This is a genomic window from Bacillota bacterium, assembly GCA_013178305.1.
In the GTDB taxonomy this organism is placed as follows: Bacteria; Bacillota; Sulfobacillia; order JABLXB01; family JABLXB01; genus JABLXB01.
Window position 1 is genome coordinate 112,685 of record JABLXB010000008.1, and the last position, 57,671, is coordinate 170,355.

Sequence of the window (57,671 nt, forward strand, 5' to 3'; positions counted from 1 at the left end):
AGATTTTTCCACCGGCGGAAGGAAAATTGACACGGTCGTCGTAGTCGTATAAGAGAATATAGCGACAACCGTATAACTAGGGACGGAGAGCAATCGGAGAGTCCCATTCATCCTGCGATAAGCGGGATGGATGGGACATTTTATTTTCCCCGGAGGGGGTGGTGAGCCGACACCGAGTCAGTTCCGCGCACTGTGTCCCCGTTCAAGAACAGCGAGGGTGGTGATTTGAGTGAATCTTGATCCCAGAGTCCTGATGGCAGTATTCGGAGGCGGCGTTTTTGGAGCTACAATCGGAGCTCTACCGGCGTTCATATTCACAGGATTCCTGGTGTTAATCGGCGTGGCGACGACGATTGCCGGAGGGAAGCCCGTAATCCTCGACACCATTGCCTTCGGTCAATACTTCGGACCCAACGTGTCGTTTGGTGCTGGCGTTGCCGCGGCAGCTTACGCCGCTAAGGTCGGCCTCGTCCCGTCGGGCTGCGACCTCAGGGTGGCCCTGATCAAGACGAAGTCGTTCTCCGTTCTTCTTGTCGGCGGGGTATTCGGCGTCATAGGCCACCTCATAACCACGGCGTTGAATACCATCAAGTGCCCCAGCGATAACATCGCTATCGGTGTAGTGCTCTCAGGCTGCATCGCGCGGCTGGTATTCGGCAAGACCGGCCTGTTCGGCAAGAGCGACCAGCCCAAGAGCCTCTTCCCGGCCGGCAATAGCCTGGCCGCTAACCTGCTGATGTCGGCCTCGCTCGGGTTCCTGTCGGCGTATGCTTCGGCCGCGACCGGCAGCGCGGTGATTGGCTTCGGAATAAGCGCAGCTACGCTCATTTTCGCGCAGACCGGGTTTGATGTGCCGGCAACCCACCACATTGCCCTGCCGGCGGCAGTTGCAGCGGCGGGGTTCGGTAACCTCTGGATGGGATTGCTCTTCGGCGCTTTGGGATTCCTCCTGGGGGATTTCGGAGGAAACCTGCTGAACAAGAACGTTGACAGCCACATCGACCCGCCGGCGTTCGCGATCGCAATCCTGACGACGGTGGTCGTACTGTTGGCTTGAGCGCTGTGGCGGGCCGCGTACGCAAGACCGCGGCCCCGGCCCGTTCCAGGCGAATTGTCCCCGCAATCTACTGATGCTGAGGAGGTGCGTTATGGCTGGCAGGTACGTAATGGCGCTTGACCAGGGCACGACGAGTTCGAGGGCGATCATCTTCGACCGTGACGGCGCCGCCGTCGGGTTCGCCAACAAGGAGTTCGAACAGATATACCCAAAGCCGGGCTGGGTGGAACACAGGCCGGGCGACATCTGGGGAACGCAGCTCGAGGTCGCCAGGAAGGCGCTCGCGGACAACGGGATCACGCCCGGCGAGATCGCGGCGATAGGCATCACGAACCAGCGCGAAACCACCGTCGTCTGGGAGAAGGCCACCGGAAAGCCGGTGTACAATGCGATCGTGTGGCAGTGCCGCCGGACCGCCCCAATCTGCGACGACCTCAAGGCGAAGGGATGGGCCGATAAGATACGTGCCAAGACGGGGCTCGTCGTGGACGCGTACTTCTCCGGCACCAAGGTTAAGTGGATTCTCGACAACGTCCCCGGCGTCCGCGAGAAGGCCGAAAAGGGCGAGGTCCTGTTCGGCAACGTCGACACCTGGCTCATCTGGAACCTGACGGGCGGGAAGGTCCACGTCACCGACTATTCGAACGCCTCCAGGACCATGCTGTTCAACATCCACGAGCTCAAGTGGGATAAGGAAATCCTGGACGAGATGGGTATTCCGGCGGCGATGCTGCCCGCGGCACTGCCTTCGAGCAAGGTCTACGGGCATACGGTGGCGGACGTATTCGGAGCGGTGGTACCGATCTCCGGCGACGCGGGTGACCAGCAGGCGGCCCTGTTCGGACAGACGTGCTTCAAGCCGGGCACGGCGAAGAACACGTATGGCACCGGCTGCTTCATGCTCATGAACACCGGAGAGAAGGCCGTCCCGTCAAAGCACGGCCTCCTGACCACTATCGCCTGGGGCATCAACGGTAAGGTCGAATACGCGCTGGAAGGCAGCATATTCATTACCGGCGCGGCAGTGCAGTGGTTGCGCGACGGGCTGCGCGTCATTTCCAGCGCCGCCGAGTCGGAGGATCTCGCCGCCAAAGTCCCGGATTCAGGCGGCGTATACGTGGTCCCCGCGTTCGTCGGGCTTGGCGCGCCTTACTGGGATATGTACGCGCGAGGCACCGTCGTCGGCATTACGCGTGGCACCACGAGAGAGCACCTTGTGAGGGCGACGCTTGAGTCGATCGCCTACCAGACGCGGGATGTGCTCGAATCCATGACCGCCGACTCGGGCATCGAGCTGAAGGCGCTGCGGGTCGACGGCGGTGCCGTGAAGAACGGCCTCCTCATGCAGTTCCAGTCCGACATCCTTGGGGTGCCGGTGGAGCGTCCGGTCATAACGGAGACCACCGCTCTTGGCGCCGCCTACCTCGCCGGCCTGGCCGTGGGGTTCTGGAGCGGTCTGGATGAGGTGGCGAAGAAGTGGAAGGTGGACGCGGGGTTCGACCCGGCCATGGAGGCAGGCACCCGCGACAAGATGTACGCGGGTTGGAAGCGCGCGGTCCAGAGAGCCGCGGGATGGGAGCAGGCGGGTTCCTAGTAGCAGCAACTGGCTGCCGTAGCCAAAAAGCATAGGAACGTGGCCAGGAGACTCGGAGAGGCCGCTTACCGGGCTAACACTCGGGAGTGGCCTCTTTCTCTCTTGTCCCAGCGTTGACGGGGGTTGACTCATGCGACAGGGCAATGCCGGTAACAAGTATGACGTGGTGGTTGTCGGGGGCGGCATCGTTGGAACGATGATCGCCAGGGAGATGTCGAGGTACCGCCTCAAAGTCGCACTACTCGAGAAGGAGCTCGACGTCGGTGTTGGGAGCACCAAGGCCAACAGCGCGATAGTACACGCGGGGTTTGACGCCGAGCCGGGCACGCTCAAGGCGTCTCTCAATGTCAAGGGCACTGCCCTGTTTCCATCTGTGGCTGAAGAGCTGGGGGTGGAGTTTGCCCAAACCGGTTCCCTCGTAGTCGCCGTGGAGCGGGAGGAAATCCCGGCGTTGGAGGAACTGGTGGAGCGCGGACGGCTCAACGGGGTGAGGGGCCTTGAGGTAATCAATGGGGATAGGCTATTCCTGCTTGAACCCAACCTTAACAGGGCGGCGGTGGCGGCGCTCCATGCGACGACGGCGGGGATCACCTGCCCGTTCCGGCTTGCCATCGCGGCGGCCGAGAACGCAGTGACCAACGGCGTGGCGCTCTACAGGGGTTGCCCGGTCACCGGTGTGCTGGTAGACCGGGGAGCGGTTCGCGCGGTAGCAACGCCGTTGGGAGAGTTCGGGTGCGACTACCTCGTGAACGCAGCCGGCCTTCACGCCGACGAGGTTGCGAGGCTGGCAGGTGACGATTCTCTCGGCATAAGGCCAAGGCGAGGCGAGTACCACGTGCTGGACAAGTCCGCCCGGGCACTCGTACGCACCGTCGTGTTTCCGGTGCCGAGCAAGGTGAGCAAAGGCATAATCGTGGCCCCGACCATCGACGGTAACATCATCGTTGGGCCGAACGCCGAGGATATCCGGGACAAGGAGGACACGGCCACCACCGCCGCCGGACTCAGGGAGGTCCTGGCGGGGGCCGCGCGACTCGTACCCGCGGTGGACGGCGCTTTGCCCCCAATTACCCAGTATAGTGGTCTCCGCGCCGTGGAAAAGGGAGGCGACTTCGTGGTTACCCCCAGCACTACGGTGCGGGGTCTCGTAAACGTGGCCGGGATTCAGTCGCCCGGGTTGTCGGCCGCACCGGCGATAGCGCCTCTCGTTGTGGAAATCCTCCGCGAAATGGGGTTACGAACGGTCCCTAACCCGGCGTTCAACCCCGAGAGAAAACCCCCGTGGCGATTCGCCGGGCTTTGCGACGCTGAAAGAAGCGCCGCCGTCGAGCGAGACCGGGACTGCGGACACATAGTCTGCAGGTGTGAGTCCGTGACTAGGGCCGAAGTCCTGGCGGCGATCAGGGGCCCCGTGGGCGCCCTGACCCTGGACGGTATCAAGAGACGGACTCGTGCCGGCATGGGGCGTTGCCAGGGCGGTTTCTGCACCCCCAGGATCCTGTCCATCACGGCACAGGAGATGGGCCAGGCCGCCGAAAGCCTTCTCAAGAGCGAACCGGGGTCCCCGCTCGTTGCCGGTCTCACCAGGCCTGAAGCAGTCGCAGATTGGGGGGACTGACAGGCATGCCGTCTGTCTGTTACGACGTCGTCGTGGTGGGTGGCGGCCCGGCGGGCCTTGCGGCGGCGTGTTCCGCGATGGAAGCGGGAGCCTCGTCGGTGGTCATCGTGGAGCGGGACGCCGAACTTGGGGGGATTCTTCGGCAGTGCGTACATACCGGCTTCGGCCTGCGGATCTTCAGAGAGGACCTCACCGGACCGGAGTACGCGGAGCGCTGGATAGAGCGGGTACGTGAGCTTGGCGTGGAGCAGCGTACCGGCGCGTTTGCCCTGTCTCTCAACGCGGACGGGCGGGTCAAGGTGGTGAGCGCCACGCGCGGGGTCGAGGAAATCCGGGGCAAGGCGATCGTTCTTGCCATGGGGTGCAGGGAGAAGACTCGTGGCGCCCTGGCGATCCCGGGCACAAGGCCGTCGGGCGTGTGGACTGCCGGAACCGCCCAGCGACTCATCAACGTAGAGGGCTATCTCCCCGGGAGGCGGATCGTGATAGCCGGCTCCGGCGACGTCGGGCTGATCATGGCGAGGCGCCTGCACCTTGAGGGTGCGGAAGTGCAAGGGGTTATAGAAATCGCTCCGTTCCCCGGTGGACTCATGCGTAACGTCGTCCAGTGCCTCGAGGACTACCGGATCCCTCTTCTCCTCTCGCACGCCATAACCGAGATCGGGGGCCGCAGGCGAGTTGAATGGGTGAAAGTGGCCGGGGTAGGGCCGGACCTGAGACCAGCTCGTCAACTTGAGCGAGTGATCGAGTGCGACACCGTGCTCCTTTCAGTTGGGTTGATCCCCGAGAACGAGCTCAGCCGCGAGGCGGGCATAGCGATTGACCCGAAGACGGGGGGGGCCGTTGTCACACAATACATGGAGACGTCTTTGCCGGGCGTGTTCGCCTGCGGCAACGTCGTCCACGTCAACGACCTGGTGGATAACGTCAGCGACGAGGCGATCGTGGCCGGGCGCGAGGCCGCCGCGTTTGCGTGCCGGCGCAGCGCGAGAGTTGGCCGCTGGATCGACGTGAAAGGCGGCGACCGCGTCAGGAGTGTCGTCCCCCAGCGGGTGTCGAGCGCCGGAGTGAACACCGTCACCCTGGACCTGAGGGTCACAGAGGTGATCGACCACGCCGTCGTCGAGGTCGCTACTAATGACAGGGTACTGGCCACGCACAAACGCAGGAGGGTTCGCCCCGGCGAGATGGTCAGGATCCCGCTCGCGGCCTCGCACATTGACAGCGTGCCGTTTGAGTGCGGCTCGATCAGGGTTTCAGTCGCGCACAGTCGCGCACAGGGAGGGCCTGTAGGCAGTGGAAACTAGGGAGTTCAGCTGCATTGTATGCCCGAACGGTTGCCGCATAACGGTGCAGTCCATGCCCGAAAGCGCACCGCTTGTAAGTGGAGCCGAGTGTCCCAAAGGGATCACCTATGTCCTTGAAGAATTGGCAAATCCGTTAAGGGTTCTAACGTCGACTGTGAGAGTGACGAGGGGCCCGGTTAAGGTGCTACCGGTACGCACGGCTTCAGCTATTCCAAAACGCAGTATCGGCGAGTGTATGCGAGTCATCAGGACGGTTGTGGTGTCGCCCCCAGTGAAGTGCGGGGATGTCCTGGTCGAGGGCCTCGCTTCCACGGGCGTCCCCCTTGTTGCCACGTGGAGTGTTCCGGAATCTTAACGGAGAGCGCGGGATGGAATTCGCTCGGCACGCCGGGGAGGAGACTGGAATGGGCCTCATACAGATGCTGAAGGGCAACCCGGTTATAGCCGCAGTTCGAGAGCCGGAATCGATCGACTACGCCGTTTCGCGGAACATCGGAGCCATTTTCCTGCTGTGCGGGGAGATCTGCGATCTGAAGAAGGTTGTGGGGAAGTGCAAGGCCGCGGGCAAACCTGTCTTCATCCACCTTGAACTCGTCTCCGGACTGTCGGGCGACCACGCCGGCATGCGGTACCTCACTCGCGAAGTGGGCCCCGACGGCGTGATCACGACAAAGACACAACAGATCGCACTGGCGGCGAAGGAGGGCCTGGTAACAATACAGCGCCTGTTCATGCTCGATTCGTTGGCGGTCAAGACCGGTATAGCCTCGGCCAGGTCCGCGCGGCCGGGTGCGGTAGAGGTCCTGCCCGCGGTCGTTCCGAGAGCTATCTCCACGGTTGTGTCCAAGGTGGATTGCCCGGTGATTGCGGGCGGCCTCATCGAGTCGCTCGCGGATATCAAGTCGGCTCTGGCTGCCGGGGCTGTGGCTGTTTCGCTAAGTAAACACGAATTGTGGGACGCATCGATACTTCAATACCGCAGGCGCTGCAACCAACTGTGAGCAGGGAGCGATCCCTGCTTGCGGTGTCTCCCGGCGACCCTGTTCCTCACGCATGCCGCCGTTCGCACGCCGCCGCGGGCTCAACAAATCCTTTACAATTCCCGCAGTTGCGGGTTGCCCCGGTGCGGGGCATAATAGAGCAGAGATGGATTTCCAGCGGGGAGGAATTCCGGATGGCAGTAAGGATTGGAATCAACGGATTCGGCAGCATTGGCAAGCGCTTCTACAGGATCGCGAAGAGCCGGCCCGGGCTCGACGTCGTGGCCGTCAACGACATCACGGATGCGAAGACCCTGGCCCACCTCCTGAAATACGACTCAAACTATGGGACCCTTCCGGCGAAGGTGACCGCTTCCGAGAGCTCGATCTTCGTCGACGGCAAAGAGGTCAAGGTTTTCGCCCAGAAAGATCCGGCGACCATTCCGTGGAAGGACATGGGCGTGGACGTCGTTATCGAGTCCACCGGCAGGTTTGTTGACAAGGACAAAGCCCAGGCGCACATCACACCCGCTGGGACGAAGAAGGTCATAATCTCCGCGCCGGCCAAGAACGAGGACATAACCATCGTCATGGGCGTCAACGAGGGCAAATACGACCCGAAGTCCCACCACGTAATCTCCAATGCCTCTTGCACCACGAACTGCCTCGCGCCCGTTGCAAAGGTGGTCCACGACAACTTCGGCATCAAGAAGGGACTCATGACCACGGTTCACGCTTACACCAACGACCAGCAGGTACTCGATCTGCCGCACAAGGACCTCCGGCGCGCGAGGGCGGCCGCACTGTCGGTCATACCCACCACGACCGGGGCCGCGAAGGCGGTCGCGCTGGTGTTGCCGGAATTGAAGGGCAAGCTCAACGGGTTCGCGCTCAGGGTGCCGGTGCCCGTGGTGTCGATCGTCGACCTTGTCGCTCAGGTCTCGCGCGAGGTCACGGTCGAAGAGGTCAACGAGGCGATGAAGGCCGCCGCGGCAGGGCCGATGAAGGGGATCCTCGACGTGTCGTACGAGGAGCTCGTGTCCAGCGACTACAAGGGCACGACGTTCTCGTCGATTGTGGACGCCCCCTCCACTATGGTGATCGGTGGGGACATGGTCAAGGTCGTGGCCTGGTACGACAACGAGTGGGGCTACTGCCAGAGGCTCGTCGACCTCGTCGAGTACGTCGCCTCCAAGGGGCTGTAAACCTGGGCGCGCCGGGACGACGGCAAGGAGGGACCCCCGTGAAGAAGAAGACGATAAGGGACATTGAAGTCGGCGGCAGGCGAGTATTCGTCAGGGTCGACTTCAACGTGCCCGTTGACTCGCAGGGCAACATAACCGACGATACGAGGATCCGCGCGGCGATACCGACCATCGAGTACCTGGCGGACCGGCGCGCGCGGGTCATACTGGCTTCCCACTTCGGCAGGCCTAAGGGCAAGCCCGAGGATGCTTACAGGCTCAACAGGATCGCGGAGAGGCTGTCGGCGTTGCTGGGCAGGCCCGTACGGAAGATGGACGACTGCGTCGGGGACGAGGTGCGGCTGGCCGTCACCTCGATGAACGACGGAGACGTGGTGCTACTGGAGAACGTCAGGTTCCACCCCGGCGAGGAGAAGAATGACGAGTCGTTTGCGAAGGCACTGGCCTCGCTCGCCGAGGTGTACGTGAACGACGCGTTCGGAGCGGCGCACAGGGCGCACGCTTCAACGGCGGGCGTGGCGAAGTTCCTGCCGGCGGTGGCCGGTTTCCTGATGGAGAAGGAAGTCGAGGCGCTTTCCAGGGTGCTTGAGTCGCCCGCGCGGCCGTTCGTGGCCGTGCTCGGCGGCGCCAAGGTATCCGACAAGATCGGTGTGCTCGAGAACCTCACCGGCAAGGCTGACGCGCTCATCCTGGGCGGCGGCATGGCCAACACCTTCCTCCGGTCCAGGGGCTACTCCATGGGCAAGTCGCTGGTGGAGGAGGACAAGCTCGGCGTGGCCGCGTCGGTGATCGAGAAGGCGTCGCGAAGCGGCACAGAGGTGATGTTGCCCACCGACTTCATTGTGGCCGAAAAGATGGAGGCTGGCGCCGCCACCAGGACGGTTGTGGCGGACGCAGTGCCCGATGGCTGGATGGCGCTCGACATAGGACCCAAATCGGCCGCGGCCTTCGCGGAGGCCATCAAGGGCGCGCGCACCGTGTTCTGGAACGGTCCGATGGGTGTGTTCGAGATAGAGCAATTCTCCAAGGGCACGGTCGCGGTGGCGAATGCGATAGCCGGGTCCGGCGCGATGAGCGTCGTCGGCGGCGGCGATTCGGTCGCGGCCGTTGAAAAAGCGGGCGTGGCTGAGAAGATGGGACACATCTCCACGGGCGGCGGGGCTTCGCTCGAGTTCGTCGAGGGACGGGAGCTACCCGGGGTGGCGTCCTTGATGGATGCGTGAGGTGTTGCCGGGACGGGGCGACCCGGCCCGTTGTTGAGTTGACTGGCCGAGTTCCTATTGGCTGAGTTCTTGGATGGGGGCCTGCGCATGAGGACGCCCATAATGGCTGCAAACTGGAAGATGAACAAGACCGCGGGCGAGGCCGCCGCGTTTGTACGCGAGTTCCTCGCGAGGGAGGCGGCGCGTCGCGGTATCGAGAGCGGGGTTGAGGTCGTGATTTGCCCGCCGTTCACGGCGATCCAAGCGGTGCTGCAGGCTGTAGCCGAGGTCACGGGTGGTGCGGCCAGGCCCCGCGTGGCCCTGGGGGCGCAGGACCTTTACTGGGAGAAGAGCGGTGCCTTCACCGGCGAGGTCTCGGCGGCCATGCTGCTTGACGCCGGATGCTCCCACGTCATCGCAGGTCACTCCGAACGGCGGCGGCTCTTTGGCGAGACGGACGATCATGCCGGACGAAAGGTGGTGGCTGCGGCCGCAGCGGGCCTCATCCCCATCCTGTGCGTCGGGGAGACCGGGGACGAGCGCGACAGCGGGCTGACCTCCGAAGTCGTCGTGCGGCAGGTACGGTCGGTCCTGGAAGGCCTCGCGCCCATTCACGCATCACGCCTGGTGATCGCGTACGAGCCGGTGTGGGCGATCGGTACCGGGCGCCCCGCCACTCCGGCCGACGCCCGCGAGGCTGCAGCCCTGATCCGTTCCGTCGTTGCCGGCATTCACGGCGCCTCGGTGGCCGATCAGGTCCGCGTGCAGTACGGCGGGTCCGTTTCACCCGACAACATATCCGGATTCATGGCGGAGGACGGCGTGGATGGTGCCCTGGTAGGCGGGGCGAGCCTCGACCCCGCGTCGTTCGCCGGCATCGTGGACTACAAGTCGCGCTACTAAGCGAGAGGAAGGTTTGTACCCGATGGATCACGGCACAAAGCGGCCTCGCCCGCTTTGCCTCACGATAGTCGACGGCTGGGGTCTCTGCGAGGCGGGCCCCGGGAACGCATGCTCCGTGGCACTAACCCCCGTTCTCTCGGGCCTCCTCCGGGATTACCCGAGCTGCAGGCTGAGGGCTGACGGCGAGGCCGTGGGCCTTGAGTCCGGGCAGATGGGCGATTCCAACGTGGGCCACCTCAACATCGGGGCCGGCAGGATTGTGTACCAGGACCTGGCGCGGATCAACCGCTCGGTCGCCACGGGGGACATATACCGCAATGAGGCCTTGCTGAAAGCGGTATCCCACGTCAAGCGGACGGGCGGCCGGCTCCACTTGATGGGGCTTCTTTCCGACGGGGGCGTGCACAGCCACATCAACCACCTGATTGCCGTGCTGAAACTCTCGAAGAGCGAGGGTGTCGCGGACGTCGCTGTCCACTGCTTCATGGACGGGCGCGACACGTCGCCCACGTCCGGCAAGGGCTTCATCGAACACATCGAGTCCAGCATCCGCGAGAGCGGTGTGGGTTCCATCGCGACGGTCATGGGCAGGTACTACGCGATGGACCGCGACAAGAGGTGGGACCGCACGAAACAGGCGTTTGACGCCATCGTTTCCGGTGAAGGTCACGAAGTCGACTCAGCCTTGAATTGGATTGAGGAATCGTATGCCGGCGGCCAAACCGACGAGTTCATACTTCCGGGGGTGATCCGGGGCTACCAGGGCATCCTGCCCGGCGATGCGGTGATATTCTTCAATTTCCGCGCGGACCGCGCGAGGCAGATCTCGCACGCCCTCCTCGACGAGGCGTTCGAGCCGTTCGACCGCGGGGGCTACATGCCGGTGCCGGTCGTGGGAATGGCCCAGTACGAGGAAGGCCTGGACATGCCCGTGGCATTCCCGCCGCAATACCTCAAGAACACGCTGGGTGAGGTGTTGAGCCGCAAGGGCCTGCGCCAGCTGCGGATAGCCGAGACCGAGAAATACGCTCACGTCACGTTCTTCTTTAACGGAATGGAGGAGAAACCGTTCGAGGGCGAGGACAGGATCCTCATCCCGTCGCCCAGGGTCGCCACCTACGACCTGAAGCCCGAGATGAGCGCGCCGGAGGTCACCGGCACGGTGATCGGAGAGGTGCGGTCCGGCAAGTACGACGTGATAATCCTCAATTTTGCCAATCTCGACATGGTCGGCCACACGGGGATCATGGAGGCGGCCGTAAAGGCGGTGGAAACCGTCGATCGCTGCGCGGGTATGGTTGTAGACGAAGTGCTGAAGGCCGGCGGGGCCACCTTGATCTGCGCCGACCACGGCAACGCCGAAAAGATGCTGGAGTGCGGCGGCGGACCGTGTACCGCGCATACCTCGAACCCCGTGCCGTTCATACTGGTCGACCCGTCGAGGCGGGGCGCCCGGCTAAGGGATGGCATACTCGCGGACATCGCGCCCACGATGCTGAACATGCTCGGTATCGAGCAACCGGTCGAGATGGACGGGAAATCCCTGATCGTGAGATGACGCGCCGGGGCGTCGCAGCCCGTACACATTCCTTGTCACACTTTCCTTGTGAGGAGGTTCCACATGAGCTCGATAATCGACATCCTGGCCCGCGAGGTGCTCGACTCTCGCGGCAATCCCACCGTGGAGGTGGAGGTAATCCTTGAAGACGGCGCGACGGGAGTCGCCATAGTCCCGTCCGGGGCGTCAACCGGGACATACGAGGCCGTCGAACTCAGGGACGGCGACAGGGGCAGGTATCTTGGCAAGGGCGTTCTCAAAGCGGTCAGAAACGTGGAGGATGTCATAGCTCCGGCGATCCTCGGATGGGACGCTCTGGACCAGGTCGGGATCGATGCGAAGATGCTCGAGCTCGACGGCACCCCGAACAAGGGGAACCTGGGCGCGAACGCCATACTGGGGGTGTCCCTCGCGTGCGCGAAGGCCGCCGCCGAGTACCTGGGCCTCCCCCTGTACAGGTACATAGGTGGACCCAACGCCCGCACGCTGCCCGTGCCCATGATGAACGTACTCAACGGCGGAAAGCACGCCGACAATAACCTGGACCTCCAGGAGTTCATGGTAGCGCCGGCGGGAGCCCCGTCGTTCGCCGAGGGCCTGAGGATGGGCGCCGAGGTGTTCCACAATCTCAAGTCGGTGCTGAAGTCGAAGGGCCTCAACACCGCTGTCGGTGACGAGGGAGGGTTCGCGCCGTTACTGAAATCTAACGAGGAGCCACTCGAACTCCTGGTGCAGGCCATTGAGAAAGCCGGATACAAGCCTGGCAAGGACGCGTTCGTGGCCATGGACCCTGCGGCGTCCGAATTCTACCGGGACGGGAAATACGTACTCAAAGCGGACGGATTGGCGCTCGATGCCCAGGGCATGATCGACCTCTACCGCAAGTGGCTTGATGCATACCCGATCGTCTTGCTGGAGGACGGACTCGCCGAAGACGACTGGGAAGGGTGGACGGCCATGACCGCCCAGCTGGGTGATAGGGTTGAACTCGTGGGGGACGATCTCTACGTGACCTCGAAGGAGCGGCTGGCCGAGGGCATAAGGCGAAAGGCAACCAACGCCATACTCATCAAGGTGAATCAGGTGGGAAGTCTCACTGAAACACTCGAGACGGTCGAGACCGCCAAGAAAGCCGGCTACCGGTTCATGGTCTCGCACCGGTCCGGGGAGACAGAGGACACGACCATATCTGACCTGGCTGTGGCTTTGGGTGGAGGCCAGCTGAAGACAGGCGCCCCATCCAGGACCGAAAGGGTGGCCAAGTACAACAGGCTGCTCAGGATCGAAGAAGACCTTGGAAAGTCGGCCAGGTATGCAGGGCTCGACGCCTTCAAGGGGTGAAGTTGGGAGCCGCCGGGGCCTCTGTGCAGTGCCCTGTTCGGCCTCGTAGCGTTGAGTTTGGCCACCTACTGTGCTAGAATTAGTGGCGTTGGACAAAGGGGGTGGTATAGTGCTGCGAAGCGCCCTTCTAGTTGTGCACGTGATCATTTCCCTCGGACTTATAGCGGCTGTGCTGCTCCAGCAGGGCAAGTCGGCGGGCCTTGGCGTGATTGGCGGAGGGGCGGAGGCCTTGTTCGGCAAGAAGAAGGGCCTCGACGAACTCCTTGGGAAGGTGGCCACGGCGCTTGCCGCACTGTTCATAGTGTCGTCGATCTTGCTCAGCATGGTTCACGCGTAACAAATGCGTCTCGTTGAGGCCCCGGCCCCAGCCATCCGGCTTAGGGCCGAGCGGCCTTTTGGCGCAAGGGAGGGTGTTGGATGGGTGACAATCTCACGATTTTCGCCCCTGTAGGCTCGGTGGTGGCGCTCCTTTTCGCGGGCTACCTGGCGTACTCAGTCCTGCAGTTCAGCGAGGGGACCGACGAAATGAAGAGTATCGCCGCCGCTGTGCGCGAGGGAGCGGGGGCGTACCTGCGCAGGCAGTACAAGGGCGTCGGCGTTTTCTTTGCCGTCATGTTCTTAATTCTTCTCGGGCTTTCCCTGGCGGGGTACCTCGTCATTTTCGTCCCGTTCGCGTTCCTTACAGGGGGTTTTTTCTCGGGTCTTGCGGGATTCATCGGGATGAGCATCGCCACCAGGTCGAGCGCGAGGACCGCGAACGCCGCCATGGAGGGGCTGAACAGGGGCCTCCGGGTGGCTTTCTCCGCGGGCGCGGTCATGGGCCTCACCGTCGTGGGCCTCGGGCTGCTCGACCTCAGCTTCTGGTTCTACTTCCTCAACTGGTACTACCGGAATCTTGACGCTGCTGCGAGGATCCAGAACGTTACGAGCGCGATGCTGACGTTCGGCATGGGCGCGAGTTCGTACGCGCTATTTGCCAGGGTGGGCGGCGGTATATTCACAAAAGCTGCGGACGTAGGAGCCGACCTCGTTGGCAAGGTCGAAGCCGGCATCCCCGAGGATGACCCCCGCAACGCGGCCGTCATAGCGGACAACGTCGGCGACAACGTCGGCGATGTCGCGGGCATGGGCGCCGACCTGTACGAGTCGTACGTGGGGTCGGTTGTCGCAACCGCGGCGCTGGCCGTGGCGGCGGGGTTTGGTGTACGCGGCGTGACCGTGCCGCTCATAATGGCGGCCGTTGGCGTACTCGCCTCGATCATCGGCACGTTTTTCGTGAGGTCCGGCGAGGAAGCCGAGCAGACGGTTCTGCTCGCTGCCTTGCGGCGCGGCGTCTACACTTCGAGCGTCATCATCGCGGTTGTCTCGTTCTTCCTGGTCAGGGGCTTGCTCGGCATCGAAAACACCGGCGTGTACTGGGCGGTTCTCGCCGGTCTCGTGGCGGGAAACCTGATCGGCGTATCGACGGAGGTATTCACTTCGGCCGGGTACGGCCCGACGCGAGGTGTCGCAAACACGGCCGTGACCGGTCCCGCGACAGTCATAATCGGCGGGCTTTCTGTCGGCATGATGTCGACCGTGGCGCCGGTAGTCGTCGTCAGCATCGCGGTGCTGGCGAGCTTCTACCTCGCCGGCGGACTCGGCAACTTCAACCAGGGGCTGTACGGGGTCGGGATCTCGGCTGTCGGCATGTTGTCCACGCTGGGCATTACCCTGGCCACCGATGCCTATGGCCCCGTCGCCGACAACGCCGGGGGCATCGCGGAGATGGCTCACCTGCCTCCCCACGTGAGGGAGCGCACGGACGCGCTCGATTCCCTCGGCAATACGACCGCCGCGACCGGCAAGGGCTTCGCGATCGGTTCTGCGGCGCTCACCGCGCTGGCGCTGATTGCAGCGTACAGGGATCAGATAGAGATAATCGTCAGGAACCGGGGTTTGAAGTTCGCTATGGACCTGTCGGTCTTGAACCCCAGGCTCCTTGTGGGGTTGTTCATCGGCGGCGTGCTGCCGTTCGTGTTCAGCGCGTTCGCCATGAACGCCGTCGGCCGCGCGGCGCAGCAGATAGTCGTCGAGGTGCGGCGCCAGTTCAAGGAGATCCCGGGCCTCATGGAAGGCAAAGCCAAGGCGGACTACGCGCGGTGCGTCGACATTTGCACGAGGGCCGCGCAGAAAGAGATGGTGGCGCCGGCGCTCATCGCCATCATCGTTCCCGTGTTGATCGGCCTTCTGTTCAATGTTGAGGCGGTAGCCGGGCTCCTAGCGGGCGCCACGGTGTCCGGTTTCGTGCTCGCCATCATGATGGCCAACGCCGGTGGGGCATGGGATAACGCCAAGAAGTATATTGAGGCAGGTAACCTGGGAGGTAAGGGTTCGGCTGCGCACAAGGCGGCCGTCGTGGGCGATACGGTGGGCGACCCATTCAAGGATACCGCTGGACCGTCGCTGAACATCCTCATCAAGCTGCTGTCGATGGTTTCAGTGGTGTTCGCCTCCTTCGTGCTGCAGAACGCGCTCATCCGGTAGGGCCGGGGGCCGGGATCGCGGCGCAAGCCGCGGCACAGCCGTGCTTCAACCACCATCAACGCATGGCTACAAGAGGGGCCCATGTCACGGAAGTCGACATGGGCCCTTTTCGAACCGGCTCCATTACAGCGCGGCGGAGGGGACGAGATGAACGCATTAATCCGAGGACCCGAGTCGAATCCCAAGTGGGCTTCGTACACGTCGGGGTGTTTCGTCTGCGGGACGGACAACCCCTCCGGCATGCGCCTCACGTTCCGCCTCGAAGGCGACAAGTACGTGAGCGAATTCACGGTGGCCAAGGCGTATCAGGGATTTCCCGGCATCATGCACGGCGGCGTAATAAGCACGGTTTTGGACGAGATAATGGGGAGGTTCCTCTGGGTAAAGGGGTACGTGACGTACACCGCCGAGATGACGGTCAAGTTCAGGAGGCCCATAATGTGCGGGACGAAGATCCGCGTCGAGGGAGAGATCCTCGAGGTAAAGGGCAGGCGGTTCTACACCGCGGGCCGCATCCTGTCGGAGGACGGCGCGGTCATGGCCGAGGCCACGGGGTGCTTCGTCTCGAAACGCGACAGGCCGGCTTTGGACCTTGCAGCGCAGGATTCTACTGAGGAGGCTGTCTGATGGAACGTGCGGAAGCGGTAGCGAAGCTCAAGTCGGAATTGGACAACATCAATCTTTTCAAGCACTGCCTGGCGACCGAAGCGGTGATGCGCGCGCTCGCAAAGCGGCTTGGAGAAGACGAGAAGGAATGGGCCATGGCGGGACTCCTTCACGACATCGACCTTGGGCGGGTCAAGGATAACCTCGAGCGCCACAGCCTGCTCAGCGCGGAGATGGTTGAGGAAATGGGGTTCGGGGACGACATGGTTGACGCAGTCAGGGCTCACAACGAGAAACACGGTTTCCCACGTGAGACCAGGATGGCCAAAGCGCTCTACGCCTGCGACCCGTTGACCGGGCTCATCGTCGCAGGCGCGCTCATCCACCCGTCGAAGAAGCTCTCGTCCATCGATACGAAGTTCATCATGAACAGATACCGTGAGAAGTCGTTCGCACGGGGCGCCAACCGCCAGGTCATCGAATCGTGCTCGGAGCTCGGTCTCGACCTCGAGGATTTCGTGACTACGGGCCTCGAGGCGATGCAGGGCATAGCGGCCGACCTCGGCCTGTAGGAGGCGGACGCTGGCGCGCCTCATTTGTCGCCGCACCCTTTCGGGGGGTTCGGACTATGGTCAGCCTGGTAATCGTCTCCCACAGTACCCGGGTTGCCGAAGGGGTACGCGAGCTCGCCGAGCAGGTGACCCGGGGCAGGGTCAGAGTGGTAGCCGCCGGGGCTGTCACAGGGACACCCCCGGGCACGTGCTACGATTCGGTCCGCAGGGCGCTGGAGACCGTCGCCAACGAGGACGGCGCACTGGTGCTGGTCGACCTGGGGAGTGCAATTCTCACGACGCAGATGGCGCTCGAGGATCTCCCCGCGGCAAGGCGTCGCCGTATCCTGCTGTGCGAAGCTCCCCTGGTAGAGGGGGCGGTTGCAGCCGCGGCCCTGCTTGCTGCTGGAGCTTCTGTCGAGGAGGCGGCGGCCGAGGCGCGGGGAGCGCTGATGCCCAAAATGGTCCAGATGGGCGTTGGTCCTGCTGCGGCGAGCGGGTGGACGCATAGACCCGACTGGGACGCGATGGCCATGGTGACGGTGACACACCCGCTCGGGTTGCATGCCGAGCCCGCAGGCCTCTTCGTCCAGGCGGCTTCGCGGTACCAATCCGACGTCCGGGTACACAACGTCACCCGCAATACGCGCTGGTTCAGCGCAAAGAGCATGAACAACGTATCCCTTCTCAACGTCAGGCGCGGCCAGGAAATCGCGATTGCCGCAAGTGGACCGGATGCGGCGACAGCCGTTTCGACGCTCAAGCGCCTGGTGGAAAGCGACTTCGCAAGCGTCGACGCATCACCTCCCGCCAGCGCTGCCAGACCGCACTGCAGCTCACCCCACCCAGTCGGCCCCGGCCCGGGCGCCGCTGTGCGGGATGCCATCGCATTCGTCCAGGCTCACTATTCGAAACCTCTGACGACAGCCGGTGTCGCCGAGAGGGTGTTTTTCCATCCGCGTTACTTCTGTACCGTGTTCAAGGCATACACCGGTGTGTCGTTTGTCGAATACCTTACGCGGGTCCGCCTGGCCAGGGCCAGAGACCTGCTGACCCGCACCGACCTCGACGTGTCCGACGTGGCGTCGAGGGTTGGTTTCAAGGACCCGAACTACTTCAGCCGCGTTTTCAAGCGGTCACAGGGGCTGTCCCCGCGGGAATTCAGGCGGCAGTACTGCGCCGGCCTGAATCCTCCCCCGGTGTGAACCCGGCTCCGTGAAGTCTATCCAGATGTGTCTGATTCCTGTTCAGAGGTTGACCCAGCCCGCTGGAGAAACACCTCCTCGACCGGGATACGCCCATGAGACATAACATTTGGAAAGGGAGGGTGTGGTCGTGAAGAAACTGATCAACAGGCCCGAGGATGTCGTCCGGGAAGAGCTGGAAGGTCTCGCGTTGGCCCATCCGGACCTCGTTAAGGTGCACTTCGACCCGAACTACGTGTACCGCGCGGACGCCCCGGTGCGCGGCAAGGTGGCCGTCATTTCAGGGGGCGGCAGCGGTCACGAACCGATGCACGGCGGGTTCGTCGGCCGGGGGATGCTGGACGCCGCCTGCCCTGGCGCCGTGTTTACGAGTCCAACGCCCGACCAGATGTACGAGGCTTCCAAGGCTGTGGACGGTGGCAAAGGCGTGCTGTTCATCGTCAAGAACTACAGCGGGGACATAATGAACTTCGACATGGCGGCCGACCTCGCCCGCGGTGAAGGGATCGAGATCGAAAGCGTGATCATCAACGACGACGTGGCGGTCCAGGACAGCCTTTACACCCAGGGGCGCCGGGGTGTTGGGACGACGGTGCTTGCTGAGAAGATATGCGGCGCCGCCGCGGAACGGGGCTATGACCTGGGCAAGGTGGCCGCGCTTTGCCGGAAGGTCAATGAAAACGGACGGAGTATGGGCATGGCCCTTACGTCCTGCACGGTGCCCCACGTGGGAAAACCGACATTCGAGATCGGCAATGACGAGATGGAGATCGGCATAGGAATTCACGGGGAACCGGGCCGCCGGCGGATGAATCTGCAACCCGTAGACGAAATAGTGGAGATGCTCATCGAGCCGGTCATCGGGGACCTCCCGTTCAAGGCTGGCGACAACGTGCTGTTGTTCGTCAATTCGATGGGGGGTACCCCACTTGTCGAACTCTACGTTGTATACCGAAAGGCCCATCAGATTTGCGCGAGCAAGGGCCTCAATGTGGTCCGGAACCTGGTAGGGCCGTATATCACCTCGCTCGAGATGGCGGGCACGTCGATTACCTTGCTGAAGATGGATGAGGAGCTGCTCAGCCTGTGGGATGACCCCGTGAAGACCCCGGGGCTCAGGTGGGGTGTGTGAACGCGGTTGACACTGCAATGGACTGGTTCGCGGGGCGGGAGGGACCGTATGAACATCAGCCGGGATTCCGTACTGGACTGGCTCAAGGCGTGTGCGAGCATCCTGGAGGAAAGCAGGGATTACCTGACGGAGCTCGACTCTGCGATTGGCGACGCGGACCACGGCGCTAACATGGACAGGGGCTTTAAGGCCGTCTTGTCCAAACTGCCCGAGGTAGTCGCCAAAGACATCGGGAGCATCTTCAAGACTACCGGCATGGCTCTCGTCTCGACTGTCGGCGGGGCCGCCGGCCCCCTGTACGGGACGTTCTTCCTGCAGGCCGGAGTCGTCGCTGCGGGGAAAACGGAGCTCGCGCCCGGAGACTGGGTAGCCTCCCTCGACGCCGGCGTCAAGGGTGTGATCAACAGGGGCAAGGCCGGGCCGGGTGACAAGACGATGCTGGACGCGTTGCTCCCGGCACTCGAGGCCGCGCGCGCAGCCCTGGCCGGTGGAAAGACGCTTGAGCAGGTCCTCAGTGAATCCGCAGCTGCGGCTCGAAAAGGAGCGGAAGACACGATTCCCATCGTCGCGCGGCGCGGGCGCGCCAGTTACCTTGGAGAACGGTCCGCCGGCCACAGGGACCCCGGAGCCACGTCCGCATCCATGATCCTTACCGCCGCGGCGGACGTTTTCGGAAAGGCGAAGGGGTAGACGGGTGGGGTAGCCGGCATGGTCGGGATCGTTATCGTTTCACACTCTCACAAGCTGGCCCAGGGAGTCAAGGAACTCGCCGAACAGGTGGCGGGGGGCAAGGTCAATATCGCAACCGCCGGCGGCCTGGATGACAGCACCCTCGGAACCAGCGCCGAACGGGTGCTCCAGGCCGTTTCCGGAGCCTACGGCGACGACGGCGTGGTCATTCTCATGGACCTCGGCAGCGCAGTGATGACGGCGGAGGTCGCGGTCGAGATGCTACCCGCCGACAGGCAACGGCGCGTAGTCCTGTGTCCCGCCCCGCTTGTCGAGGGAGCAGTCGCGGCGGCCGCTCAGGCCGCCGCGGGCGCGTCGCTGGGTGAGGTCGATTCTGCTGCCCGCAGGGCGATGGAGCTCATGAAGCCGTCCGGCCGCGTGGCGGATTCCGGTGGTAGCTGTGGTCAGCCCGTCGTACCCGATAACCCGCCGCCGGCGTGTCCGGCGCTCGGGGGCCATGAAACAGCGCGGGTTCTCCTGACCTTGAGGAACCGGTATGGACTGCACGCGCGCCCCGCGGCTGAATTCGTCCGGACCGCCTCCAGCTTTGAATCAGCGGTATTCGTGAGGAACCTGAGCAAGAGCGGCTCCGTCGCGAACGCCAAAAGCATAATCGAGGTGCTGACCCTGGGAGCCGAGTCGGGTCACACGATCGAGGTTTGGGCAGAGGGGCGGGATCAAGCCGCCGCGCTGGAGGCGCTGAGGGATGTGGTCGAATCGGGCGCTGGCGAGTAGTCCGCTCGCTATGTGACGGCGGGAGGCTCTCAGCCGCCCATAACGGGGGCGAGAAGGACAATCTCATCGCCGTCGTGCAGGATGTCCGCGGGTCCGAGGGTCCTGCCTGACCGCGAAACCCAGACGGTGTGCCCGTCGCCGAGCCCGGCCGACATCCCGCGGAGGTCTGGATAGGCGACCTCCAGGTTGATCAGGAGATCCTTGACGGTTGTTCCTTCACCGAACGTCAGGATTTCCTGTGTTTTTCCCGCCAGATCCTGATAGGGTGGGAAGAAACGGACTCTCACGTTCACCAAGACACCCTCCGCACTGCTCTGTACATCAAATAGCCCCCGGCCGGATAAGCACCGGCCGGGGGCGCAGGAATGCGACACTCCCGCTACACTCCGGCCCGCTCAAGCGCCTGGACGGCTTCGGTTAAATACAGTATAAATCGGTTTCGCCTGCGCAGGTAGATGGGGTACAGCAGGTTGAACTCATCACCTTCGGCAGAGGCCAGTCTCTCGGCGCCGTCGAACATCGGGAATGCGGGGATTGCCCCAAAGAAGTCCGGGTCCGTGCGTTCGTTCTCCTTGAACGCGCAAGGTACCAGCGCTAGCGAGAGTTCACGCAAGACCCTGTTTGCCTTTGGCGGCTCTATCTCGCCTCTTCCGAGCACCTCGTAGAACCTTTCAGTCGTCCGCGCAACCTCCGACAGCCTCGCCCTGGCCGGCTCCAGGTCGAGCCGCTGGCCGACGGATCTCGACAGCAGGTCGAGCTGCTCCGAGATGTAGCGGCAGAGCGCGCGGAAATCGTAAGGAAGGTAGCGACACGAAAGCAGCCTGTATACCGTCGCCATGTATATCCTGGTGTCGCGGAGCAGGTTGTCCGGATCGATTTTGTCAATCGTGTCGAACTCCGTGTGCCACCACCAGCCCAGGCCGCCGCTGAGTTTCCCCCCGGTATGGAAACCCACGCCCTCGCTGCCGGGGTCCCTTGGTTGCTCCGAGAACGTGGCGAACGTACTTGTCAGTCCAATGCCGTAGAACGACTGGTCACCGAAACGGCCGATCCGCTTGCCGGCGAGATTGCGCCCCGTGACTTTCTTGAGGGCCGCCGCCGCAAGGCCGAACGATTGCGGCATGATGGGGATCTCCTCAAGGACGGAGGCCCCCCTGCCCCCCGTGGAGTCGGCGTTCACGTGGCCAAGGCACCTGTCGAGGAGCTCCGTCCAGTAGTGATCCGCGTACCAGGCCGAGCCGGCGAACCTGCCATGGGAGTGGCCCGACCAGAAGGCCAGCCTCAACCCGCGCCGCAGGCTACTCCTGTGCTCGGCGGCCAGCCTGGCGACCTCCATGACAGTCGCATTCGCGGCGCCGTTATCCATCGCTCCGTAATGCCACGAGTCAATGTGGCTGCTGAAGAGCAGGAATTCCCCTTCCTCGCGCCCATCGATGTCCGCTATGAGCAGCGGGAGCTGTCTCCAGCCGGTGTCCACCGCCGTGTGAATTCGTACCTGGACCGGGCCGCGCGCAATGGCGTTTTTCAAGTAATCGCCACCCTGACACGTCACCGTGATGCTGGGGGTGACCGGAAGCATGCCGAGGGTGTCCCTTGTAGGTGGTCCCCACAGTGGGGAGACGGCCGACTCATGCAGATAATCGTCGCTGACGAATATTTCCCCGATGGCTCCCCCGGCCTCCATCTCCAGGCATGCCTTGGACGAGGCCATGCCGTCCACGAGGACGATCTTCCCCCGTACGCAGTCTCCCTTCTTCGGATAGATCAGCTCTCCCGACAGTCCCGATTTCGCGGTGGATTTCGCAAACGAGTGGGTGATGCACTTAAACTGAGCCTGAGGATCGGATGGAATCGTTAACGAAGCGCTGACCGGGAGACTGATGAATGCGGGATGGCGCAGCAGTTCCGTTCGGTAGCCGAACGACTTGAGGATCCCGTTCACGTAGTTCATGGCCTCGGCTTCGCCCGTGGCTCCGGACAGGCGCACCCACGTAGCGATCTTCCCGGTCCACTCCATGAGATTATCTCGTGATACTTCCGACAGCAACACGTCTTCGAGCACCTGATCATAATCGAGATGATGGTCAGCCATTCGCCGTGCACCCTCCTAGCGTTCTAATGCCGTCCCACCACCTCGTCACGCACTGGCGTGAGTGCGGACACCAGATTGTGGTGCCCTGTCACTGGGCAGAGGGATCGTCAACCAACGGGGATCTCGAAAGCAAGCGCCATGCCAGCGCTCGCCGGCCGGTGGGGTGAGGGATGGTCGTCAGTCTGCGAGGGAATATGCACGTGAACGGCCCTGACCGGAGGCCCTCAGGACCCTCTGGTCGACGAGCTGGGACAGATCTCTAAATGCAGTGGTCCGGTCGACATTAGTCAGCTTACAGTACTCACGATTCGTTATCATACGATGTTCTCTCAGGTAGGAGAGCAACAGGGACCTGCGCGACAGGAACCCGGCAGCGGAGATTCTGGCCACGATCCGCGCCGGCAGGTCGATCTTGCGGATCATTCCCGCCCGGCACTGGTAGGCGGAGCTCAGCACGACGCTACGCAGTTCCCGCACGTTTCCCGGCCAGGCGTAAGACTGCAGGACCGCCAGGGCGCACGGGCTCACTGTCACGGTTCTGCCCGCCTTCTCTCGAAATTCGCTGGTAAAATGGGCGATCAGTGAGGGGATATCCTCCTTGCGGTCCCTGAGTGGCGGCACCTGGAGTTCCGCCACGCTGAGCCTGTAGAACAGATCGGACCTGAACTTCCCCTGGCGGCACAGATCCTCGATTGACCTGTTTGTTGCAGCGATTAGGCGAATGTTCAGGCGTCGCTCGGTGACCGAGCCGACTCGCCTGAGTACGCCGTCCTCTATCACCCTGAGCAGCCTCGGCTGGAACTCCAGCGGCATATCCCCGATTTCGTCGAGGAACAACGTCCCTCCGTCCGCGGACTCGATTAGTCCGGCCTTTCCTCCACGCCTGGAGCCGGTAAACGAGCCGTCTTCGTAGCCGAAGAGTTCGCTGTCAATAAGCCCCTCGGGAAAGGCCGAACAGTTCACCGCCACAAACGCGCCGCCGGACCGGGGGCTGATCTCGTGAATGGCCCTGGCGAGGAGGTCCTTACCGGTTCCCGTCTCTCCAGTAATAAGTACCGGAAGGTCGGTTGTGGCGATGACGCTGGCCTTTGCCTTCAGTTGCGCCATCAGGCGGCTCTCTCCAACTATGCTGTCGAAGCGATGGAGCGATTCGTCGGGCTCGAGATCGGAGGGCTCGGTGTACCCTACGCGGTCGATTACGCTGATATCCTTCGCCATCATGATGGTTCCCAAGAGGGTATCGTCCCGCATTACGGGCCGGATCTCCACCATGTATTGCCTGCCGTCCTGTCTCTGAGAGAGGCCGAAGACCGCCTTCTTTGTGCGCAGAACCTCGCAGATCTTCGACGGCGGGGAGAAATTCCGGACGTTACAGCCGAGGAGTTCAGCTTTCGTAATGCCCCTCATTTTGATGAATGCTTCATTGGCCATTATGATGTTTCCCTCGCCGTCCGTGACCATGACGGGGTCGTTCAGCAGGTCAAAGAATGCCTTAGCCCATTCGGCGTCGCTGAGATGTGTGGATATGAAATCATCGATCTCTTCAACCCACAGGTACTGCCCGATGACCCTTCGGCCGGGGATTACCATGTCCGACACCCCACGTTACCTCGTTTAGCCTGGGAAGGGAGTTCGCTGCCGGTTGATGAACACCTCCAGAATAAGCGGCTCGACCAGGGCAGCGGCGAACACGAAGCGGTTTTGAAGCGGATAGGAAAGGGAACCCGGGTGGCTCGCCGGCCTCCACAGGTGGGTATGGGATTTGCAATGTCATCCGCTGCGGGATGCCGGCATGAGCGCCCAGGGCTGGATGCTGGGCGTCCGCGCCCAGGACAATTCCGCCACGGCGCCCTGACGAAATGGAGGGATGAGAATTGTTCGGAATGCCTTGGCCAGTCGTATTCACTTTCATTCTGACTGCTCTCGGTTTCATCTTCTCATGTTTCTGGTCGGTGAATTTCGAGAGCATAACGGACCGCTGGCTGTGGAAGGACATCAAGGCAACTGAGGATCAGGTGAACCTCGGAAAGGAGGCCGGCAAGCAATGAAACCCGAATTTGGCGGCCCTACCGCAATAATCACGTTCATCGTGTACACGGCGGGCGTTCTCGGGCTGGGTTACTATGCATCAAGGAGAATCAAATCATCCGCCGACTTCTGGATCGGGGGGAGAAGCCTCGGGCCCTGGCTGACGGCGATGACACTGTACGCGACTACTCTCAGCGGCGCAGGGTATTTCGGTGCTCCCAGCGCCGGGTTCACCCAGGGCAACGCAATCGCCTGGCTCAACCTCGGCGCGTTTGCGGGCATGTTCATTTTCAACACCGTCGTCGGGCCGAAGCTGTGGCAGGTCGGAAAGATACACGGTCTGGTCACCGTCGAGGACTACCTCAACAAGCGGTACGGAGACGACGTCATTCCGACCCTGGCGGCGGTAGGCGGGAGCGTCTTCATGATGCTGTCGCTTTACGCGCAATTCAAGGCGACCGGGATCGTGATGTCCACCATCCTGGGATTGGACTACCTTGCGGCGTTGTTCGTATCACTCGGTGTGTTCACGATCTACACCGCCTTCGGCGGGGTGCTGGCAGTCGTCTACACGGACTTCCTGCAGGGCGTGATCATGCTTTTCGGTACGGTCTTCCTGATCGTCGTTCCGATACTCAAGGCGGGTGGGCTGACCGCCATGAATACGAAGCTGGCGACCATCGCGCCGAAGCTCGTCACGTGGCACGGGGCTTTTACGGCCGGATTCGCGCTTTCCTGGATAATCCACTTCGTGTTCAGCTTCAACAGCTCGCCGTACCAGGTGCAGCGCGGTTTCATGGCGAAGGGCTTCAGGACCTTCCGGACGATGTTGCCGATCATCCTGGTGTCGTTCTTCCTTACTTCGACGATGAAATACTCCGGGATGGCGGCCCAGGTCATGATCAAGGAAGGGACCATGGCGAAGCCCCCGAACGCCGACTGGCTGTTCCCCTACCTGGTGTACGCCATCTTCCCATCGGGTGTGGCGATTTTCTTCCTGATCGCCTGCATGGCCGCCATCATGTCCACCGGCGACTCGCTGCTGATGTACGTGAGCACCGCGCTGACAAGGAACGTCTACCAGAAGTTCATGAACCCCAAGGCGCCTGAATCGAGACTAATGAAGGTCAGCCAGTGGACTGTGGTCGCCCTTTCCACAATCCTGTTCCTCCTCGCGGTTTTGGAGCGGATCGCGGGCCTGCAGATCCCGATCATCTACATGCTGGTGCAGGTCGGCACGGGCGGTCTGACAACCCTCTTTGCGCCCGGGCTGCTCTACGGGCTCTTCTGGAAGCGCACGACCAGGTCCGGCGTGCTTGCCGGCATGTTGGCAGGCTCAGCCGCGCTCGTCGCCGCGTTCGTGTGCCGGAATGGGTACGCGGGGAAGGCCGTTCAGGAAGCCTATTACAGTTCCATCTGGTCGCTGGGAGGGTTCCACGAGGCGGCGCTTGGCGCCACGGTCGCGCTCGTGGTCACTCCGGTCATCAGCCTGCTCACGCGGGCGCCTGAAAGCGACCTCGTCGAGAAATGGTTCCCGGGCAAGGGCGTGCGCGCCGGCAAGACGGCCTGAGCCTTGCAGGATCAGCAATTCGTGGAAGGTGGGGATTGTCTTTGGAGGCGGAAACGGATAGGGACCTGTATCCAAGGTGTTCGGATGCCGAGTTCGAGCGGCGCCACAACAAGCTCCGCAAGTCCATGGATGAGAGGGGGCTTGACTGCCTCCTGATCTACGGCGGGTACAAAGAGATGTACCAGGCCAACGCCTTTTGGGTCACGAACTACGCGGATTGCTTCCAATCGTGGACCGTGTTCCCGCTGCAGGGGGAACCGGCGCTCTACAACACCCTGTACCCGCACCTTCTCTATGCCAAGAAGGTGTCCGTGATCAGGACGACGGAATGGGGCGGCCCGAGCATCGCCGAAACCGTGGTCAAGCGTGTGAAGGAACTGGGACTGGGAGAGGCGCGCATCGGGCTGGTAGGCATCGATAGCCGCCGGACGGTCAACTTCCCGCAAAGCCACTACGAGGTGTTTTGCCGCGAGCTGCCTGGGGCGAAATTCGAGGATGCCACGACGCTGGTGGAGAAGATCCGCTCGGTGAAGAGCGCGGAAGAGATCTCGTTCGTGGAGAAAGGCGCGAAGATTACGGACAGCTGTATGAAGGCCCTGGTGGACGCCGTCCGCCCGGGCGTCACGGACTTCGAGCTCTACGCGGTCATCAATGAGACGGCGTATCGCCTGGGAGGGGCCCCGAATTTCACGCTGTTCGCGTCGACCTCGATGCTTGATCCCAACATGCCGTACCCGTGGCCGCAGCCGTCGAAACGGACTGTCAAGAAGCAGGACCTCATCAGCAACGAGCTGTGCGCCAACTATGCTGGTTACTCCGGCCAGCTCATCCGGCCGATCGCGCTTGGCAAACCCCCGAAGGAATTCCTCGAGATCTACAAGATCGCGGAGGACCTGTACCACGCGATCGCCGGGGCGATCAAGCCGGGCAATACGGAGCAGGACGTGATCAACGCGGTGAAGCCGATCGCGGCCCGCGGTGGATTCTACCAGCAGGCCCCCCTGGTGCACGGTTGGGACAACAAGCCCGATCGCCCCTGGATCGGTCTCCCGGGCGCGGCCCACTTCCCGATAACGCCCCACGTTTTTGAAGAGGGGCAGCTGATCATGATCGAGCCGAACCCGTGCAGCCTGGATCTGAAAAAGGGCATATTCCTCGGGAGCCTGCACGTCGTCACCGGCACAGGGTGTCGTTGCCTGCAGGAGTTTCCGCTCGAGTTCACAATTAAGGAGTAGGTGGGCATCATTCTTCAGGGGCGCGCGTGAGTCGCGCCCCTGAAGAGGATAGCGGACGACGGGGCCGTCTATTCTCAGATGTGTTTGCTACTATGCCCGGATGGAGGCTCGCATGATCGTAGATGTTCACGCCCATTACGTCCCAATTCGAAACGGCGGCGGTATAGGCACGCGGTCCGCGCCGCGGCTCGTAGAAGTACTACCGTGCGCCGGCGGCAAGGTGAGTGTCGTGGTGAACGGGAAGGCTGTGGCGCAGGTGGAGCCCGGCCTTAATGACCTTGGGAAACAGCTGGAGGACATGGACAGGGAAGGCATCACCTATCGCCTGCTGTCAATCGCGCCGCCTATCATGCTTTACGAACTCCCCCCCGAGCAAGCCGTTGAGTGGGCTGCCGCTGTGAACGAGCAGCTTGCAGCGGACATCGACGGGAACCGCCGCCGCTTCGGAGGCCTGGCGACGCTCCCCCTGCAGGATCCGCAGGCCGCCGCCGGCGAACTCGAGCTGTCGATGACGGTCCGCGGATTTGCAGGGGCTCAGATTGCCACCAACGTGAACGGCGTGGAAATGGACGACCCGCGCCTCGAGCCGTTTTGGATGATAGCGGAGTCGCTTGGCGCGTTCATCCTGATGCACCCGCATTATGTGGCGGGGAAAAACCGTATGGAGGGGTATCACCTTCGCAACGTGGTGGGCAACCCACTGGACACTACTCTAGCCGCGGCGAGGCTGGTGTTTGGAGGGGTGATGGAGCGCCACCCCGGCCTCAGGATCTGCCTGTCCCACGCCGGTGGATATGCAGCTTTGGCGGCGGGACGCATGAACCATGCGGCCCGCGTGCGGCCCGAGATCAAGGGCCTCAAGAAACCGCCATCGGAGTACCTGAAGCTGTTTTACTATGACACGATCGCGCACGACGCAGAAGCGCTGGCGTTCGTGGGCCGTAAGATGGGACCGGAGCGGGTGCTGGCGGGCACGGACTACCCGTTTGATATGGGCGACCCGTCCCCAGCGCGGATCGTCGGTGAGGCCGGGTTTGACCCGGCAACCGCTGGTCTCATCCTCGGCGGAACGGCTCGGCGCTTGCTGTCGATACCGTAGGATAGTCCGGCTTAGGAGGCAGTGCCTTTGAAGGACTACGGGCGTTTGTGGGAAGTTGACTTGACTACAGGGAAGGTTACGAAGGATCAGATCTCTCAGGATGTGATCCGCCTCTACCTTGGCGGTCGCGGCCTCGGCGCGCGGCTGTTACTCGATTACCTCAAGCCAGGCACGGATCCACTGGCTCCCGAAAACGTGCTGATGTTCATCTCGGGACCACTGACAGGCACTCCGGCCCCTGGAGCTGGGAAGTACCTCGTCGTGACGAAATCCCCCGCGACAGGGGCCTGGTTGGAAAGCTACGCCAGCGGCCGCCTGGCGCTCGAACTGCGCTACTCCGGCTGCGACGTATTGATGATAAGGGGAAGGGCGGCACAGCCCTCGTACCTCTGGGTGGGCGACGGGGCGGCCGAAGTTCGCGACGCTCGCGATCTCTGGGGGTCTGATGCGTTTCGCACCGAAGAGATTCTCGCGCGGCGTTTCGGGGATCCCGCGCCCGGAATTGCGTGCATCGGTCCGGCCGGCGAGAACCTCATCCGGTTCGCTGGCATCAACAGCGACTTTTTCCGGCAGGCGGGGCGCGGGGGCGCCGGGGCGGTAATGGGCTCCAAGAACCTTAAGGCAGTCGTCGCGAGGGGGACGAAGGGCCTGTCCTGCGCGGATAGCGAGGGCGTGCTGTCCCTCCTGTCGGCGCACATCGACCGCGTTCGGGGCAACCCGGTGGCTGTCCGCCGCAGGGGATACGGCACCTCCCTGACCATGAACGCCACCAACGAATACGGCATGCTCCCTACCCTCAATTACCAGCGTGGGACTGCTCCTGAAGCCGGGGGCAGAATCAACGCCGAGGGCGTAGGCAAGGCGGCCTACCACACTCGGGGGTGCACTGCATGCATCACGCCCTGCGGGGTAATGACCCACACGCAAGGGCCGCTGGGGGACCAGTACCTCGAGGGTCCGGAGTACGAGACACTATGCCTGCTAGGCAGCAACTTGGGTGTCTTCTCACTCCCTTACGTGTGTGCGTGTAACCTGCTGTGCGATCAACTTGGGCTGGACACGATTTCAACAGGCAACGTGATCGGCTTCGCCATGGAGTGTTTCGAGCGTGGTCTGATCGGTACGGGCGACACGGGCGGACGGGATCTCAGGTTCGGTCGCTCCGATCTCGTGCCGGGGCTCATCAGGGACATCGCCTACATGAGAGGGTTCGGGCGGGATCTCTCGCTGGGGACCAGGAGCCTCGCGGCACAAGTAGGTCAGGGCTCCGAGAGGTGGGCGATTCACGTGAAGGGGCTGGAATTCTCGGCCTACGACCCGCGGGCGGCCTTCGGCGGAGGGTTGATATACGCAGTGGCTCCTCGCGGCGCCTGCCACCGCAGGAGCTCACCGGTGCACGTGGTGCGCAGGACCAGTGTTCTCTACGAACCTGACGGGCAGGCTCGAGTGGTGAAGGACCTCTTCGACGAACGGTCCATCCAGCATACTGTGCTGGTATGCGACTTCATCGGCAGGGGCGCCCCCGTGTCGGCGGATGAATACGGGGATTACCTGGGGTTTACGATTGGCGAGCATTTCACCGGCGATGAGCTTCAAGAGATTGCGGACAGGATAGAGACCACCATACGCCTGTTCAACAACAGGGAGGGACTGTCACGATCGGACGACACGCTTCCCCCGCGCATCCTCGAGGAGCCGCTACCGGACGGCCCGGCGCGGGGGAAGATCATCGGCCGCGCCAATCTCGATAGAATGCTGGATGAGTACTACCAGCTTCGCGGCTGGGACCCCGCGGGCGTGCCGACGAAGGAAACCGTGTCAAGGCTACAGATCAATCCGCAGACCTGGCTCTCGCCACAACGACAGGCGGTTTCGGGGTAATTGGGAGGTCACCACAATGAGCGATATCCCTCTTGGCAAGATAGAACCAGGACGTACGGCCCTCTTGCTCATCGATTTCCAGCGCCGCCACCTGGATGCCGAAATAGCGTACCACCCTGTGAGCAAAGAAGAAGCGGAAAGGATCGTCCGGAACGCCAGGCGCTTGCTCGAGTTTGCCCGCACAAGCGGTATTCCGGTGATATTTGTGGAGACGTTTTCGAGAAGGGCCTCGAAATGGGGGATCGTAGACGCGCGGAACGCGTACTGGGAAGCCCAGGCAAACCGCGTGGTTCCAGGCAGCAACTTCGTTCGTCGTACGGGCCGCAATGTGGAAGGTTCCGTTTACGCAGAAATCCTTCCGGACCTGGCTCCGGGACCGGATGACATCAGGGTGCTGAAGAAGCGCTACAGCGCTTTCTACGGCTCGGACCTCGAACTGGTGCTGCGCGGCCTCGGGGTTGACACCCTTATCGTAGCGGGTGTGAACACAAACAACTGTGTGCTTTCCACCTGCTTTGACGCATTCAATCGCGACTACAGGATCATCGTGATCGAGGACTGCTGTGGCAGCATGAACGGCGCCGACATGCACGAGTTCGCGATCAAGGAGATAAAGGCTGCCCTGGGGTGGGTCCGAAGTTCGGAAGAGATGGCGACCTTGTTACGCAGTGAACACGAGCAGGGAGCCGCACGGCCCTGAGGAGGGAACCCGGATCTTGGACGCTCTCGCCGCGCTGCTTCAACGGCGCGAAACTCAGATCAGAGAAGATTGGGCTATGCTTCATTCGATTCCGGAGGCGGGTTTCGAGGAGAAACAGACGTCCGCATTCCTTGCGGCGAGGTTGGAGCGGGCCGGGTTCGAAGTTCAAAGGGGGCTTGCGGGGACCGGCGTGGTGGGGTATTTGCGGGGGCACGAACCCGGACCCGTAGTGGGTCTGCGTGCGGACATGGATGCGCTCCGGCACGAATTGGATGGCCGCGTGGAAGCCCGCCACTCGTGCGGTCACGACGCGAACTGCACCATGGTGCTTGCGGCGGCCGAAGCGCTGGCCGCGTGTAAGGCCGTCCGGCGGGGTAGGCTGGTGATCGTGTTTCAACCGGCGGAGGAAATGCTGTCCGGCGCCAGAGCCATGATCGAGACCGGAGCACTGGATGGATTGGACTACCTGATAGGCGTGCACCTCCGGCCTAAAGAAGAACTGGGATACGGCACCGCGACACCCTCCGTCAGGCACGGGGCGTCCGGAATCATGCTGGCAACGATTTCGGGGACACCCGCGCACGGGGCCAGACCGCATCAGGGGGTGAACGCGGTTGAAGCCGGCGCGCTTGCGGTACTTAGCGTAAGTCAGGTGAGGCTGGACCCCAGGGTCTCCCATTCAGTGAAGGCCACCATGATAAGGGGCGGGGGTGTATCTCTCAATGTCATTCCCGACCGCGTGGAAATGGCATTCGACCTGCGAGCCCAGACCAACCAGATCATGACGGGTCTGCGAGAAAAGGTCACCAGGGCCATCAACCTGGCGGCGGGCGCGAACGGAGCGAAAGCCGAGGTCACCTGGAAGGGAGGGGTCCCTGCCGCTCAAGACGATCGGAATGTGGTGGAGGTCGCCACCGAAGTAATAAAGGATGTGCTGGGGCGGGACGGACTTCGGGCGCCGCTGCTTACTCCGGGTGGGGAGGACTTTCACGAATACCCGCTTGCCATGAAGGGCCTCAAGACAACCATTGTTGGACTAGGGGCCGACGTCACCCCCGGCCTCCATCATCCCGAGATGGTGTTCAATCGGGATATCCTGCTTCTGGGGGCCAGGATCCTGGCTGGCATTGCGTGCAGGATCTTTAACCAGGAGCCGGCGACCCGTGAGTGTTACGAGGCGGAAAGCGCGGGGGACACTGACTCTTGAGGCGGGCGATTGTGCCAGTTGCCTTGACAGGCCGTACGCGGGTTCGTATAATCTAATCTGCAGGGCAAACAGCGGTAGGTAAGTAACGGTAGTCGCCTGAACCCCTTCCGTTCTCGGACGAAGGGGTGTATTTGTCGGTGGGAGTTCACTATGGTGAACGGGGGCGCCGCACGGAGTCCGATATGGTGTGCCGGCCGGGGTGAGAAGGGTGGAAGGCGTAAAAATAATAGGTGAAAACCGCAAGGCCAGGCACGATTATCACATCGAGGAGACTATCGAGGCAGGCATTGCCCTGGTGGGGACCGAGGTGAAGTCGCTCAGACTCGGAAGGCTCAGCCTTCGCGATTCGTACGCCCAGGTGAAAGACGGCGAGGCGATCCTGTACAACGTGCACATCAGCCCGTACGAGCCGGCCGACCGGTTCAATCACGATCCGATGAGGCCGAGGAGGCTGCTGTTGCACAAACGGGAAATCTTGAGGCTTCGCCACAAGGCCGAGGAAAAGGGATACACGCTGGTCCCGCTCAAGATGTACTTCAAACGGGGCCGCGCCAAGGTCGAACTGGCGGTTGCGCGCGGCAAGAGGGAGTATGATAAGAGGGACGACATCGCCGAGCGGGACGCCAAGCGCGACATCGCGCGGGCCATGAGGCGCAGGGCGGACGAATAGGATCAGGCTCTTCAGACTCGGAGCCACCCGTGTGGCGACCGCAGGCCGCTGCGCTTCGCAAGTTGCGGCCGGGGCGTCGGTGGCATATCATGTGGAACACAGCCGGACATTGCAGCGTCAAAGAGCATACTCAGCGCGTGCGCCCGTGCGTCGCGCAGGCCGTGGACGGCGAATTGCGACAATCGAACGAACAGGTTTGGGATTTGGGGGCGAACAAGGTTCGACGGGGGTTGTCATGGACCGGGGCAGCGGGTCGAGCGTCCGCAACTCGTAAATCCGCGGAACAAGATAACTGCCAACACAGAATACGCTCTAGCCGCTTAACGCGGTTACGCTCTGCCGGACCCCTCCCGCGGGAGCTGGACAGGGCGTCATAAAAGCGGGATACCCACCGGTACCTGGCCCGGGGACTGAATGGGGAAACCAACGGGCTGGCCGGAGCCGGACCCTGCCCTTCGGGGGCCGGTAACGGCGAGAAAGCCAAACAAGGGATACACCCGTAGAAACCCCTGTTGGTGAGCCTTCGGACGAGGGTGCGATTCCCTCCGCCTCCACCATATTTTGGCTGGCAGAGCGAGCCTCTGCCGGCGGCGGGACCAGGCGACGTTCGCCTGGTCTTTTCGCTTCCACCGCTCCAACATGTGCTATACTTAGTGGGTAGACGGCAGGACTGGTCATTCAAGGAGACATCCGATTTGGTCCTCGTATTCGAAGCGCTTTTTATCTTCCTCTGCAGGGTTGTAGACGTATCTCTCGGCACCGTGCGGCTGCTCCTGCTGTTCAGGGGCAAGCGCCTGCAGGCCTCGGTGGTAGGGTTCTTTGAAGTGCTCGTGTTCATCAACGCGCTCGGGCGCGTCGTGAACAACCTGGATAGCCCCGTGAAGCTCCTGGCCTACGCCGCCGGTTTCGCGACGGGGAACTTCGTGGGCAGCAAGCTCGAGGAACGCCTGGCGCTCGGCTACCAGACGGTCCACGCGGTATTGCCTCAGAACTGCGCGGATAAACTGACTTGCAGGCTGAGGGAGGCCGGTTTCGGCGCCACCGTGGTTTCCGCCAGCGGACGCGAGGGACAGCACAGCATGGTGATGGTGACGCTCCAGAGGAAAGCGCTGCCCGCGGCGCTCGCCCTGATAGAAACCGAGACTCCGGACGCATTTGTGACTATACTTGACACAAGGCAACGCAGGGGCGGGGTTTTCGAGTACCGTTAGCGCAATGCGCCATTATACGCTATCGTGGGGGTGTTTCGGTGGTTCGTTCCGACGGCAGGATGTGGAACCAGCTCAGGCCGGTCAGGATCACCCGTGGGTACCTCAAGTTTCCCGACGGCTCGGTTCTCGCCGAGACCGGCGATACAAAGGTTATTTGCTCGGCGACGATCGAGGAGAAAACCCCGTTGTTCCTGAAAGGGACCGGACAGGGGTGGGTCACCGCCGAGTACGGAATGCTCCCGGGTTCGACGCCCACCCGCATGCAACGTGAGGCCACCAGGGGGCGGCCGGGAGGCCGCACACTCGAAATCCAGCGACTGATCGGCCGCGCCCTGCGCGCTGTCGTGAATCTGGGCGCACTCGGTGAGCGGACGGTGTGGGTCGACTGCGACGTAATCCAGGCCGACGGGGGGACCAGGACGGCGTCCATAACCGGGGCGTTCGTCGCGGTGGTAGATGCTCTGTCGGCTGCGCGAGAGAGTGGCCTCATGCAGAGGCTTCCCGTCAACGACTTCCTTGCTGCAACCAGCGTCGGGATAGTAGACGACACATTCCTCCTCGACCTTGCGTTCGACGAGGATTCCCGCGCCCGCGTTGACATGAACGTGGTGATGACCGGCAGGGGCAATATGGTCGAGATACAGGGGACCGGCGAGAGGGCGCCTTTCTCAGTTGCCGAGATGGAGCGCCTGATTACGCTGGCCCGTGACGGAATAACCCAACTGATCGAGGTTGAGAAGGCCGCCCTCGGGCCCCTCGCGATGGAGGTCGGCCGTGCCGGCGAGTAGACTGGTTATCGCCACGCACAACAAGGGGAAGGTGGATGAGATCCGCGCCCTCCTCGACGGTATCGACGTCGAGGTGTTGTCGCTGGCCGAGTTCCCGCACGTGCCTCCCGTCGATGAGACCGGCTTGACATTCGCGGAGAACGCCGTGATAAAGGCGCGTCATGCCGCCGAGGCCACGGGCATTTTGGCCGTGGCCGACGACTCCGGCATCGAAGTCGATGCGCTCGGGGGGCGGCCGGGCGTCATATCGGCGAGGTTCTCGGGACAGGGCGCCACCGACGAGTCGAACAACCGCAAGATCCTCGATCTTCTCAAGGATGTCCCGTTCGACCGGCGTACCGCGAGGTTTGTCTCGGTCATCGCCGTCTGCGACCCCGCCGGACGAGCAGAAACGGCAACCGGTGTGTGCGAGGGCGTGGTGACGTTCGAACCCAGGGGAACGAGCGGCTTCGGTTACGACCCGCTGTTCCTTGTGCCTCAGCTGGGGAAAACATACGCTGAACTGGGATTAGAGGAGAAGAACAGTGTCAGCCACAGGGGGCGGGCACTCAGGGCGGCGCGCCCTATCCTGCTGCGGATGCTGGGTGCCTGACGGAGGGCCCGGGCCGGCTTCGCGGAGGTATTCGATTGATTCTCGGAATTGTCAGCGATTCTCATGGGGATGTCCCGCGGCTGAAGCGTTTCCTCCGCGAGGTCGGCCCGGTGGACGCTATTCTTCACGCGGGCGATTTCTACGAGGATAGCAAGAAATTGTCGGGGATAACCAAGGTCAAGGTCATTGGGGTCATGGGCAACTGCGACTACCTGATGACCGGTCCACTGGAAAAGGTGGTTGAAGTGAGTGGGAAGAAGGTACTGCTCGCCCACGGCCACCAGTACGGCGTGAAGAGAGACCGTGAGGCGCTGAAGAAGCGGGCAGTATCGCTGGGCGTCGACGCAGTCGTATTCGGCCACACGCACGTCGCGGAGACATTCTGGGCAGGAGACGTGCTTTTCGTAAACCCCGGCAGCTGCCACTACGGCAGGGGGTCACATGGTCCTTCGTACGGCACGCTGGAGATTACCCCCGATGGCGGGATGGTGGCGTCCATCCACTATCTCGAGTGAGTTCCCGGACCGTTAGCGCAGGTAAACCGCAGGTAGGCGTGGTCACCGGTGATTTGACTGCGCTGATGTGGTCAACTATACTAGGTAGTGCAGGATTCGGGGCGTAGCGCAGTTTGGTAGCGCGCTTGGTTTGGGACCAAGAAGTCGCCGGTTCAAGTCCGGCCGCCCCGACCATTCTTCCCCTCGAAGCAGGACCTTCGCTCATTTGCCAACAGCAGCCCTTGCCGTTGACCTGGCGAAGTCCAGAATCGGCGAGCCTGCGGCGCTCGACGGAGTGAACTGGGTTCCGTGAGCCGCCCGACCCTTCCGACGTCCCGCGGGCGCACCCGTACCGCCCATGCTTGGCTGTTGGCAAGCAGGGGTTCCTTGATTTTGGCTCCCTAATCGGTTAAAATATAGGACGCGACACTGCCGAGCGGGTGTAGCTCAATGGTAGAGCTCCAGCCTTCCAAGCTGGTTACGTGGGTTCGATTCCCATCACCCGCTCCAGTTCTGATAACCCGCGCGCCTGTAGCTCAGGGGATAGAGCACCTGCCTTCTAAGCAGGGAGTCGCAGGTTCGATTCCTGCCAGGCGCGCCACCTGGAAACGACCGCGCCCGGGCGACCGCTGGATTCCGGCGACACCGGGCGATATCGTGCGAAAAGGTTCGTGGTGAGTGTAGCTCAACTGGTTAGAGCGTGGGACTGTGGCTCCTAAGGTTGCGGGTTCGACCCCCGTCACTCACCCCAATTTACTTAGAACCGGACGACCCGCCCTCACTTATAGCGCGGGTCGTCTTTCGTCTCTTCATAATAGGCGTCGGGGCCAATCTGCCGCATACGCTCGTTCATGGCGATCCAGCGCGCTTTCAGGTTGGGGTCGAACCTGCTTCTATCGCAGGGGAATTCCGCACACTCGTAGCAGAATGCCACGTTCTTGGCCCGATAGCATTCCCGGACTCCACAATCGGGATGCTTGCAGGTGCCCTTCCTGCAACCGAGGCATTCGCCCTTCGTAAGGTAGTCGAGCAATTCCTTGAAGGCTGCGTAATTCTCGAACACAGGCATCCCGAGTTTGACGAACCTCGAAGCGAATGTGTCGAAGTTGCCGAGGCGCTCCTTGAGCAACCGGGCGTACCCGGCGATCTCACCGTCGGCATAGGCAAAGCACTTCTCGCAGCTCAGACCACAGGGAGCCAGCGCCTTCAGGACCATGTCGGTAGCCATTCAGGTCCCCCCAATTCATGTCAGCCGTGGCACAAATTATTCAATTCGGCAGATGGAGGCCCCATTCCTGCAAGGTGTCGCTGAGCGCGAGCGCTGCGGGCGGCGGTGGGCAATTGAGATGACCCAGTACCTAGCGGACCTTTGCCTTGATTGGACCCCCGATCTGTGTTAGGATATTTGTGCGATATTTGCAGGGGCGCCCGTAGCTCAGTCCGGACAGAGCCGCAGACTTCGGATCTGAAGGTCGCAGGTTCAAATCCTGCCGGGCGCGCCACTGAAATATACTGGGGCGTAGCCAAGCGGTAAGGCACGGGACTTTGGATCCCGCATTTCGTAGGTTCGAATCCTGCCGCCCCAGCCAAAGATTTTATGGGCCATTAGCTCAGCGGTAGAGCACCCGCCTTTTAAGCGGGGTGTCGAAGGTTCGACCCCTTCATGGCCCACCATATTATATCTACAAGGCTCATCGAGGGACCCGTCAGCCGGGTCCCTCAACCGAATACCGTTTCGGTTTTCAGTGCGGGTGTGGCGGAACTGGCAGACGCGCAGGACTTAGGATCCTGTGGGTGTACGCCCTTGTGGGTTCAAATCCCACCGCCCGCACCATTGTTTAGCAGTTCTTCCAGCAGGCTTACGGTTCACATACGATTCAGGTAATCGTGAAGAAGCGCCTGAAGCTTCACGTCCGCGGGGTTCGGCTTCTCCCCGTTTCCAGCGCCATTCGGTTTGGCGGATTCGGCTTTGGCCCCAGTCATGCCTGCCGTGTGGGGATCGCGTTCGGCAGGCCGGGTCGCCTTCTGCCGGACCTCCTCAAACGATTCCGCAGACCGCTTATTGTTCGGAGACATATGGCGCTCGCTCCTCTCTACGGGTTCACTGGCACTTTATGCTATCTACGGATGCCCCACCTTCACCCGCCAGAGCGGTTAAGGGTGCCCCGTAGGCGTAGTCCTGGGATAGCTCTGACGGGCGGGGGCGGGGCGCAAAGGAATTCGGCTGCGTTAGCGGGAAGATGTGGGGCTGAAGCGGAAGACCGGAGGGCTAACCATGAAGCTTGTACTCATCATCCTCGGTGTCGTGGTCGTTTTGATCGGCGGCTTCATGCTCATCTTCAACGCAGGCATGGGCGAGATCAAGGCGATGTCAATCGGCCAAGTGGACCTTTCAAAAATCCCCGACGGAGTCTATCGTGGCTCTTTCAAGCGGGGCAGGTGGGCCTACAACGTCGAGGTGACCGTCAAGGATCACAAGATCGAGAAGGTGACCCTGCTCGACGACAAGATGAGGATGTTCGAGAAAGTGAACAGTGAGCTGGTCTCGCGGATCTTGCAGAGACAGACTGTCCGGGTGGACGCAGTGACCGGTACAACCATCTCCAGCAAGGCGCTGCTCAAAGCGGTGGAGACCGCACTGAGCAGCAGCCCACGCGGCTAAGAGAAGACAACGAAGATAGCGTTGTTGAAAGGCGAGACAGCCGGCTGTACCCGTGTGCGCGGGTGACTACCATCTCGCGTAATGCCTCTCCGGCTTTCGCGGGCGGGGTGTACGCTCCCCGCGGCCGGGCTGACCTGATCGGGCTATAACAGGCGGTGCCTCACCGCCGCCTGAACCACCTCTCCTCAGCACCACCGGAGTGCCTATCTGTACCAGCCCACAGAGTTCCTCCACGTCGCGGTTGTGCATCCGGATACATCCTGCCGACACCCTGTGCTCGATGGAGGCGTCGTTGTTCGTGCCGTGAATTCCGTAGGGTGAATCGCTCAGCCCAATCCACCTGGAACCAAGCGGGTTCTGTGGACCCGGCGGGACGGGGGCCTGCCCCCTGGGGTACCAGGTTGGGTGCCTGAGGATTGAGGAAACCACGAAGCGCCCCTCGGGAGACGGAGTAGAGGGCTTGCCCACGGCTATCGGGTAACGTCTCACGACTTCGCCGCGCCGCATTACGAGGAGCGCGAGGGCCCCGGTGTCTATTACGACCTCAGGGTCGCCGCTGTCGCCAGGCTCCAGGGGGACAGGCGGTTGTTGCTGCCCCGGCGGCGCATCCGGTGGAGTGTCTCCGTGCGGTGTCGCGCCTTCCGCCGGACCCGGCGCGACTTCGATCTCCCCCGGCGAGCCGGGCCCGTAGACTTCCGCGGAAACTGGGTGGGGCGTGTTTGCCGGAGGTTGAGTCAGCGCGAGGACCACGACAAGGACGCCTGTGAACGCCAGCGACGGTACCGGTCTCACCCTTGGAAACCCCTTTCCCGGTCGAAAGACGCATCGCTGACATCCTATGCTTGGGGGCTCGGCAAGATGGACTCTACGCTTGTGGTCAGGCAGATGGAATACCGGAAGCCGGCGCACGCGGGGCGCAGAGCCGCATCCCGGCGGCGGTTGCGGATTGGGGGACACGGCACCCAGCCGCAGGTCGGCAGAATTCGACTAGTTACAACAAATATTGAGGTATTTAGACGGACGCGTTAGTATGTAAGGTAATACATCATCTTGTAGGATATGGCATAGTAAGACGAATCCTGGGGGGTGATTCGGCTTGCGCCTCTTGCCGACCAATATTATTGAACCCGGCATGAGGCTGGCGCGGTCCGTTGTGGACGGCGACGGTCGCCTGGTGCTGGCCAGCGGGACGACCCTGCGGCAGCGGTACATAGACTTGCTCCTGGAGCAGGGCTACACCTCGCTCTACATAGCCGACGATATCATTCAGGTCGAACTCTCCGAACCGGTCACGCTCGAAACGCGCCAGTACACCATGAGCTGCATAGTCGATTTCGTCGAGACGGGGGTGCTTGGAGCTGACGGCGGGTTCATCCGTAAGTCGTTCGCCGGAGTCAAAGAGGCATCCGCAGGCTTGCGGCCTGCCGTGAAGCCCGGCAAACGGTTGCGGCCCGACGTGGCGGCGATTGTAGCGAAGGCGGCGGGGATGCTCGTCAATGAGGTGATGGCCAGGAAGGAGGTAATCATCGGCCTCATCGACGTCAAGTCTCTTCACGATTACACCTTTGCCCACTCCGTCCAGGTCGCGCTGCTAGCGATGGTAGCAGGCAGGATGATACACTACAACAGGCAGCAGCTCCTGGAACTCGGCGTAGGAGCGCTCCTGCACGACGTGGGAAAAGTCCAGGTCCCCGACCATATCTGGTACAGGAACGGGGGACTGTCCCCGGATGAGCTCGCGGTGGTCCAGTCCCACCCCGAGATCGGCTACGAGTACATGAGGAAGGCTAGGATAGGCCTGCTCTCGGCACATATTGCGCTTCAGCATCACGAGCGGTGGGACGGCAGCGGGTACCCCCGCGGGCTCAAGGGTGAGGAGGTACACAAGTACGCCAGGCTGTGCGCAGTATGCGACGTTTTCGATGCCATGACATCTGACCGCGCGCACAAGGCCGCGGTGCACCCGTACGAGGTGCTTGCATTCCTCGCCGACAACGCCGGCACCCTGTTCGACCCGAAGGCGGTGTCCGCTCTGCAGGCGGTCGTGGCGCCGTATCCCGTCGCCACGAGCGTCATTCTATCGACAGGCGAGGTCGCCGTGGTCAAGAGGATCAACAACCACGCGCTCGAGCGGCCTGTAGTGGTCGTTACCAAAGACCCGCAGTGGAACTTCTATGCAAAGTATCGCGAGCTCGATCTGTCAAAGGAGCCCGACATGGAGATAACTGGGCACATCTCCTGGTACGACGATGCCCCGAGGGAAAGCCCCGCGAGGGCCCCCGCCCCGGACCTCGGCGACGAGCCGGCAGAAGAAACAGAGGGCTGATGGACGGCACCCGCGCACTCATCCTGCTGGCAACCGGTTGATGACAGGGCCGCGGCCGGTTCGCCGGTCGCGGCCCTCCGCTTTGCGGACCGCACACCCGGTGGGTCTACTGTTGGGGCTACTTGATGATGGACTCCGCTTTTTGCAGGCCCTGGGGCCCGAAGATCATGCTCATGTAGAACTTCCTGTCGGGGTACTTCTCCTTCATCGCCTTGAGATTCGAGTACGGCTCGAACTCGCCGAAGTTGATGTCGTATCCGACGCACTCCGGCAAGAGGTTCGCCATCTTCTGCGACATCCATGCCTCGAGGATCACCTGCACCCCGGCCTCACCGGCGACTTTCAGCATCTGGTCGAGGAGCCTGTTGGCCTCAGGTATCCTCGCGTCGCTCCGGCCGTCAATTGCGACCGGCTGCGTAATTACGAACGTTGCGCCGGCGCCGAACTTCCGCTCGAGCTTCTCGAGTTCATCCTTGGCCGGCTCGTAGTGGTTAAACGCAACGCCTATGTCGAACTGCCCCGGATACGCCTTCCTGATGTACTCGATGAGCTGGACGGACGTGACGACTTTGACCTTCTCCGGGTCGTAGCCAAGGTGCTCGGGCTTGACCCTGGGGAGTCTCTCGCTGCCGTCGCCCGAGACGCACAGCAGCTTCCTGATGCCGAGCTCGAGCGCGTGCTGCAGCAAGATGTCCAGATCCTGCTCGTTCTGTTCCTTGGACGGGTCGTATTTCTCGTCGGTCTTCCGGTGGAAGGTGTTCAGGTGCATGATAAGGTTATCCGACTTAACCTCGAGACCGAGCGCGTCGATGACCTCGGGTGCGGTGTAGGACAGGTTACCCATGGGATTGTCGGTTATGCAGATGACGTAGTCGTTTTCGAGGAACATCTGGTACCGTTCCGCGAACTTCTCGAAGTCCTTCTCCACGTCCGTTGAATCCTGCCTCGGTGTGAGGAGCTCCATGAGATGCTGCTTAATCCTGGTTTCCACGCTGCTCTATCTCCTTTGAACGAACAGTATCGAGCCGGTATACTTCTACCTGCCGTGGAATCTTCCTTCAGGAGAGAATAGGACGAGAAGTAGCCGCTAATGAACGGCATTGTCTTTTCTGCTCGTTTTGCGATATCATAACTGGGGTCGGGGAGTTTTGCGGCCCGTAGCTTCGGGTGGCGCAGTCGCGGGACGAACTGCAGTATGATGCCACCAACTGGAGGACCCATTATAAATGAAAGTTGATGTGGAGAGATTAGAAAAGAGCACCGTGGCCCTTACCATCGAGGTCGAGCCCGAGAAGGTCGACGACGGCATGGCACGGGCATATCGCAAAGTGGTAGGCTCCGTCAATGTCCCGGGTTTTCGCAAGGGCAAGGCGCCACGGCCGATTTTAGAGAGGCACGTTGGAAAGGCAACTCTACTTAACGAGGCTTTCAAGATCATGTTCCCCGAGGCCTACCGCAACGCGGTCAAGGAATCGGGCGTGGACCCGGTCGACGAACCCGACGTTGAGGTAATCGAACTGGAAGAGGGCAAGCCCCTCAAGTTCAAGGCTACGGTTGCCGTAAAACCCGAGGTCCAGCTGGGCGACTACGGTTCTGTGAAAGAAAAGCTGGAGGAGACCCCGGCCACTCCTGAGGAAGTCGATGCCGAACTCAACCTCCTTCGCGAACGCCAGGCCCAGCTCGTGGTCGACGAGGCGGGGGTCGTGAAGGAGGATTCTTACGTCACCCTGGACTTCCAGGGCTACGAGGGCGAGAAGGAGCTGCCGAATTCGGCGGCCAAGGATTTTCTGGTGCCCATGGGCTCGGGGTTCCTGCTGCCGGGTTTTGAGGAGCAGATCAAGGGTGCGAAGGCCGGCGAGGAGCGGGGCGTCAAGGTAACTCTCCCCGCCGACTACAAGGACAAAGACCTGGCGGGTAAAGAGGTCACCTTCAAGGTCAAGATAAAGGAAGTAAAACGCAAGGAACTGCCTGCGCTCAACGACGAATTTGCCAAGACGCAGGGCGAGTATGCCGATCTGCAGGAGTTGAAAAACGAGATCACGAATAGGCTGACGCAGGCCAAGCAACAAAGGGCGAAGGCGGCGCACGACGAGGCGGTCCTCAAGCATGTGGTCGATCAGGCTACCGTCGACGTGCCCGACGTAATGGTGAACCGGCGCGCCCAGTCGATGCTCGAAGACCTGCTCACGAGGCTCGAGCGGAATAAAGTAACGCTTCGGGAATACATGGAGGGCACCGGCCTGACCGAGGAAACCTTGAAACAGCAGCTTCTCGATGCGGCGGCCAGAAAGGTCAAGACGGAGCTCGTGCTCGAGGCCATCTCGGCAAAGGAAGGGATCAAGGCCGAGGAGCCGGAAGTCAAGCAGATGGTTGACGGTCTTGCCGCTTCCACGAAGCAGGATGGCGACAGGCTTTTCGAACAGATCCGCGCTTCCGGCGCGATCAAGAGCTTCGAAAGGGCGATAACGAATGATAAGGTTGTTGCGTTCCTGGCGGATGCCGCGAACAAGAACGCGACGGTTTAATGTTTAAGGGGGGTACAAGTTGAGTTACCTTGTGCCGATGGTAATCGAGCAGACTCCAAGAGGGGAACGCGCTTACGACATCTACTCCCGCCTCTTGAAGGACCGGATAATCTTCATAGGCACACCGCTGGACGACGCCGTCGCGAACAGCGTTGTCGCCCAGCTCCTGTTCCTGGAGGTCGAGGACCCCGACCGTGACATCTCGCTCTACATCAATTCCCCCGGGGGGTCCGTGACTGCCGGACTGGCGATATATGATACAATGCAGTATATCAAGTGCGACGTGTCGACCATATGCATCGGTCTGGCTGCGAGCGCGGCGGCCGTGATACTCGCCGGGGGGGCGAAGGGCAAGAGGTTCACTGTCCCCAACGCCAAGATGCTGATTCACCAGCCGTGGGCCGGCAACATTCAGGGGCAAGCCACCGAGATTCAGATACACGCGAAGGAGATACTCAGGACGAGGACGCTCCTGAATAAGATACTTGCGAAGCATACGGGACAGCCGCTTGAGAAGGTTGAGAGGGATACCGAGCGCGATTTCTACATGACGGCCGACGAGGCCAAGGACTACGGACTGATCGACGACATCCTCGTGACCCGGAAGTGTTCGAAGCGGTAGGAAGACCGACCGCCCAGCCGGTCCGCTGGGAAAAGGGTGTGAGAAGGAGTGTTCAAGTTCAGCGACGAGAAGGGCCAACTCAAGTGCTCGTTCTGCGGAAAATACCAGGAGCAGGTTAAGAGGCTCGTAGCGGGCCCCGGTGTTTACATTTGCGACGAGTGCATTGAGCTGTGTAATGAAATAATCGAAGAGGAGCTCGGGGACGAGACCGAATTCGAGCTCAAGGATATCCCAAAGCCCAGGGAGATCAAGGCATTCCTGGACCAGTACGTTATCGGTCAGGAAAAGGCCAAGAAGATCCTTTCGGTGGCCGTGTATAACCATTACAAGCGGGTCAACCTCGGCGGCAAGATCGACGACGTCGAGATCCAGAAGTCTAACATCATCATGCTCGGCCCCACGGGATCCGGGAAAACGCTCCTTGCCCAGACGCTCGCCAAGATGCTGAACGTTCCGTTCGCGATCGCCGACGCCACGACCCTGACTGAGGCGGGGTATGTCGGCGAGGACGTGGAGAACATCCTGCTCAAACTCGTTCAGGCGGCGGATTACGACGTCGAGAAGGCCGAGAAGGGCATCGTCTACATCGACGAGATAGACAAGATCGCGCGCAAATCCGAGAACCCATCTATAACGCGGGACGTTTCGGGCGAGGGCGTGCAACAGGCGCTCCTGAAGATACTCGAGGGCACGGTGGCCAACGTCCCGCCGCAGGGCGGGCGCAAGCACCCGCACCAGGAGTTCATCCAGGTGGACACCACGAACATCCTGTTTATCTGCGGCGGCGCTTTCGAGGGTATCGACAAGATCATCCAGAGCAGGGTCGGACAGAAGATCATGGGCTTCGGCGCCGACATAAAGTCCAGGCAGGAGCGGCGCATAGGCGAAATCCTCGATCAGATACTGCCGCAGGACCTGCTGAAGTTCGGGATGATCCCTGAGTTCGTCGGCAGGGTCCCCATCATCGTGACGCTCGACTCGCTGGACGAGGACGCGCTCGTGAGGATCTTGACCGAGCCGAAGAACGCACTGGCCAAGCAATACGAGAAGTTCTTCAACCTCGACGGCATCACGCTGGAGTTCAAGGAAGACGCCCTGAAAGCCATCGCCCGCGAGGCAATGAAGCGCAACACCGGGGCGCGCGGTCTGAGGGCCATCATTGAGGAAGTCATGCTCGAGGTCATGTACGACGTCCCGTCCCGGGGCGACGTTTCGAAGTGCATCGTCACGAAAGACGTCATCCTGAAGAAAGAGCAGCCGATCCTCGTGACTTCGGCCGAGCGCAAGGCGCGCAAGCGCGAGGAGACGGCGTAGACACCGTTCCTCAGCGATTAAGCAATCATAAGTCGAGCGGCATGGCATCAGGAGAGGGGGATAGAAGCCCCCTCTTGTCAGTCATTCAGCACAATCATTTCTTCACAGTAGTCACACTGCGGCCGCAATCTATCGTAGTTTCGCCTGAATTCCAGCCGCTCGCTGAGCCGTTTCACAAGCGCATCCGTTGGTTTCTCACTGATTTCTCTGCAAATCAGCTTCGTATCCAGGCCCAGGATTTTGCATGCTTCCAGCGTTGGGCAGAAGTTCTTTGAGTGAAAGACGATCTTGTTCTCAGTCTTCGTTACGACCGGTGCCTCGTCCGGTGCGATCTCGAGTTTCTTGAGGATTCCGGACCATATGATTGCTGTCGCGCACATTGGACATGGTTCATGTGTTGAGACCAGAGTGCAATCCCTGAAGTCTCTGCCAAACGCTCTTGATGCTAACTTGATGGCGTTTAACTCAGCATGTGACGTAGGATCTGACTCACTTTCTTCCCTATCATGAGTCCTCACAAGGATACTGCCATCTTTGACTATGACAGATCCATCCATACACTCCCTCCACCGCTATATCTTACCATGGACGTCTCGATTGCGGTCTAAAAGCCCCCCTCGCGAGGGATAATACGGAAGACACACTTGTGGGGGGCTCGTGATTGAACGTCTCCGCAGGCATTCTCGGTTACATCCAGTTCTTCTTCGCCGTGGTCATCGGCCTCTACTTCTGGAACCTCCTCAAATCGCAACAGGGGAACAAGGTCGCGGTCGAACGCGAATCCCGGAAGGAAGTCGAGAAGCTCCGTAAGCTGAGGGAGATTTCGCTGTCCGAGCCACTGTCCGAGAAGACAAGACCCAGCTCTTTTGAGGAGATGGTGGGCCAGTCCGAGGGCCTGAAGGCGCTGCGGGCGGCCCTGTGCGGGCCGAATCCACAGCACGTCATCATATACGGCCCGCCCGGCGTCGGGAAGACCGCGGCTGCGCGGCTCGTACTGGAGGAAGCCAAGCGCAACCCCGCCTCGCCGTTCAAGGAGTACTCCAGGTTCGTCGAGATAGACGCCACGACCGCCCGCTTCGACGAGCGTGGCATCGCCGACCCGCTCATAGGCTCGGTACACGACCCGATTTACCAGGGGGCCGGACCGCTGGGAATGGCGGGTATCCCCCAGCCCAAGCCGGGTGCGGTGACCAAGGCGCACGGTGGCATCCTGTTCATAGACGAGATCGGGGAACTCCATCCGATCCAGATGAACAAGCTCCTCAAGGTGCTGGAGGACCGACGCGTTTTCCTGGAGAGCGCATATTACAGTTCCGAGGACTCGAATGTGCCCAGCCACATCCACGACATATTCGAAAACGGCCTGCCGGCGGACTTCAGGCTCGTCGGAGCGACCACGAGGGTGCCGGAGGAGATACCGCCGGCGATCCGGTCGCGCTGCCTCGAGGTATACTTCCGGCCGCTCAAGCCCGAGGAGGTCTCGGAGATAGCGCGAAACGCGGCCAAGAAGATCGAGTACGGGCTCGAGGACAGGGCTCTGGATGTCATACGCAGGTTCGCGACGAACGGGCGCGAGGCGGTCAACTTCATCCAACTGGCGGCGGGGATCGCCCTCTCCGACGGGCGCAACGTCGTAAAGGCGGAGGACGTCGAGTGGGTGGTCAACAGCGGCCAGCACAGCCCGAGGCCTGAGAAGAAGATCGGCGACAAGCCCCAGGTAGGCGTCGCCAACGCCCTGGCGGTATATGGCCCCAACATGGCAATGCTGATCGAAATAGAGGTGGCGACGACGGCCGCCGCCGCTCGCAGTAAAGGGAAGATCACTGTGACCGGTGTAATCGAGGAGGAAGAGATGGGAGGCATCGGCCGCACGCTGCGGCGAAAGAGCATGGCGATGGGCTCGCTACAGAACGTGATGACCGTGTTGAAGTGCGTGATGGACGTCGACCCGTATGACTACGACATACACGTGAACTTCCCGGGCGGGATACCGGTCGACGGGCCGTCCGCCGGCGTTGCCATGGCCACGGCCATATACTCCTCGATCACGGGGATCCCCGTGGACAATGGCGTTGCGATGACCGGTGAGGTCTCGATACGTGGCATCGTGAAGGCGGTGGGCGGGGTCGTCGCGAAGGTTGCCGCCGCTCAGGAGGCCGGCGCGTCGAGGGTGCTCATCCCGAAAGACAACTGGCAGGAGATGTACAGGGATGAGCACGGCATTGAGGTCATCGCGGTTGAGACCATCGGGGAGGTGATGGAGAAATCGCTGTTGCGTCACGCGCCCGCATTCCCCTCATCCTACCGCAAGTCGCCCTGTGACGAGGCCGCCGGGAAGGCTGTCTGATAAGCATGGCTCTTCCGCTAAGTGACTCCGTTTACATAAAATACCCACGCCTACACGCCGTCTTGATTATGCAGGAGATTGCGATTCCGTAGTAAAATTGTCTCAGGTATACTTCTTGGTTGACGGCTTGGGAGGGTTCCTGAATGCCCGAACGCAGGATCAAAGAATATCCGCTTCTGCCCCTGAGAGGCGTGTTCGTTTTTCCCGGGATGGTGGTACCCCTCGAAGTCGGCAGGCAGAAGTCGGTCAATGCGGTAGACGAAGCGCTCACCGGGGACAGGCTGCTCATCCTCGCGACGCAGCGGGAGATCGAGGTCGATCAACCGGCAGCCCAGGATATATACAGCGTTGGCACACTCGCCGAGGTGAAGCAGGTCGCGCGTAACCCCGGCGGCAACGTTCGCGTGGTCGTCGAGGGCAAGGCGAGGGTCACCGTGGAGGAGTACCTGCAGGACGACCCGTGCTTCCGCGTTGTCGCCCTCGAGATGGCGGACGATTACACCCGGAGTCACGAGATAGACGTATTGATGAAGACGCTGCTCCAGGAGTACGAGCAGTATGTCCGCAATTCCAAGAAGTTACCCCAGGATGCGCTGATCTCGGTCATGAGCATACAGGAGCCGGGCAGGCTCGCGGACACGATAGCGGCGCACCTGCCATTGAGAAATGAGGATAAGCAACGCATACTCGAGGCCTTCAGCGTGCGTGAGCGCCTCGAGATCGTGCTGGGGATCATAACGCGTGAATCGGAGCTTGCCGACCTGGAGAAGCGCATCAGTGTTCGCGTGCGGAAGCAGATAGAGAAAACTCAGAAAGAGTACTATCTCCGGGAGCAGATGAAGGCGATCCAGAAGGAACTAGGCGAGCGCGAAGACAAACCCGGCGAGGTGGACGAGTACAGGCACAGGGTCACCCAGCTCGGCCTTCCGAAAGACGTTGAGGAGAAGGCGCTCAAGGAGGTCGAACGCCTCGAGAAGATGCCTCCGATGGCGGCCGAGGCGGTCGTCGTGAGGACGTACCTCGACTGGATAGTCTCGCTGCCGTGGTCCCTTCAGACCGAAGATAGGCTGGATATCAACGTGGCGGAGCGGATACTGGAGGAGGACCATTACGGACTCGAGAAAGTCAAGGAACGCATACTCGAGTACCTGGCCATCAGACAGCTCGTTCAAAGGATGAAGGGCCCGATACTGTGCCTCGTGGGGCCGCCCGGCGTCGGCAAGACTTCGCTCGCCAAGTCCATCGCCAGGGCGCTGAAGCGGAAGTTCGTGCGGATCTCGCTCGGCGGTATTCGCGACGAGGCCGAGATCAGGGGCCACCGCCGCACGTATGTCGGCGCCCTTCCCGGGCGCATCATCCAGGGCATGAAGCAGGCGGGATCGAAGAACCCGGTATTCCTCATGGACGAGATCGACAAGATGAGCTCGGACTTCCGCGGCGACCCGGCGTCGGCCCTGCTCGAGGTGCTGGACCCGGAGCAGAACTCCGCGTTCAGCGATCACTACCTCGAGATACCGTTCGACCTGTCGAATGTGATGTTCATAACGACGGCCAACGTGGCGCACAACATACCGAGGCCGCTCCTGGACAGGATGGAAGTCATCAGCATCCCGGGGTACACCGAGGAAGAGAAGGTCAAGATCGCCGAGAAGTTCCTGTACCTGAAGCAGCTCAAGGAACACGGTCTCAAGACGGACAATCTACGCCTCAGTGAGGGCGCCTTGAGGGGGATAATCAGGAGTTACACGAGGGAAGCGGGTGTGCGCAGCCTCGAGCGGGAGATCGCCTCGATTTGCCGCAAGGCTGCGAAGGAAATTGTCGCGGGCCGGAGCAGGCCCATCACGGTAACCGGCCGCAACCTCAAGAAGTACCTGGGCGTGCAGAGGTACCGGTTCGGCAAGGCGGAGAAAGACAACGGTGTGGGCATAGCCATGGGGGTCGCGGTTACGGACGTCGGCGGTGACGTGATGCCAATAGAGGTCTCGCTCATGAAGGGGCGCGGGAACCTGATGCTCACCGGCAAGCTTGGCGACGTCATGAAGGAGTCCGCCCAGGCGGGGTTCAGTTACGTCCGGTCTCGCACGGGCAGATTCGGGATAGAACAGGATTTCCACGAGAAGATGGACATTCACGTTCACCTGCCGGAGGGAGCCATTCCGAAAGACGGCCCCAGCGCCGGCATTACTATGGCGACGGCGCTGGTCAGTGCGCTGACGAATCAACCCGTCAGGCACGACGTGGCCATGACCGGCGAGATAACCCTTCGTGGCAGGGTCCTGCCGGTCGGGGGCATCAAGGAGAAGGTGCTGGCCGCACACCGCGCGGGCATAGATACCATGATCATGCCGGAAGAGAACCAGAAAGACGTGGAGGAAGTGCCGCCGAACATCAAGAAGAAAATGAACTTCGTGTTCGTCGAACACATGGACGATGTACTGAAGCATGCGCTCGCAGTCATCGAGAGCCCAAACTGAACGGTTTCCAGGTTCAACCGGCCTTGAGCCGCCCAACCGGGCGGCTTTTCCTTCGAGGCTGTCCGTGCCGCCACGAGAGCCTTCATGAGGCCCGAAATCCTGCGTTGACAATGGGGATCGACCATGCAATAATGAACCTGAAAATCGGGGCCTTCGGGCAGGGGAGGGATTTTACGAAGGCAAAAGTTGAGACAAGGTAAATCCCCAAACCATCCCCAATGAATCATCAGGAGGACGATAAGTTAAGATGGCAACCGTAGGTTTGCTGTACAACCTCGGGAAATACGACCCTCCCGAGGAAGGTGAGCCTCCCGACATTAACGCCGAGCTGGACGGCGAGCAAACGGTGATGGCTATCGCGGAGGCTCTCAAATGGGGCGGACATGAGACAGTGTTCCTTGAAGGCGATGAGAGTGCGTTCTACAGGCTGAAGAACTCGAAGATCGACATCGCCTTCAATATCTGCGAGGGGCTCCACGGTGAAAGCAGGGAATCACACATTCCAGCGATGCTTGAGATGTTGGGGATACCGTACACGGGTTCAGGTGTTTTAACTCTTGCCTTGAGCCTTGACAAACCGATGGCCAAGAAGGTTTTCGCCTTCCACGGCGTCCCGACCCCGAAATTCCGAGTGTTCAACTCCGGTGATCCTATTACCAGTGAAGGCATGTGTTTCCCGCTGTTTGTAAAGCCGGCGCACGAAGGGTCCAGCATGGGCGTTTCGCCGAACTCGGTGGTCCGCGATGAGTACGAACTGTGCTTCCAGGTGGACTACGTGCGAAGGTTCTACAAACAGGCGGCGCTGGTGGAGGAGTTCCTGGAGGGACGCGAGTTCACTGTGGGGATCCTTGGGAACAAGGACCCCTTTGCGCTTCCGATAAGGGAGATCCTGTTCGACCGCGTGCCCAAGGAGCACGGGGCCGTGTATTCCAGGCAGTTCAAGGTCGAGTTCGAGGACGAGGACACTTTCTACGCGTGCCCCGCGAACGTGACGCCCGAAGAAGCCCAGTCCATCAGGTCCGCGGCAATTGCGGCCTTCAAGGCGATCGACTGCCGCGACGTGGGGCGTGTGGACGTGCGGTTGAATAGGGCCGGCGTGCCGAACGTCCTCGAGATCAACCCGCTGCCGGGGCTCACGCCGCACTTCAGCGACCTGTGCAGGGCGGCCGAGGTTGCGGGTATCAGCTACAACTGGCTCGTTTGCGGGATACTCGAGGCCGCGATCGAGAGATACGGGCTCACGCACCTCTCGTCCCGCGCTCTGGAGGTTCACGCGCTGTTGCAGACCGCCTAGCCGGAAAGCGCCGTTACGGCGACCGGATACGATGAGCAGAGGGCTCCACCGGGGAGCCCTCTTTCGTTCATCTGTGCCGCCCCGTGTTATCGGGTCGTGGCTATTCTTCGATTGCTGCTCGCAGGGCGCGCAAGTGCAGCCGGAAGGTATACGACGGGTCGTTGGCGCGCCGCGCCAGGTAATCGTCGAACCGGAATTGCTGGCGAAGGGTCTTGCCCGTCCGCACTGCCTGGGCCTGCTCCCGCTCCGTCTTGTGGATTTCCAGCGCTGCAGAAAGAACCCACGCGACGGCTGATACGGGGACGAAAAGGACCCCGTCCGAGTCGGCAAATACAAAGTCTTCCCTTTTGACCTCGATATCGCCGAAACTCGCCGAGTCCAGAGCCTGCTGGGGCCGCGGGTCGAGTCGTTGAGGGCCTGCAGGACACGCGCCGTAGCTGAATACGGGGAAGCCGATCCTGAGGAGCTCGTCGGTATCCCGATGGTAGCCCCAGACCACCATCCCGGCCAGTCCCGAAGCTCGAGCCTCTAGGACCGTCAGATCCCCAATGCAGCCTTCGTCCGGCCTCCCGCCGTTATCGATTACGAGGATGTCCCCGTCCCCGGCGGCCATCATTGCTTCGAGGAAGACGTCTACGCTCCCGTAATGCCTGGCGGGCAAGGCTCGCCCCGCGATGCGACTGCCGGGCAACAGGGGTCGGATACCCGGCGGCGCCAGCCGGATGGGGACTTTCGCCCGTATGCAGGCGTCCGCAACCAGGGGAGTGGAGAGTCCAGCGAAGGAGCTGGCAATTTGCTGGTTAGTCACCGGCGACACCTCCGTAAGGGCGTTCCTTTCGGGCAAACCTGTCCAATCCGGCGAACCATGCCGCCAGTGCGAGAATCAGCACTACGATTACGACAAGGACGAGCTTCTTCACCCGCCAGCCCCCTTTGTATCCTTAGTCGTAAGGGGCGGCCCTCGCTCTGGCTCATTATATCACGCTGTAGCCTTCCGATGGCGCGAAGAACAGATCTGAGCCTGCCCGGGCTGCCTCAATTTACATAAAGGAGGGCCGGGCGGGGCGTCGAATCTAGCAGTCGTTTGGTCCCGCATTCGTAGCTGCGAACCTGCTAGAGGGGGAGATGACGATTGGCCGGCGCCCCTGAACTGACCCTGAGGCCGTTCACGTCGGAAGATGTAGACAGGCTGATGGCGTGGGAGACCGACAGTGAGGTCAGGCGCTGGATGGGCGGACGGTTCTCATCCCCGGGCGAGGCGAGACAGTGGTTCCTTCTGGTAAGGAAGAGCAGGAGCAGGAAGGTATATGTCATACAGGCAGGGACGGCGGCGATAGGGTACATCGTCCTTGAGAACATCAACTACAGGGCGGGTAGCCTCGAGGTTCGCATCTGTATCGGGGACGGTGGATTCCGGAACCGGGGCTTCGGGCAAAGGGCCATCACCAGCCTCCTCGACATGATGAGGCGCAAGGCGGCTTTCAAGGAAGTGTACCTCAGGGTCGACCCCGACAACGTCCGCGCTATCCGCTGCTACGAGAAGTGCGGCTTCCGGAAGGAAGGCATCCTCCGCCGGTCCTCCAATGTTGCGGGGGACCTGCTGCTCATGTCGTGCCGTCTGGCGTAATTACCGGCCCCACTGGTTCAGGCGTACCCCCGTGCGGTCTGCGCGAACTCGTTTTCTTGACACCACCCCCCTGTTGGATATAATTGTTTTGAATGTGTGATATGCAGCGCGTTGATAGGGAGGAGTAGCGGCGGGGAGCCTGCAGAGAGAGGGGCACACGGGTGGAATGCCTCTCAGGCCCGAGTCGCGAAGGTCACCCTGGAGCGGGACGGGTAGCCCGTTACAGCCAAGAGCGCCGGACGCGCCGGTCTTACCGGTCATGAGTCCGGAATCGAGGTGGTACCGCGGAAGAGTTCGCCCTTCCGTCCTTGGGACGGAAGGGCATTCTTGATCACTGTATTAGGGGGATTCGCTATGGGTTCGAAAGGCATTCCGAGCGTGTACGATCCGGCCGGGGTCGAGGAGAAGTGGTACCGGCACTGGCTCGATAAGCACTACTTCAGGGCGGAGGTCAACGCGGACAAGCAGCCATACTGCATAGTCATTCCGCCTCCCAACATCACGGGTTCGCTTCACCTGGGCCACGCGCTCAACAACACGATCCAGGACATCCTTACGCGGTTCCACCGCATGAGGGGGTTCGAGACGCTGTGGCTTCCCGGGTACGACCACGCCAGCATCGCCACGCACATGAAGATCGAGGAGATGCTGGCGAAAGAGGGCACGAACAGGTACGAACTCGGCAGGGAGAAGTTCCTCGAGCGGGCATGGGCGTGGAAAGAGAAGTACGGCGGGACGATAGTCTCGCAGCTCAAGCGGATGGGCTGTTCGTGCGACTGGTCGCGCGAAAGGTTCACCATGGACGAGGGTTGCTCGCGCGCGGTCATCGAGGTGTTCGTCAGGCTGTACGAGAAGGGCCTGATATACCGCGGCGACTACATCACCAACTGGTGCCCCAGCTGCCGCACGGTCATCTCGGACATCGAAGTAGAACACGAGGACGTGGAGGGGAGCCTCTGGTACGTCAGGTACCCCTTTGCAGAGGGCGATGGCTACATCCAGGTGGCTACCACGAGGCCCGAGACGATACTGGGCGACACGGCGGTCGCCGTCCACCCATCGGACGAGCGGTACAGGTCCGTCGTCGGGCGGATGGTGATCCTCCCGCACGTGGGGCGTAAGATACCCGTGATCGCCGACGAGTACGTCGACCCAGCATTCGGCACCGGCGCCGTCAAGGTCACGCCGGGGCACGACCCGAACGACTTCGAGGCGGGGGTCCGGCACAAGCTGCCGGTCATCAAGGTGATCGGGCAGGACGGCCGGATGACCCCCGCGGCCGGCAAGTACGAGGGGCTCGACAGGTACGAGTGCCGGAAGCAGTTCGTCAAGGAGCTCGAGGCCGGGGGCTTCATCGTCAAAGTTGAGCCAATCGGCCATTCCGTCGGGCACTGCTACAGGTGCCGGTCGGTGGTGGAGCCGCTCGTTACCACGCAGTGGTTCGTCAGGATGGCGCCGTTGGCCGAGCCCGCGATTAAGGTTGTCAAGGACGGGGACGTGCGCTTCGTACCCGAGAGGTACACGAAAGTGTATCTGGGCTGGATGGAGAACATACGCGACTGGTGCATATCGCGGCAGCTGTGGTGGGGTCACAGGATACCTGCGTGGTACTGCCTCGACTGCGGCGAAACGATTGTGGCGCGGACTCCGCCCGAGAAGTGCGCGTGCGGTTCCAACCGGCTGGAGCAGGACCCGGACGTGCTCGACACATGGTTCTCGTCGGCGCTCTGGCCGTTCTCCACCCTGGGCTGGCCGGACGACACACCCGAGCTACGATACTTCTACCCGACGAGTGTGCTCGTGACGGCGTACGACATCATCTTCTTCTGGGTCGCGAGGATGATTTTCAGCGGCCTCGAGTTCATGGGGAAGAAGCCGTTCAGCGACGTGCTGATCACGGGGCTGATAAAGGACTCCCTCGGCCGCAAGATGTCCAAGACACTCGGCAACGGCGTTGACCCGCTGGAGGTAATCAGGGACTACGGCGCCGACACGCTCAGGTTTACGCTGGTCACGGGCAACACGCCGGGAAGCGACCAGCGCTGGTTCTGGGAGAAGGTCCAGGGGTACAGGAACTTCTGCAACAAGATATGGAACGCGTCCAGATTCGTCCTCATGAACCTGGGCGACGCCGCCGGTGGACCCGCGGGCGGGGGCGGCGCCGGCGCGGTTGCTGTGACGCCGCGGCCTGCGGAGTTCGAGCTCGAGGACCGGTGGATCCTCAGCAGGCTTGAGGCGGTAACCGCTAGCGCGACCCGCCTGATCGCCGGGTATGAGCTGGGAGAGGCCAGCCGCGTGTTGTACGAGTTCGTGTGGAGCGAGTTCTGTGACTGGTACATCGAGCTGGTGAAGCCGCGCCTGCACGCCCGTGGGTCGACCAGGGCCGCAGCCCAGTGGACCCTGGTGCGGGTGCTGGAGCAGGTACTCAGGTTGCTCCACCCGTTCATGCCGTTCATCACCGAAGAAATATGGCAGGCGCTCCCGCACGAGGGCGAGAGCATCGTTACAGCCAGGTGGCCCGAGGCGGCGGACGTGGCCCGCGGCGCGGGCCTGGCCTTGCCGGACGCGGCGGCTGTGCGCGCGCTGTCCCTCCTCATGGAGGCGGTGAGGGCGGCGCGTAATCTCAGGGCGGAAATCAACGTTCCGCCCGGGAAGGACGCGGAGGTATTCATCAACGCCTCGTCCGCGGAGACCCTGGATACCCTGGAATCGATCAAGGATAGGGTCGCGGCTCTCTCACACGCTTCCCCTCTTCGCCTGGAGATGTCGGGGGAGAGGCCCAGGCAGGCGCTCGCAGCGGTCATTCCCGGGGCGGAGGTATTCCTGCCGCTGAAGGGGCTCATCGACGTCGACAAGGAGATCGAACGCCTGCGCAAGGAGCTCGGACAGGCGAAGACGGAGCTTGAGAAGACGGGGGCACGTCTTGCGAACGCCGAGTTCCTGAAGAAGGCGCCCAGGGAGGTCGTCGAAAAAGAGACCGAGAAGCAGAGGACCCTGGACGAGAAGGTCAGAATGCTGGAAGGGAGGATCCTGACCATCTCCGGTTCCTGATCGAGGCGGCCTTGAGAAGCCGGACATGGGATACGATATGGACTACAACGAGGCAATGCGGTACCTGCACGGCCTGCAGCGGTTCGGCTCGAGGCTCGGCCTCGAGAGGATCGAGCGCCTCATGGCGCTGCTAGGTAACCCGGAGAAACGGTTCCGATCTGTGCACATAGCGGGGACCAACGGCAAGGGCTCCGTGACGGCCATGGTAGCCAGGGGGCTCGAAGAAACGGGCTACAAGGTTGGGCGGTATATATCTCCGTTTCTCGAGGAGTTCGAGGAGCGGATAAGCATCAACGGGAGCAACATCCCGAAGCCGAAAGTCGCGGAACTGACTTCAACCGTGCGTGGCGCGGTCGACACAATGCTGAGCGAAGGATACGACCACCCGACGGAATTCGAGATCGTGACGGCGATGGGGTTCGAATATTTCGCCCGCGAGGCGGTCGATTTCGCCTCTATTGAGGTCGGCATGGGCGGCCGGTACGACGCGACGAACGTAATCACTCCGATGGTGTCGGTCATCACTGCCATCGGCTACGACCACATGGAGAGGCTCGGCGACACGCTGGGGAAGATCGCGTACGAGAAGGCCGGCATCATCAAGCGGGGAGTCCCCGTTGTAACCTCCCCGCAGGTCCCCGAGGCCATCGCCGCGATCGAGAAGGTTGCCGGCGATACCGGATCGAGGGTGGTGCGCGTTGGACGCGACGTGACCTGGAGCGAGAAGGGGTGCTCGCTGGATGGGCAGACCATCGACCTGGTTGGGCTGCGCGGGAGATACTCCAACGTTGGAATCGCCCTCCTCGGCCGTCACCAGCAGGCCAACGCGGCGACCGCTGTCGCGTGCCTCGAACTCCTGTCGGAAATAGGAGCCTGCGTGGACGAGAGGTCGATACGCGGCGCGCTCGCCGGGGTGAGGTGGCCGGGGCGGCTCGAGATCATGTCCAGGTCGCCCGTAGTCGTGGTTGACGGAGCGCACAACCAGGACGGGGCGAGGGTGCTATCGGCGGCCATACGCGACATCATCCCACACCGCAGGATGGTAATGGTCATCGGTATACTGGCGGACAAGGTGGCGGACGACATCCTGGCGGAGCTCGTGCCGCTCGCGAACGAGGTTATCGTGACAAGACCCAACTCTCCACGCGCCTTTCCGCCCGAGGTGCTTGCGGAAAAGGTTCGCCATTTCCCGGTCTCCGTGCACGTTGAACCACGCATCGCCGAAGCCATCGAAAAGGGCCTTAGCCTGGTCGGTCACGGAGATCTCCTTTGCGTGACCGGGTCGCTTTACCTCATCGGCGAAGCTCGTTCTAAATTGGCAGGAATTTTCCAGTCAGACCGGAATAGAGTTGAAAATGACGCGCTCGTGTAACGGGGGTGCAGGCGTTGAAGTTCCAGCGCCTTGACGTCCAGGCCGGCGAGTTCCCCCGTGTGTTCGCAGCGCCGGCCTTCCACATCATCCAGAGCCACGCCGAGATGCTGGCCATATATGGCGACGAATACCTCGCGGAGGGCATCGACTTCAGGAGGATGTTCGTGGTCGGGGTCCACCGCGGCCTGTGCAGGAGCGGCGGCTTCTCGGTGGGGATCGGCAAGATCGAGAGAAAGGGCAA

51 protein-coding genes, 8 tRNA genes and 1 other RNA gene (1 of these 60 cut by a window edge) are annotated in these 57,671 nt (G+C 61.8%); 52 read left to right on the forward strand and 8 right to left on the reverse strand.

All coding sequences use genetic code 11. The annotated features are described in order from the left end of the window. The first annotated feature begins 229 nt into the window (after positions 1-229). The 19 genes from HPY55_14660 (at position 230) to dhaM (ending at position 20,249) form a co-directional block, all read left to right on the forward strand. Positions 230-1,057, forward strand: coding sequence for a hypothetical protein (locus HPY55_14660; GenBank protein ID NPV71853.1), 828 nt, complete (start codon positions 230-232; stop codon positions 1,055-1,057). Between the two features lie 91 nt (positions 1,058-1,148). After that, entirely contained in the window at positions 1,149-2,651 is a 1,503-nt protein-coding gene (gene glpK, locus HPY55_14665; protein NPV71854.1) for a glycerol kinase GlpK, read from the forward strand. A gap of 130 nt (positions 2,652-2,781) precedes the next feature. After that, a complete protein-coding gene (locus HPY55_14670) occupies positions 2,782-4,269 on the forward strand; it encodes an NAD(P)/FAD-dependent oxidoreductase (protein ID NPV71855.1) in 1,488 nt (495 codons plus the stop codon). Between the two features lie 5 nt (positions 4,270-4,274). Further along, on the forward strand, positions 4,275-5,576 hold the full coding sequence (locus HPY55_14675; protein NPV71856.1) for an FAD-dependent oxidoreductase: 1,302 nt from the start codon (positions 4,275-4,277) through the stop codon (positions 5,574-5,576). Then, positions 5,566-5,931, forward strand: coding sequence for a DUF1667 domain-containing protein (locus tag HPY55_14680; protein ID NPV71857.1), 366 nt, complete (start codon positions 5,566-5,568; stop codon positions 5,929-5,931). The genes HPY55_14675 and HPY55_14680 overlap by 11 nt, the downstream gene beginning before the upstream one ends. 49 nt (positions 5,932-5,980) lie before the next feature. Next, complete coding sequence (locus HPY55_14685; GenBank protein NPV71858.1) at positions 5,981-6,577, forward strand: glycerol-3-phosphate responsive antiterminator; 597 nt, start codon at positions 5,981-5,983, stop codon at positions 6,575-6,577. A 173-nt stretch (positions 6,578-6,750) separates the two neighbouring features. After that, a complete protein-coding gene (gene gap, locus HPY55_14690) occupies positions 6,751-7,761 on the forward strand; it encodes a type I glyceraldehyde-3-phosphate dehydrogenase (GenBank protein ID NPV71859.1) in 1,011 nt (336 codons plus the stop codon). Between the two features lie 38 nt (positions 7,762-7,799). Beyond that, positions 7,800-8,984, forward strand: coding sequence for a phosphoglycerate kinase (locus HPY55_14695; protein NPV71860.1), 1,185 nt, complete (start codon positions 7,800-7,802; stop codon positions 8,982-8,984). An 87-nt stretch (positions 8,985-9,071) separates the two neighbouring features. Next, complete coding sequence (locus HPY55_14700) at positions 9,072-9,866, forward strand: triose-phosphate isomerase (GenBank protein NPV71861.1); 795 nt, start codon at positions 9,072-9,074, stop codon at positions 9,864-9,866. Between the two features lie 22 nt (positions 9,867-9,888). Beyond that, positions 9,889-11,424, forward strand: a complete 1,536-nt coding sequence (locus tag HPY55_14705) for a 2,3-bisphosphoglycerate-independent phosphoglycerate mutase (protein NPV71862.1) — start codon at positions 9,889-9,891, stop codon at positions 11,422-11,424. 63 nt (positions 11,425-11,487) lie between these two features. After that, the gene (gene eno / locus HPY55_14710; protein NPV71863.1) at positions 11,488-12,765 is read left to right on the forward strand and encodes a phosphopyruvate hydratase; all 1,278 of its coding nucleotides are present in this window, start codon (positions 11,488-11,490) and stop codon (positions 12,763-12,765) included. Between the two features lie 109 nt (positions 12,766-12,874). After that, on the forward strand, positions 12,875-13,102 hold the full coding sequence (gene secG / locus HPY55_14715; protein NPV71864.1) for a preprotein translocase subunit SecG: 228 nt from the start codon (positions 12,875-12,877) through the stop codon (positions 13,100-13,102). An 80-nt stretch (positions 13,103-13,182) separates the two neighbouring features. Beyond that, the gene (locus HPY55_14720; protein NPV71865.1) at positions 13,183-15,291 is read left to right on the forward strand and encodes a sodium-translocating pyrophosphatase; all 2,109 of its coding nucleotides are present in this window, start codon (positions 13,183-13,185) and stop codon (positions 15,289-15,291) included. A 147-nt stretch (positions 15,292-15,438) separates the two neighbouring features. Further along, positions 15,439-15,918, forward strand: a complete 480-nt coding sequence (locus HPY55_14725) for a PaaI family thioesterase (protein ID NPV71866.1) — start codon at positions 15,439-15,441, stop codon at positions 15,916-15,918. Next, the gene (locus HPY55_14730) at positions 15,918-16,469 is read left to right on the forward strand and encodes an HDIG domain-containing protein (GenBank protein NPV71867.1); all 552 of its coding nucleotides are present in this window, start codon (positions 15,918-15,920) and stop codon (positions 16,467-16,469) included. Before HPY55_14725 ends, HPY55_14730 begins: the two co-directional genes overlap by 1 nt. A gap of 56 nt (positions 16,470-16,525) precedes the next feature. Next, positions 16,526-17,653, forward strand: a complete 1,128-nt coding sequence (locus tag HPY55_14735; protein ID NPV71868.1) for an HPr family phosphocarrier protein — start codon at positions 16,526-16,528, stop codon at positions 17,651-17,653. Positions 17,654-17,783: 130 nt separating this feature from the next. Further along, complete coding sequence (gene dhaK / locus HPY55_14740) at positions 17,784-18,785, forward strand: dihydroxyacetone kinase subunit DhaK (protein NPV71869.1); 1,002 nt, start codon at positions 17,784-17,786, stop codon at positions 18,783-18,785. A gap of 48 nt (positions 18,786-18,833) precedes the next feature. Continuing rightward, positions 18,834-19,475 carry a dihydroxyacetone kinase subunit L gene (dhaL, locus tag HPY55_14745; protein NPV71870.1) on the forward strand — a complete coding sequence of 214 codons (642 nt, stop codon included), beginning with the start codon at positions 18,834-18,836 and terminating at the stop codon, positions 19,473-19,475. A gap of 18 nt (positions 19,476-19,493) precedes the next feature. Continuing rightward, positions 19,494-20,249: a PTS-dependent dihydroxyacetone kinase phosphotransferase subunit DhaM gene (gene dhaM, locus HPY55_14750; protein ID NPV71871.1), complete on the forward strand. Its 756-nt coding sequence runs from the start codon at positions 19,494-19,496 to the stop codon at positions 20,247-20,249. A gap of 29 nt (positions 20,250-20,278) precedes the next feature. Here the strand turns inward: dhaM and HPY55_14755 are convergent, their stop codons facing one another. The 3 genes from HPY55_14755 to HPY55_14765 all read right to left on the reverse strand — a co-directional run bounded on the left by HPY55_14755 (position 20,279) and on the right by HPY55_14765 (position 23,940). After that, the gene (locus tag HPY55_14755) at positions 20,279-20,542 is read right to left on the reverse strand and encodes a MoaD/ThiS family protein (protein ID NPV71872.1); all 264 of its coding nucleotides are present in this window, start codon (positions 20,540-20,542) and stop codon (positions 20,279-20,281) included. 86 nt (positions 20,543-20,628) lie between these two features. Next, complete coding sequence (locus HPY55_14760; GenBank protein ID NPV71873.1) at positions 20,629-22,341, reverse strand: M28 family peptidase; 1,713 nt, start codon at positions 22,339-22,341, stop codon at positions 20,629-20,631. A 177-nt stretch (positions 22,342-22,518) separates the two neighbouring features. Continuing rightward, positions 22,519-23,940, reverse strand: a complete 1,422-nt coding sequence (locus HPY55_14765) for a sigma 54-interacting transcriptional regulator (GenBank protein NPV71874.1) — start codon at positions 23,938-23,940, stop codon at positions 22,519-22,521. A 275-nt stretch (positions 23,941-24,215) separates the two neighbouring features. On the opposite strand from HPY55_14765, the gene HPY55_14770 reads away from it, so the two are divergent. The 17 genes from HPY55_14770 (at position 24,216) to HPY55_14850 (ending at position 36,567) form a co-directional block, all read left to right on the forward strand. Continuing rightward, complete coding sequence (locus HPY55_14770) at positions 24,216-24,389, forward strand: hypothetical protein (GenBank protein ID NPV71875.1); 174 nt, start codon at positions 24,216-24,218, stop codon at positions 24,387-24,389. Further along, on the forward strand, positions 24,386-25,939 hold the full coding sequence (locus HPY55_14775; protein ID NPV71876.1) for a sodium/solute symporter: 1,554 nt from the start codon (positions 24,386-24,388) through the stop codon (positions 25,937-25,939). Before HPY55_14770 ends, HPY55_14775 begins: the two co-directional genes overlap by 4 nt. Before the next feature lie 41 nt (positions 25,940-25,980). After that, the gene (locus HPY55_14780; GenBank protein NPV71877.1) at positions 25,981-27,174 is read left to right on the forward strand and encodes an aminopeptidase P family protein; all 1,194 of its coding nucleotides are present in this window, start codon (positions 25,981-25,983) and stop codon (positions 27,172-27,174) included. Between the two features lie 112 nt (positions 27,175-27,286). Beyond that, entirely contained in the window at positions 27,287-28,273 is a 987-nt protein-coding gene (locus tag HPY55_14785) for an amidohydrolase (GenBank protein NPV71878.1), read from the forward strand. Between the two features lie 27 nt (positions 28,274-28,300). Beyond that, positions 28,301-30,154: an aldehyde ferredoxin oxidoreductase family protein gene (locus HPY55_14790; protein NPV71879.1), complete on the forward strand. Its 1,854-nt coding sequence runs from the start codon at positions 28,301-28,303 to the stop codon at positions 30,152-30,154. A 16-nt stretch (positions 30,155-30,170) separates the two neighbouring features. After that, positions 30,171-30,854: a cysteine hydrolase gene (locus tag HPY55_14795; GenBank protein NPV71880.1), complete on the forward strand. Its 684-nt coding sequence runs from the start codon at positions 30,171-30,173 to the stop codon at positions 30,852-30,854. A 76-nt stretch (positions 30,855-30,930) separates the two neighbouring features. Further along, complete coding sequence (locus tag HPY55_14800) at positions 30,931-32,061, forward strand: amidohydrolase (protein NPV71881.1); 1,131 nt, start codon at positions 30,931-30,933, stop codon at positions 32,059-32,061. A gap of 199 nt (positions 32,062-32,260) precedes the next feature. Further along, positions 32,261-32,731: an SsrA-binding protein SmpB gene (gene smpB, locus HPY55_14805; GenBank protein NPV71882.1), complete on the forward strand. Its 471-nt coding sequence runs from the start codon at positions 32,261-32,263 to the stop codon at positions 32,729-32,731. Between the two features lie 205 nt (positions 32,732-32,936). After that, positions 32,937-33,288: a transfer-messenger RNA gene (ssrA, locus tag HPY55_14810) on the forward strand. A gap of 138 nt (positions 33,289-33,426) precedes the next feature. After that, on the forward strand, positions 33,427-33,942 hold the full coding sequence (locus HPY55_14815) for a DUF2179 domain-containing protein (protein ID NPV71883.1): 516 nt from the start codon (positions 33,427-33,429) through the stop codon (positions 33,940-33,942). A 59-nt stretch (positions 33,943-34,001) separates the two neighbouring features. Then, the gene (gene rph / locus HPY55_14820) at positions 34,002-34,730 is read left to right on the forward strand and encodes a ribonuclease PH (GenBank protein NPV71884.1); all 729 of its coding nucleotides are present in this window, start codon (positions 34,002-34,004) and stop codon (positions 34,728-34,730) included. Beyond that, entirely contained in the window at positions 34,717-35,322 is a 606-nt protein-coding gene (locus HPY55_14825; GenBank protein ID NPV71885.1) for an XTP/dITP diphosphatase, read from the forward strand. The genes rph and HPY55_14825 overlap by 14 nt, the downstream gene beginning before the upstream one ends. A 35-nt stretch (positions 35,323-35,357) precedes the next feature. Then, complete coding sequence (locus tag HPY55_14830; GenBank protein NPV71886.1) at positions 35,358-35,837, forward strand: metallophosphoesterase; 480 nt, start codon at positions 35,358-35,360, stop codon at positions 35,835-35,837. Positions 35,838-35,934: 97 nt separating this feature from the next. Beyond that, positions 35,935-36,011, forward strand: a tRNA-Pro gene (locus HPY55_14835). Between the two features lie 241 nt (positions 36,012-36,252). Next, positions 36,253-36,326 (forward strand) — tRNA-Gly (locus HPY55_14840). Between the two features lie 15 nt (positions 36,327-36,341). Beyond that, positions 36,342-36,417: transfer RNA gene (locus HPY55_14845), tRNA-Arg, on the forward strand. 73 nt (positions 36,418-36,490) lie between these two features. Continuing rightward, a tRNA-His gene (locus HPY55_14850) sits at positions 36,491-36,567 on the forward strand. Between the two features lie 27 nt (positions 36,568-36,594). Here the strand turns inward: HPY55_14850 and HPY55_14855 are convergent. Then, positions 36,595-37,044, reverse strand: coding sequence for a DUF3795 domain-containing protein (locus HPY55_14855; protein ID NPV71887.1), 450 nt, complete (start codon positions 37,042-37,044; stop codon positions 36,595-36,597). A gap of 196 nt (positions 37,045-37,240) precedes the next feature. Between HPY55_14855 and HPY55_14860 the strand changes: the two genes are divergently transcribed. The 5 genes from HPY55_14860 (at position 37,241) to HPY55_14880 (ending at position 38,478) form a co-directional block, all read left to right on the forward strand. Then, a tRNA-Arg gene (locus HPY55_14860) sits at positions 37,241-37,318 on the forward strand. An 11-nt stretch (positions 37,319-37,329) separates the two neighbouring features. Continuing rightward, positions 37,330-37,405: transfer RNA gene (locus HPY55_14865), tRNA-Gln, on the forward strand. A 10-nt stretch (positions 37,406-37,415) separates the two neighbouring features. Further along, positions 37,416-37,490: transfer RNA gene (locus HPY55_14870), tRNA-Lys, on the forward strand. Positions 37,491-37,563: 73 nt separating this feature from the next. After that, positions 37,564-37,650 (forward strand) — tRNA-Leu (locus tag HPY55_14875). 441 nt (positions 37,651-38,091) lie between these two features. Then, complete coding sequence (locus tag HPY55_14880; protein ID NPV71888.1) at positions 38,092-38,478, forward strand: FMN-binding protein; 387 nt, start codon at positions 38,092-38,094, stop codon at positions 38,476-38,478. Between the two features lie 66 nt (positions 38,479-38,544). Here the strand turns inward: HPY55_14880 and HPY55_14885 are convergent, their stop codons facing one another. Continuing rightward, positions 38,545-39,270, reverse strand: coding sequence for a L,D-transpeptidase (locus tag HPY55_14885; GenBank protein NPV71889.1), 726 nt, complete (start codon positions 39,268-39,270; stop codon positions 38,545-38,547). A 304-nt stretch (positions 39,271-39,574) separates the two neighbouring features. Between HPY55_14885 and HPY55_14890 the strand changes: the two genes are divergently transcribed. Next, positions 39,575-40,804 carry an HD-GYP domain-containing protein gene (locus HPY55_14890; GenBank protein ID NPV71890.1) on the forward strand — a complete coding sequence of 410 codons (1,230 nt, stop codon included), beginning with the start codon at positions 39,575-39,577 and terminating at the stop codon, positions 40,802-40,804. Between the two features lie 118 nt (positions 40,805-40,922). On the opposite strand, the gene HPY55_14895 is transcribed toward HPY55_14890, so the two are convergent. Further along, positions 40,923-41,795 carry a hypothetical protein gene (locus HPY55_14895; GenBank protein ID NPV71891.1) on the reverse strand — a complete coding sequence of 291 codons (873 nt, stop codon included), beginning with the start codon at positions 41,793-41,795 and terminating at the stop codon, positions 40,923-40,925. Positions 41,796-42,030: 235 nt separating this feature from the next. On the opposite strand from HPY55_14895, the gene HPY55_14900 reads away from it, so the two are divergent. The 3 genes from HPY55_14900 to clpX are packed head-to-tail and all read left to right on the forward strand — an operon-like array spanning position 42,031 to position 45,265. Beyond that, positions 42,031-43,329: a trigger factor gene (locus tag HPY55_14900; protein NPV71892.1), complete on the forward strand. Its 1,299-nt coding sequence runs from the start codon at positions 42,031-42,033 to the stop codon at positions 43,327-43,329. Positions 43,330-43,366: 37 nt separating this feature from the next. Continuing rightward, positions 43,367-43,951, forward strand: coding sequence for an ATP-dependent Clp endopeptidase proteolytic subunit ClpP (gene clpP, locus HPY55_14905; GenBank protein NPV71893.1), 585 nt, complete (start codon positions 43,367-43,369; stop codon positions 43,949-43,951). Between the two features lie 48 nt (positions 43,952-43,999). After that, positions 44,000-45,265, forward strand: coding sequence for an ATP-dependent Clp protease ATP-binding subunit ClpX (gene clpX / locus HPY55_14910; GenBank protein NPV71894.1), 1,266 nt, complete (start codon positions 44,000-44,002; stop codon positions 45,263-45,265). Between the two features lie 77 nt (positions 45,266-45,342). Here the strand turns inward: clpX and HPY55_14915 are convergent, their stop codons facing one another. Continuing rightward, positions 45,343-45,822 carry a nucleoside deaminase gene (locus tag HPY55_14915; GenBank protein NPV71895.1) on the reverse strand — a complete coding sequence of 160 codons (480 nt, stop codon included), beginning with the start codon at positions 45,820-45,822 and terminating at the stop codon, positions 45,343-45,345. Between the two features lie 104 nt (positions 45,823-45,926). On the opposite strand from HPY55_14915, the gene lonB reads away from it, so the two are divergent. From lonB to HPY55_14930, 3 genes are all read left to right on the forward strand, one after another. Continuing rightward, positions 45,927-47,612, forward strand: a complete 1,686-nt coding sequence (gene lonB / locus HPY55_14920) for an ATP-dependent protease LonB (GenBank protein NPV71896.1) — start codon at positions 45,927-45,929, stop codon at positions 47,610-47,612. A gap of 143 nt (positions 47,613-47,755) precedes the next feature. Continuing rightward, the gene (gene lon, locus HPY55_14925) at positions 47,756-50,086 is read left to right on the forward strand and encodes an endopeptidase La (protein ID NPV71897.1); all 2,331 of its coding nucleotides are present in this window, start codon (positions 47,756-47,758) and stop codon (positions 50,084-50,086) included. Positions 50,087-50,333: 247 nt separating this feature from the next. Continuing rightward, entirely contained in the window at positions 50,334-51,380 is a 1,047-nt protein-coding gene (locus tag HPY55_14930; GenBank protein NPV71898.1) for an ATP-grasp domain-containing protein, read from the forward strand. A gap of 100 nt (positions 51,381-51,480) precedes the next feature. Here the strand turns inward: HPY55_14930 and HPY55_14935 are convergent, their stop codons facing one another. Next, a complete protein-coding gene (locus HPY55_14935; protein NPV71899.1) occupies positions 51,481-52,173 on the reverse strand; it encodes an RraA family protein in 693 nt (230 codons plus the stop codon). A 339-nt stretch (positions 52,174-52,512) separates the two neighbouring features. Between HPY55_14935 and HPY55_14940 the strand changes: the two genes are divergently transcribed. The 4 genes from HPY55_14940 to HPY55_14955 form a co-directional block, all read left to right on the forward strand. Next, positions 52,513-53,007, forward strand: a complete 495-nt coding sequence (locus tag HPY55_14940; GenBank protein NPV71900.1) for a GNAT family N-acetyltransferase — start codon at positions 52,513-52,515, stop codon at positions 53,005-53,007. A gap of 354 nt (positions 53,008-53,361) precedes the next feature. After that, on the forward strand, positions 53,362-56,058 hold the full coding sequence (locus HPY55_14945) for a valine--tRNA ligase (GenBank protein ID NPV71901.1): 2,697 nt from the start codon (positions 53,362-53,364) through the stop codon (positions 56,056-56,058). 37 nt (positions 56,059-56,095) lie between these two features. Next, a complete protein-coding gene (locus tag HPY55_14950; protein NPV71902.1) occupies positions 56,096-57,430 on the forward strand; it encodes a bifunctional folylpolyglutamate synthase/dihydrofolate synthase in 1,335 nt (444 codons plus the stop codon). 14 nt (positions 57,431-57,444) lie between these two features. After that, positions 57,445-57,671: the 5' portion of a protease complex subunit PrcB family protein gene (locus HPY55_14955; GenBank protein NPV71903.1), read on the forward strand. It continues 199 nt past the right edge of the window; only the first 227 of its 426 coding nucleotides appear in the window; it begins with the start codon at positions 57,445-57,447; the stop codon falls past the right edge of the window.

Excerpts from the sequence above, each read along its gene's own strand:
- glpK (NPV71854.1), top strand. The coding sequence starts at position 1,149 with ATGGCTGGCAGGTACGTAATGGCGCTTGACCAGGGCACGACGAGTTCG.
- HPY55_14670 (NPV71855.1), top strand. The coding sequence starts at position 2,782 with ATGCGACAGGGCAATGCCGGTAACAAGTATGACGTGGTGGTTGTCGGG.
- HPY55_14675 (NPV71856.1), top strand. The coding sequence starts at position 4,275 with ATGCCGTCTGTCTGTTACGACGTCGTCGTGGTGGGTGGCGGCCCGGCG.
- HPY55_14685 (NPV71858.1), top strand. The coding sequence starts at position 5,981 with ATGGGCCTCATACAGATGCTGAAGGGCAACCCGGTTATAGCCGCAGTT.
- gap (NPV71859.1), top strand. The coding sequence starts at position 6,751 with ATGGCAGTAAGGATTGGAATCAACGGATTCGGCAGCATTGGCAAGCGC.
- HPY55_14700 (NPV71861.1), top strand. The coding sequence starts at position 9,072 with ATGAGGACGCCCATAATGGCTGCAAACTGGAAGATGAACAAGACCGCG.
- HPY55_14705 (NPV71862.1), top strand. The coding sequence starts at position 9,889 with ATGGATCACGGCACAAAGCGGCCTCGCCCGCTTTGCCTCACGATAGTC.
- eno (NPV71863.1), top strand. The coding sequence starts at position 11,488 with ATGAGCTCGATAATCGACATCCTGGCCCGCGAGGTGCTCGACTCTCGC.
- HPY55_14720 (NPV71865.1), top strand. The coding sequence starts at position 13,183 with ATGGGTGACAATCTCACGATTTTCGCCCCTGTAGGCTCGGTGGTGGCG.
- HPY55_14725 (NPV71866.1), top strand. The coding sequence starts at position 15,439 with ATGAACGCATTAATCCGAGGACCCGAGTCGAATCCCAAGTGGGCTTCG.
- HPY55_14730 (NPV71867.1), top strand. The coding sequence starts at position 15,918 with ATGGAACGTGCGGAAGCGGTAGCGAAGCTCAAGTCGGAATTGGACAAC.
- HPY55_14735 (NPV71868.1), top strand. The coding sequence starts at position 16,526 with ATGGTCAGCCTGGTAATCGTCTCCCACAGTACCCGGGTTGCCGAAGGG.
- dhaL (NPV71870.1), top strand. The coding sequence starts at position 18,834 with ATGAACATCAGCCGGGATTCCGTACTGGACTGGCTCAAGGCGTGTGCG.
- dhaM (NPV71871.1), top strand. The coding sequence starts at position 19,494 with ATGGTCGGGATCGTTATCGTTTCACACTCTCACAAGCTGGCCCAGGGA.
- HPY55_14760 (NPV71873.1), bottom strand. The coding sequence starts at position 22,341 with ATGGCTGACCATCATCTCGATTATGATCAGGTGCTCGAAGACGTGTTG.
- HPY55_14775 (NPV71876.1), top strand. The coding sequence starts at position 24,386 with ATGAAACCCGAATTTGGCGGCCCTACCGCAATAATCACGTTCATCGTG.
- HPY55_14785 (NPV71878.1), top strand. The coding sequence starts at position 27,287 with ATGATCGTAGATGTTCACGCCCATTACGTCCCAATTCGAAACGGCGGC.
- HPY55_14795 (NPV71880.1), top strand. The coding sequence starts at position 30,171 with ATGAGCGATATCCCTCTTGGCAAGATAGAACCAGGACGTACGGCCCTC.
- HPY55_14800 (NPV71881.1), top strand. The coding sequence starts at position 30,931 with ATGCTTCATTCGATTCCGGAGGCGGGTTTCGAGGAGAAACAGACGTCC.
- rph (NPV71884.1), top strand. The coding sequence starts at position 34,002 with ATGTGGAACCAGCTCAGGCCGGTCAGGATCACCCGTGGGTACCTCAAG.
- HPY55_14855 (NPV71887.1), bottom strand. The coding sequence starts at position 37,044 with ATGGCTACCGACATGGTCCTGAAGGCGCTGGCTCCCTGTGGTCTGAGC.
- HPY55_14880 (NPV71888.1), top strand. The coding sequence starts at position 38,092 with ATGAAGCTTGTACTCATCATCCTCGGTGTCGTGGTCGTTTTGATCGGC.
- HPY55_14900 (NPV71892.1), top strand. The coding sequence starts at position 42,031 with ATGAAAGTTGATGTGGAGAGATTAGAAAAGAGCACCGTGGCCCTTACC.
- clpP (NPV71893.1), top strand. The coding sequence starts at position 43,367 with ATGGTAATCGAGCAGACTCCAAGAGGGGAACGCGCTTACGACATCTAC.
- HPY55_14915 (NPV71895.1), bottom strand. The coding sequence starts at position 45,822 with ATGGATGGATCTGTCATAGTCAAAGATGGCAGTATCCTTGTGAGGACT.
- lon (NPV71897.1), top strand. The coding sequence starts at position 47,756 with ATGCCCGAACGCAGGATCAAAGAATATCCGCTTCTGCCCCTGAGAGGC.
- HPY55_14930 (NPV71898.1), top strand. The coding sequence starts at position 50,334 with ATGGCAACCGTAGGTTTGCTGTACAACCTCGGGAAATACGACCCTCCC.
- HPY55_14945 (NPV71901.1), top strand. The coding sequence starts at position 53,362 with ATGGGTTCGAAAGGCATTCCGAGCGTGTACGATCCGGCCGGGGTCGAG.
- HPY55_14950 (NPV71902.1), top strand. The coding sequence starts at position 56,096 with ATGGACTACAACGAGGCAATGCGGTACCTGCACGGCCTGCAGCGGTTC.